48 protein-coding genes and 1 tRNA gene are annotated in these 48532 nt (G+C 64.5%); 15 read left to right on the top strand and 34 right to left on the bottom strand.

Going from position 1 to position 48532, the window contains the following annotated elements:
- The 6 genes from MNBBLIKP_RS11180 to MNBBLIKP_RS11155 all read right to left on the bottom strand — a co-directional run.
- Nucleotides 1-470: FAS1-like dehydratase domain-containing protein (locus tag MNBBLIKP_RS11180; RefSeq protein WP_176399744.1), on the bottom strand; the 470-nt coding region annotated here is incomplete at its 3' end.
- Between the two features lie 93 nt (nt 471-563).
- The gene (locus MNBBLIKP_RS11175) at nt 564-2159 is read right to left on the bottom strand and encodes an acyl-CoA dehydrogenase family protein (protein WP_088310339.1); all 1596 of its coding nucleotides are present in this window, start codon (nt 2157-2159) and stop codon (nt 564-566) included.
- Entirely contained in the window at nt 2156-3367 is a 1212-nt protein-coding gene (locus MNBBLIKP_RS11170; RefSeq protein ID WP_088310338.1) for an acetyl-CoA C-acetyltransferase, read from the bottom strand. Before MNBBLIKP_RS11170 ends, MNBBLIKP_RS11175 begins: the two co-directional genes overlap by 4 nt.
- Nucleotides 3364-4596, bottom strand: a complete 1233-nt coding sequence (locus MNBBLIKP_RS11165) for a CoA transferase (protein ID WP_088310337.1) — start codon at nt 4594-4596, stop codon at nt 3364-3366. Before MNBBLIKP_RS11165 ends, MNBBLIKP_RS11170 begins: the two co-directional genes overlap by 4 nt.
- Nucleotides 4597-4603: 7 nt before the next feature.
- Complete coding sequence (locus tag MNBBLIKP_RS11160) at nt 4604-5788, bottom strand: acyl-CoA dehydrogenase family protein (RefSeq protein ID WP_088310336.1); 1185 nt, start codon at nt 5786-5788, stop codon at nt 4604-4606.
- An 11-nt stretch (nt 5789-5799) separates the two neighbouring features.
- Nucleotides 5800-6717 carry an SDR family NAD(P)-dependent oxidoreductase gene (locus tag MNBBLIKP_RS11155; RefSeq protein WP_088310335.1) on the bottom strand — a complete coding sequence of 306 codons (918 nt, stop codon included), beginning with the start codon at nt 6715-6717 and terminating at the stop codon, nt 5800-5802.
- A 146-nt stretch (nt 6718-6863) separates the two neighbouring features.
- Here MNBBLIKP_RS11155 and MNBBLIKP_RS11150 point away from each other — a divergent pair, with 146 nt between their 5' ends.
- Nucleotides 6864-7169, top strand: a complete 306-nt coding sequence (locus tag MNBBLIKP_RS11150) for an ArsR/SmtB family transcription factor (protein WP_088310334.1) — start codon at nt 6864-6866, stop codon at nt 7167-7169.
- A 41-nt stretch (nt 7170-7210) separates the two neighbouring features.
- The gene (locus MNBBLIKP_RS11145; protein ID WP_088310333.1) at nt 7211-8596 is read left to right on the top strand and encodes an FAD-binding oxidoreductase; all 1386 of its coding nucleotides are present in this window, start codon (nt 7211-7213) and stop codon (nt 8594-8596) included.
- Nucleotides 8597-8664: 68 nt separating this feature from the next.
- Here the strand turns inward: MNBBLIKP_RS11145 and MNBBLIKP_RS11140 are convergent, their stop codons facing one another.
- From MNBBLIKP_RS11140 to MNBBLIKP_RS11130, 3 genes are read right to left on the bottom strand one after another with little or no spacing between them, the layout of a single operon-like run.
- On the bottom strand, nt 8665-9831 hold the full coding sequence (locus MNBBLIKP_RS11140; protein ID WP_088310332.1) for an L-lactate dehydrogenase: 1167 nt from the start codon (nt 9829-9831) through the stop codon (nt 8665-8667).
- Nucleotides 9831-11378, bottom strand: a complete 1548-nt coding sequence (locus MNBBLIKP_RS11135; RefSeq protein WP_088310331.1) for an acetolactate synthase large subunit — start codon at nt 11376-11378, stop codon at nt 9831-9833. The genes MNBBLIKP_RS11140 and MNBBLIKP_RS11135 overlap by 1 nt, the downstream gene beginning before the upstream one ends.
- 60 nt (nt 11379-11438) lie before the next feature.
- Complete coding sequence (locus tag MNBBLIKP_RS11130; protein ID WP_088310330.1) at nt 11439-12050, bottom strand: TetR/AcrR family transcriptional regulator; 612 nt, start codon at nt 12048-12050, stop codon at nt 11439-11441.
- A gap of 88 nt (nt 12051-12138) precedes the next feature.
- Here MNBBLIKP_RS11130 and MNBBLIKP_RS11125 point away from each other — a divergent pair, with 88 nt between their 5' ends.
- From MNBBLIKP_RS11125 to MNBBLIKP_RS11115, 3 genes are read left to right on the top strand one after another with little or no spacing between them, the layout of a single operon-like run.
- Nucleotides 12139-13584: an efflux transporter outer membrane subunit gene (locus MNBBLIKP_RS11125; protein ID WP_088310329.1), complete on the top strand. Its 1446-nt coding sequence runs from the start codon at nt 12139-12141 to the stop codon at nt 13582-13584.
- On the top strand, nt 13581-14735 hold the full coding sequence (locus tag MNBBLIKP_RS11120) for an HlyD family efflux transporter periplasmic adaptor subunit (RefSeq protein ID WP_441339276.1): 1155 nt from the start codon (nt 13581-13583) through the stop codon (nt 14733-14735). Before MNBBLIKP_RS11125 ends, MNBBLIKP_RS11120 begins: the two co-directional genes overlap by 4 nt.
- Nucleotides 14732-16276 carry a DHA2 family efflux MFS transporter permease subunit gene (locus MNBBLIKP_RS11115; RefSeq protein ID WP_088310327.1) on the top strand — a complete coding sequence of 515 codons (1545 nt, stop codon included), beginning with the start codon at nt 14732-14734 and terminating at the stop codon, nt 16274-16276. The genes MNBBLIKP_RS11120 and MNBBLIKP_RS11115 overlap by 4 nt, the downstream gene beginning before the upstream one ends.
- A gap of 228 nt (nt 16277-16504) precedes the next feature.
- On the opposite strand, the gene MNBBLIKP_RS11110 is transcribed toward MNBBLIKP_RS11115, so the two are convergent.
- Together MNBBLIKP_RS11110 and lipB are read right to left on the bottom strand one after the other, a co-directional pair.
- The gene (locus MNBBLIKP_RS11110) at nt 16505-16807 is read right to left on the bottom strand and encodes a hypothetical protein (protein WP_088310326.1); all 303 of its coding nucleotides are present in this window, start codon (nt 16805-16807) and stop codon (nt 16505-16507) included.
- Nucleotides 16804-17481: a lipoyl(octanoyl) transferase LipB gene (gene lipB / locus MNBBLIKP_RS11105; RefSeq protein WP_088310325.1), complete on the bottom strand. Its 678-nt coding sequence runs from the start codon at nt 17479-17481 to the stop codon at nt 16804-16806. The genes MNBBLIKP_RS11110 and lipB overlap by 4 nt, the downstream gene beginning before the upstream one ends.
- 63 nt (nt 17482-17544) lie before the next feature.
- Here lipB and MNBBLIKP_RS11100 point away from each other — a divergent pair, with 63 nt between their 5' ends.
- On the top strand, nt 17545-18351 hold the full coding sequence (locus MNBBLIKP_RS11100) for a glycerophosphoryl diester phosphodiesterase membrane domain-containing protein (protein WP_140420592.1): 807 nt from the start codon (nt 17545-17547) through the stop codon (nt 18349-18351).
- A 12-nt stretch (nt 18352-18363) separates the two neighbouring features.
- Here the strand turns inward: MNBBLIKP_RS11100 and MNBBLIKP_RS11095 are convergent, their stop codons facing one another.
- Nucleotides 18364-18990 (bottom strand): class I SAM-dependent methyltransferase, encoded by a 627-nt coding sequence (locus tag MNBBLIKP_RS11095; protein ID WP_088310323.1) that lies wholly within the window; start codon nt 18988-18990, stop codon nt 18364-18366.
- Nucleotides 18991-19087: 97 nt separating this feature from the next.
- Between MNBBLIKP_RS11095 and MNBBLIKP_RS11090 the strand changes: the two genes are divergently transcribed.
- Nucleotides 19088-20431 (top strand): MFS transporter, encoded by a 1344-nt coding sequence (locus tag MNBBLIKP_RS11090; protein ID WP_088310322.1) that lies wholly within the window; start codon nt 19088-19090, stop codon nt 20429-20431.
- Nucleotides 20432-20447: 16 nt separating this feature from the next.
- Here the strand turns inward: MNBBLIKP_RS11090 and MNBBLIKP_RS11085 are convergent, their stop codons facing one another.
- Nucleotides 20448-20792 (bottom strand): arsenate reductase family protein, encoded by a 345-nt coding sequence (locus MNBBLIKP_RS11085; RefSeq protein WP_088310321.1) that lies wholly within the window; start codon nt 20790-20792, stop codon nt 20448-20450.
- A gap of 151 nt (nt 20793-20943) precedes the next feature.
- Between MNBBLIKP_RS11085 and MNBBLIKP_RS11080 the strand changes: the two genes are divergently transcribed.
- Nucleotides 20944-23022 carry a TonB-dependent receptor gene (locus MNBBLIKP_RS11080; RefSeq protein ID WP_088310320.1) on the top strand — a complete coding sequence of 693 codons (2079 nt, stop codon included), beginning with the start codon at nt 20944-20946 and terminating at the stop codon, nt 23020-23022.
- On the opposite strand, the gene MNBBLIKP_RS11075 is transcribed toward MNBBLIKP_RS11080, so the two are convergent.
- From MNBBLIKP_RS11075 to MNBBLIKP_RS18065, 20 genes are all read right to left on the bottom strand, one after another.
- Nucleotides 23019-24299 (bottom strand): NADH:flavin oxidoreductase/NADH oxidase family protein, encoded by a 1281-nt coding sequence (locus MNBBLIKP_RS11075; protein ID WP_088310319.1) that lies wholly within the window; start codon nt 24297-24299, stop codon nt 23019-23021. The two genes, MNBBLIKP_RS11080 and MNBBLIKP_RS11075, sit on opposite strands and share 4 nt — an antisense overlap.
- Before the next feature lie 24 nt (nt 24300-24323).
- Entirely contained in the window at nt 24324-24863 is a 540-nt protein-coding gene (locus MNBBLIKP_RS11070; protein ID WP_088310318.1) for a (2Fe-2S)-binding protein, read from the bottom strand.
- A gap of 14 nt (nt 24864-24877) precedes the next feature.
- Entirely contained in the window at nt 24878-25651 is a 774-nt protein-coding gene (locus MNBBLIKP_RS11065; protein WP_088310317.1) for a class II aldolase/adducin family protein, read from the bottom strand.
- 69 nt (nt 25652-25720) lie between these two features.
- Entirely contained in the window at nt 25721-27730 is a 2010-nt protein-coding gene (locus MNBBLIKP_RS11060) for a TonB-dependent receptor (RefSeq protein WP_088310316.1), read from the bottom strand.
- A gap of 52 nt (nt 27731-27782) precedes the next feature.
- Nucleotides 27783-28472, bottom strand: a complete 690-nt coding sequence (gene phoB / locus MNBBLIKP_RS11055) for a phosphate regulon transcriptional regulator PhoB (protein WP_088310315.1) — start codon at nt 28470-28472, stop codon at nt 27783-27785.
- A complete protein-coding gene (phoU, locus tag MNBBLIKP_RS11050; protein WP_088310314.1) occupies nt 28472-29164 on the bottom strand; it encodes a phosphate signaling complex protein PhoU in 693 nt (230 codons plus the stop codon). The genes phoB and phoU overlap by 1 nt, the downstream gene beginning before the upstream one ends.
- A gap of 11 nt (nt 29165-29175) precedes the next feature.
- Complete coding sequence (gene pstB / locus MNBBLIKP_RS11045) at nt 29176-29943, bottom strand: phosphate ABC transporter ATP-binding protein PstB (protein WP_088310313.1); 768 nt, start codon at nt 29941-29943, stop codon at nt 29176-29178.
- A 6-nt stretch (nt 29944-29949) separates the two neighbouring features.
- On the bottom strand, nt 29950-30810 hold the full coding sequence (gene pstA / locus MNBBLIKP_RS11040; protein ID WP_176399743.1) for a phosphate ABC transporter permease PstA: 861 nt from the start codon (nt 30808-30810) through the stop codon (nt 29950-29952).
- A 19-nt stretch (nt 30811-30829) separates the two neighbouring features.
- The gene (gene pstC, locus MNBBLIKP_RS11035) at nt 30830-32203 is read right to left on the bottom strand and encodes a phosphate ABC transporter permease subunit PstC (protein ID WP_088310311.1); all 1374 of its coding nucleotides are present in this window, start codon (nt 32201-32203) and stop codon (nt 30830-30832) included.
- A 10-nt stretch (nt 32204-32213) separates the two neighbouring features.
- A complete protein-coding gene (locus tag MNBBLIKP_RS11030) occupies nt 32214-33260 on the bottom strand; it encodes a substrate-binding domain-containing protein (protein ID WP_088310341.1) in 1047 nt (348 codons plus the stop codon).
- A 107-nt stretch (nt 33261-33367) separates the two neighbouring features.
- The gene (locus tag MNBBLIKP_RS11025; protein WP_088310310.1) at nt 33368-34354 is read right to left on the bottom strand and encodes a sensor histidine kinase; all 987 of its coding nucleotides are present in this window, start codon (nt 34352-34354) and stop codon (nt 33368-33370) included.
- A 57-nt stretch (nt 34355-34411) separates the two neighbouring features.
- Complete coding sequence (locus MNBBLIKP_RS11020; protein WP_088310309.1) at nt 34412-34726, bottom strand: PilZ domain-containing protein; 315 nt, start codon at nt 34724-34726, stop codon at nt 34412-34414.
- A gap of 72 nt (nt 34727-34798) precedes the next feature.
- Nucleotides 34799-35848, bottom strand: coding sequence for a glycerophosphodiester phosphodiesterase family protein (locus tag MNBBLIKP_RS11015; protein WP_088310308.1), 1050 nt, complete (start codon nt 35846-35848; stop codon nt 34799-34801).
- The gene (locus MNBBLIKP_RS11010; RefSeq protein WP_176399746.1) at nt 35845-36768 is read right to left on the bottom strand and encodes a bifunctional riboflavin kinase/FAD synthetase; all 924 of its coding nucleotides are present in this window, start codon (nt 36766-36768) and stop codon (nt 35845-35847) included. Before MNBBLIKP_RS11010 ends, MNBBLIKP_RS11015 begins: the two co-directional genes overlap by 4 nt.
- Nucleotides 36768-37979: a dipeptidase gene (locus MNBBLIKP_RS11005; protein ID WP_088310306.1), complete on the bottom strand. Its 1212-nt coding sequence runs from the start codon at nt 37977-37979 to the stop codon at nt 36768-36770. Before MNBBLIKP_RS11005 ends, MNBBLIKP_RS11010 begins: the two co-directional genes overlap by 1 nt.
- A gap of 17 nt (nt 37980-37996) precedes the next feature.
- A complete protein-coding gene (locus MNBBLIKP_RS11000) occupies nt 37997-38488 on the bottom strand; it encodes a dihydrofolate reductase (RefSeq protein ID WP_088310305.1) in 492 nt (163 codons plus the stop codon).
- Complete coding sequence (locus MNBBLIKP_RS10995) at nt 38485-39540, bottom strand: 5-(carboxyamino)imidazole ribonucleotide synthase (RefSeq protein ID WP_088310304.1); 1056 nt, start codon at nt 39538-39540, stop codon at nt 38485-38487. The genes MNBBLIKP_RS11000 and MNBBLIKP_RS10995 overlap by 4 nt, the downstream gene beginning before the upstream one ends.
- A gap of 5 nt (nt 39541-39545) precedes the next feature.
- Nucleotides 39546-40037, bottom strand: coding sequence for a 5-(carboxyamino)imidazole ribonucleotide mutase (gene purE, locus MNBBLIKP_RS10990; protein ID WP_088310303.1), 492 nt, complete (start codon nt 40035-40037; stop codon nt 39546-39548).
- A 2-nt stretch (nt 40038-40039) separates the two neighbouring features.
- Nucleotides 40040-40726, bottom strand: coding sequence for a 2,3-diphosphoglycerate-dependent phosphoglycerate mutase (gpmA, locus tag MNBBLIKP_RS10985; RefSeq protein WP_088310302.1), 687 nt, complete (start codon nt 40724-40726; stop codon nt 40040-40042).
- Between the two features lie 34 nt (nt 40727-40760).
- A complete protein-coding gene (locus MNBBLIKP_RS18065; protein ID WP_176399742.1) occupies nt 40761-40904 on the bottom strand; it encodes a hypothetical protein in 144 nt (47 codons plus the stop codon).
- A gap of 122 nt (nt 40905-41026) precedes the next feature.
- Here MNBBLIKP_RS18065 and MNBBLIKP_RS10980 point away from each other — a divergent pair.
- The 7 genes from MNBBLIKP_RS10980 to ribA all read left to right on the top strand — a co-directional run bounded on the left by MNBBLIKP_RS10980 (nt 41027) and on the right by ribA (nt 47153).
- Nucleotides 41027-41101: transfer RNA gene (locus MNBBLIKP_RS10980), tRNA-Thr, on the top strand.
- Between the two features lie 313 nt (nt 41102-41414).
- Nucleotides 41415-41873 carry a hypothetical protein gene (locus MNBBLIKP_RS17780; protein ID WP_140420591.1) on the top strand — a complete coding sequence of 153 codons (459 nt, stop codon included), beginning with the start codon at nt 41415-41417 and terminating at the stop codon, nt 41871-41873.
- Nucleotides 41874-42247: 374 nt separating this feature from the next.
- Complete coding sequence (locus MNBBLIKP_RS10975) at nt 42248-42913, top strand: transposase (RefSeq protein ID WP_088310301.1); 666 nt, start codon at nt 42248-42250, stop codon at nt 42911-42913.
- Between the two features lie 879 nt (nt 42914-43792).
- Nucleotides 43793-43960 carry a 50S ribosomal protein L33 gene (gene rpmG / locus MNBBLIKP_RS10970; protein ID WP_058736926.1) on the top strand — a complete coding sequence of 56 codons (168 nt, stop codon included), beginning with the start codon at nt 43793-43795 and terminating at the stop codon, nt 43958-43960.
- A 202-nt stretch (nt 43961-44162) separates the two neighbouring features.
- Nucleotides 44163-44807, top strand: a complete 645-nt coding sequence (locus MNBBLIKP_RS10965) for a LolA family protein (RefSeq protein ID WP_254913010.1) — start codon at nt 44163-44165, stop codon at nt 44805-44807.
- Nucleotides 44808-45315: 508 nt separating this feature from the next.
- Nucleotides 45316-46101 carry an exodeoxyribonuclease III gene (locus MNBBLIKP_RS10960; RefSeq protein WP_088310299.1) on the top strand — a complete coding sequence of 262 codons (786 nt, stop codon included), beginning with the start codon at nt 45316-45318 and terminating at the stop codon, nt 46099-46101.
- On the top strand, nt 46098-47153 hold the full coding sequence (gene ribA, locus MNBBLIKP_RS10955) for a GTP cyclohydrolase II (RefSeq protein WP_088310298.1): 1056 nt from the start codon (nt 46098-46100) through the stop codon (nt 47151-47153). Before MNBBLIKP_RS10960 ends, ribA begins: the two co-directional genes overlap by 4 nt.
- Before the next feature lie 203 nt (nt 47154-47356).
- On the opposite strand, the gene MNBBLIKP_RS10950 is transcribed toward ribA, so the two are convergent.
- The gene (locus MNBBLIKP_RS10950) at nt 47357-48310 is read right to left on the bottom strand and encodes a right-handed parallel beta-helix repeat-containing protein (RefSeq protein WP_088310340.1); all 954 of its coding nucleotides are present in this window, start codon (nt 48308-48310) and stop codon (nt 47357-47359) included.
- Nucleotides 48311-48532 lie beyond the last annotated feature (222 nt).

Below are 48532 nucleotides of genomic sequence, written 5' to 3'. Positions count from 1 at the left end.
GGGGCCGGGGGCGTTCCGGGGGCGCTGGGCTCACGGTAAACCAGTGACTGAACCTCGCGCACGGCGGGGCCGCCTTCACCACTGGTTTCATGCTCGATCTCTACAAAAATCAGGCGGCCCGATCCGCCCGCCTTTTCGGCGATCGACTGGACCCGCGATTTCCGCGTCACCGCTTCGCCCATGCGCAAGGGTGCAAGGAATTCGATCTTGCTCGATGCCCACATCCGGCGCGGCAGGGGCAGGGGGGGCAGGAAGCTGGCGGGGCTGTCATCGCGGCGCGGGTGGCCGTCTTCGCCCAGCTCTGCAGTGGGGGCATCGGGCAGGCCCAGGCACCAATGCAGCGCCTGCGGTACTGTGCCATCGGCAGGCGCGGTGCGGTCAAGCGTGGCGAGCCAGCGGATGACCATGGCGGGATCGGCGCGGTCAGTCCGGGTTTCGGTGCGGCCGATCCAGTCCTGCCATTCACTCATGCCAAACTCCTGGTTCCGTTCGTGTCGAGCGAAGTCGAGGCACCTGCGCGCTGCGTGTCTCGACTTCGCTCGACACGAACGGAGAGGGGGGTGCTAATTTCGACCATCCAAAAGTCCGCGCGCGATCACTTGCGCCTGGATTTCCGCTGCGCCTTCAAAGATGTTGAGAATACGGGCGTCGCACAGCACACGGCTGATTTCATATTCAAGCGCATAGCCGTTGCCGCCGTGGATTTGCAGCGCGGCGTCGGCATTGGCCCAGGCGCAGCGCGCGGCGAGCAGCTTGGCCATGCCTGCCTCAATATCGCAGCGCTTGCCCGAATCCTTGGCCCGCGCAGCGGCATAGGACAGTTCGCGGGAGAGGACGAAATCGGTCAGGCTCATGGCCAGCTTGTCGGACACGCGCGGGAATTGCACGATCGGCTGGCCGAACTGTTTGCGGGTCAGGGCATAGTCCAGCCCCAGCTCGAGCGCCCGGCGGGCGACCCCCACAGCGCGGGCGGCGGTCTGGATCCGGGCGCCTTCGAAAGTCCGCATCAACTGCTTGAAGCCTTGCCCCTGTTCGCCCCCCAGCAGGGCATCGGCGGGGGCCTGCATCGCGTCAAACTGCAAGGCATATTCGCGCATGCCCCGGTAACCCAGCACTTCGATCTCGCTGCCGCTCATCCCCTTGGCGGGGAAAGGATCGGTTTGGGTTCCGCGCGGTTTGGGGACCAGCAGCATGGAGAGCCCGGCATAACCTTTGGCATCCGGCAGCGTGCGGCACAGCAGGGTCATCAGGTCAGAGCGGCTGGCGTGGGTGATCCAGTTCTTGGCCCCGTCGATTACCCAGTGCCCGCCATCGATCCGCGCCCGCGTCTGGAGCGAGCCGAGATCGGAGCCGACATCGGGTTCGGTGAACACAGCGGTCGGCAGCACTTCGCCGCTGGCGATTTTCGGCAGCCAATGGGCCTTCTGCTCCGCCGTGCCTCCAGTGGCGATCAGTTCGCCCGCAATCTCGCTGCGGGTCCCCAGCGAGCCCGCGCCGATCCAGCCGCGCGACAGTTCCTCGGTGACCAGACACATCACCAGCTTGGACAGGCCCAGCCCGCCGAACTCCTCGGGAATGCAGACCCCGAAAGTGCCAAGTTCAGCCATGGCCGTCACGGTCGCATCGGGAATCAGATCGTTGGCAAGGTGCCACTTGTGGGCGTGGGGCAGGATCTCGGCATCGGTGAATTTCCGAAACTGGTCGCGGATCGCGTTGAGCTCGCCGTCATCGAAGCTCTCGCTCGGCCAGAGTCCTTCGGCCAGCGCTTCGGCCACGGTCAGGCGGGTCGCGGCGTGATCGGCATCGAGCAGCGCAGCGCTGGCTGCGGCCAGATCACGCGCGGCCTGACCAAGGCCAAGGTCGGCGGGGCGGAACAGCTCGTTCTGCCCCATCGGCAGGCCCCCCACCAGCTGCCCCAGCGTTTCGGCAAAGGCGAGCGTGGCCACATTGCGGTCAAGCGTTGTCCCGCCATGGTTGCTGTCCAGCCAGCCGACCACGGCCTCCAGCGCCGCGACGCTGGTCGCGACCCAGGCAAAACCATGCGCGGCGCGCTGCTCGGCATCGATCGCCCGCTCCGCCAGCCGCGCCGCCAGCGCCGCCCGGGCCAGCTCGCGATAGCCCTGCGCCGCGCCGACCAGGTGAGACAGGTCGAGGCTCATGCCTTCTCGAACACCGCCGCGATGCCCTGCCCGCCGCCGATGCACATGGTTTCGAGGCCGTAGCGCACGTCCCGGCGCTGCATTTCTCGGGTCAGGTTGGCGAGGATCCGGCCCCCTGTGGCGCCGATCGGGTGGCCCAGCGAAATGCCCGAGCCGTTGACGTTGAGCATGTCGTGGCGACTGTCGTCATCCGACCAGCCCCAGCCCTTGAGGCAGGCCAGAACCTGCGGGGCGAAGGCTTCGTTGAGTTCGATCAGGCCGATGTCGCTGAACGACAGGCCGTTGCGGGCAAACAGCCGCTCGGTCGCGGGAACCGGGCCATAGCCCATCCGGCTGGGATCGCACCCGGCAGCGGCCCAGGAGTGGAAGTACGCGATCGGTTCCAGACCCAGCTCTTCCAGCTTGTCCTCGGCCACGACCAGACAGGCGGCGGCAGCGTCGTTCTGCTGGCTGGCATTGCCGGCGGTCACCACCCCGCCTTCCAGCGGACGCAGCTTGCCGAGCGATTCCAGCGTGGCATCGGCGCGGTAGCCTTCGTCATGGTCGAACACTACCGGATCGCCCTTTTTCTGCGGGATCGAGACCGGGACCAGTTCATCGGCGAACTTGCCCTCGGCCCAGGCGGCAGCGGCGCGCTGGTGGCTGCGGGCGGCATAGGCGTCGCAGGCCTCGCGGCTGATGTTCCAGTCCTTGGCGAGGTTTTCGGCGGTTTCGATCATCCCGGTGATCACGCCGAAGCGTTCGACCGGCTGGCTCATCACCCGGCCGCGCGTCAGCCGGTCATGCAGGGTCAGGTTGCCCGCGCGCACGCCCTTGCGGATGTCGGTGCTGTAATGCTCGACGTTGGACATGCTTTCGCAGCCGCCCGCGACCACCACATCGCTCATCCCGGTCTGGACCATCATCGCCGCGTTGACGATTGCCTGCAAGCCCGAGCCGCAGCGCCGGTCAAGCTGATAGCCCGGCACTTCGAGCGGCAGTCCGGCGGCGAGCCATGACCAATGGCCGATGCACGGGGCTTCGCCATTGCCATAGCCCTGGCTGAACACCACGTCATCGACCCGCGCCGGATCGATCCTGGTGCGCTCCATCAGCGCTTTCAGGATGGTCCCGCCCAGTTCCCCGGCAGTAACACCAGACAAGGCCCCGCCAAATTTGCCAACGGCGGTACGGATCGGGGCGACGATGGCTGCGCGGCGAAGGGTCATTTTTTGTCCTTGTCAGATGTGGCGACGATGCCGCGGTCAATCAGGCGGGCGATTTCCCCGGATGAGAGGCCCAGCCGTTCGGCCAGTACCTGCTCGCTGTGTTCGCCCAGATAGGGGGCAGGCCGGGGATCGCCCGCCGCCTGGCCGGGAATGTTGGCGAAGCTGCGCGCCGCCGGATAGGAAAAGCCGCTGGGATTGGCGGGCGAGGGGCCGAACAGCGGATTTTCGGTTACCAGCGCCGGGTCGCTCGCCGCTTCATGCATGGTGCGATAGCGTTCGAACGTGGCCCCGGCGGCGGTCAGGCGCGCCGCGAGCTCGCCGTAGTCGCACTGCCCGGCAGCCTGCTGGAACAACGCGAACAGGCGGTCACGGTTGACGAACCGGTTGTGTTCGCTGGCCGCGAAGTCGATCCCGAGCTCGGCAGCGAGTGCGGCCACCTGGTCCTGTAGCCCGAACGCCTCCACCGTTGCCCGCCATTGCTTGGCGGTTAGCGCGGCGATCATGAAGCGCTTGCCGTCGCGGCTGGTGAAATCGCGCCCGAACCCGCCCCAGATGGCATTGCCCAGCCGCTCGCGGTCATGGCCGCGATAGAGCATTTCGGCGACCAGTCCGTGGTTGCCCAAGGTGCCGATCGCGACATCGCCCAGCGGCACACGCAGTTCCACCCCCTGGCCCGTGCTTTCGCGCTGCCGCAGCCCGGCCAGCAGGGCAAAGGCGCAATAGGCGCCGGTGATGAAATCCCACGCCGGCAGCACCTGATTGATCGGCGGTGCCGTGGTCGGGTCCCAGTCCACCGGGCCGGTCATCAGCGGATAACCGGCGGCGGCGTTGACGGTGAAATCCATCGCCTGCCGCCCATCATGCCAGCCCATGATCCGGACCGAAACCAGTTCGGGGCATTGCTTGGCCAGCTCCGCATGGCTGAGAAAGCTGTTTACCGGCAGATTTGTGATCATCTGTCCGGTCTTGCGGACCACTTCAGCCGCCAGCTCGCGCCCTTCTGCGCTGTTCAGATCAAGTGCCAGGCTCTTTTTGGCGCGGTTGAGGTTCTCCCACGACAGGGATCGGCCCTCGGCGGTCAGCATGTAGCGATCATAATCGAGCCCGCCGGCCTTGTGATCGATCCGCACCACATCCGCGCCCAGCTGCGCGCAGTAAAGGCCTGCGGTGGGCGAGGCGACGAAGCTCGAGACTTCGACAATCTTCAGGCCAGAGAGCAGATCGTACATCGCGCGCCTACCAGACCGCGCCTTCGCTGGCGAATTCGCGCAGCAGGTGCTTGGCGATCTGCAACTGCATGATCTGGCTGGTCCCTTCGTAGATCCGCAGGATCCGCGCATCGCGGAAGAACCGTTCGGCCGGATATTCGGCCAGATAGCCCGCCCCGCCGAACACCTGCACGCAGCGATCGACCACCCGGCCGCAGGTTTCCGAGGCAAACAGTTTGGCCGCTGCCGCCTTGCGCATCACATTCTCACCGCGATCGGCGCGGGCACAGGCATCGGCCACCATGCATTCGGCGGCATAGAGTTCGGCCTCGCTATCGGCCAGCATCGCCTGGATCAGCTGGAAATTGGCAATCGGTTCGCCAAAGGCCTTGCGTTCGGTGGCATAGCGGATCGCGGTGTCGAGCGCGCGGCGGCCCATGCCCACGCTCATCCCCGCAACCGACAGCCGCCCGTTGTCGAGGCTCTGCATCGCGATCCGGAAGCCGCGCCCTTCCTCGCCGCCAACCAGCGCCGAGCCGGGAACATGGACGTCTTCCATGATCACGTCGGCAATGTGTGCGCCGGATTGGCCCATCTTCTTGTCGGGTTTGCCGATCGTGATACCGGGGGTCGTCATATCGACAATGAAGGCCGAAACGTGGGCGTTCTTGGGCAGCGCTTCCTTGTTGGTGCGGGCCATGATCAACCCGACTTTCGCATGCGGGCTGTTGGTGATGTAGCGTTTGGTGCCCGACAGGCGATAGCCGTTGCCATCGCGCACTGCACTGGTCTGCATTGCCGCGCTGTCTGATCCGCTGCCCGGTTCGGTCAGGCCGAAGCAGGCGATCTCGCCGCTGGCGATGCGCGGCAGCCATTCGGCCTGCTGTTCCGGCGTACCGAAATTCTTGATCGCACTGCCGGTCATCCCGATGTTGATCGAAATGGTCGAGCGGTAGGCCGGCGAAGCATAGCTGAGCTGCTTCACCGTTTCGATGTACTGGCTGATGTTCATGCCCGCACCGCCGAATTCCTCGGGAATGGTGATGCCGAACAGGCCCATGTTGCGCATTTCCTGGACGATTTCGGCCGGGATCGCGTCATTGGCGATCACTTCCTCCTCGGCCGGGATCAGCCGTTCGCGGACATAGCGGCGCAGCTGGTCGATGAACTGTTCGAACACTTGTGCGTCCATGCCGGGGTTTACATTGCTCATGATGGCAATCCTCAAATCGGATCGTACGGGAATACGTGCGCGCTGACTTCATCGGCGCGGGCGAAACTGGGCCGGAAGGCGGGGATCAGTTCGTCGGCAATCGCCTCAGGCGTCCAGCCCTCCAGCTTGGTCATCGAACGTACCGGACGCGGCTTGTTGTAAAGTACGATCTCGTTCTTGCGGACCGAAAAGATCTGGTTGGTCACATCTTTTGACGCATCCGAGGCGAGATAGACCACCAAAGGCGCGATCTTGTCCGCGCTCATCGTTTTCAGGCGTTCGACCCGCTGCTGTTGCTCGGGCGTTTCGGCGGGGATCGAGGCGGTCATCCGGCTCCATGCGAACGGCGCGATGCAGTTTGAGCGGACCCCGGCGCGGGCCATGTCGAGCGCGATCGATTGCGACAGTGCGACCAGCCCCAGCTTGGCGGCGCTGTAATTGGCCTGCCCGATATTGCCGATCAGCCCAGAGGTTGAAGTGAAATGGATGAAGCTGCCCGATTGCTGCTCGCGGAAATAGGGGGTCGCCGCCTTGCACACGTTGAACGGGCCGTTGAGGTTGACGTCGATCACCGCGCGCCAGTCCTCATGGCTCATCTTGTGCCAGATCGTGTCGCGCAGGATCCCGGCGTTGTTGACCACCGCGTCGATCCGGCCAAAGCGCTGGACCGCATCCTCGATGATGCTGGCCGCGCCAAGCGGATCGGCAACCGAGGCAAGATTGGCGTGCGCTTTACCGCCCAGGGCGATGATTTCATTCACCACATCCTGCGCCGGACCAGCATCGCCGCCTTCGCCGCCGCCGCCCACGCCCGGATCGTTGACTACTATCGCCGCGCCGTGCCGCGCGCAGAGCAGGGCGATTTCGCGCCCCACGCCGCGCCCTGCGCCGGTGATTGCCACCACTTTGCCTGTCAGCATACCGGACATCCCGCGAATCCTCTTTCCGATCAATGTGCCCGTCGCCTAGGCGGCGGAGTGGAGTATTTCAATATTTGGCAGCATTTTTCAGATGAGTGAAAAATCTGCGGCTTTGTCTTGCACCTGCCCGCGAATCAAATAGGTCTTGCCGCGCCATGAAGCCTGTCGATCTCAAACAACTCAAGGCCAATGCGGGAAGCATGGCCATGCGGCTCAAGATCATGAGCCACCCCGAACGCCTGCTGATGCTGTGCCGCCTGGATGAGGGGGAGGCTTCGGTGGGCGAACTGGTGACGCTGTGCGGCCTGTCGCAATCCGCTGTGTCGCAGCACCTTGCCATGCTGCGCGAGGAACAGGTCGTGACGATCCGGGGTGAGGCGCAGACCCGCTATTACAGCCTGAAAGACCCGCAAGTGCGCGAGATCATCCATGCACTGTGCGCGATTTGCGAGCGCGGCTGAAAAGGTAGACGGGCGAAAGTTTTTGCCTAGTCTGCTCGTCCATGACTGACCTGCTTCAACAGATCGCCGCCATTGTCGGGCCCAAGGGGCTGCTGACGGGAGAGGACGTGCGGATACGTGCGGCCGACTGGCTGGGTGCCTCGACCTGCCAGGCCAAGGCCGTCGTGCGGCCCGCGAGCACCGAAGAGCTGAGCGCGGTGATGAAGCTGTGCCATGCTGCGGGGCAAAGCGTGGTTCCGGCTGGCGGCTTGACCGGGCTGGTCCATGGCACCGACTGCACCCCGGACGATATCCAGATCTCGCTCGAACGGATGCGCAGCGTGCAGGCGATCGATCCGGTCGGGCGGACCATGACCGTAGAGGCCGGGATCCCGGTCCAGGCCGCGCAGGAAGCTGCCGAGGCAGCGGGCCTGCGGTTCGCGGTCGATTGGGGCGGGCGCGGCACGGCGACGATTGGCGGGGGCATCTCGACCAATGCCGGGGGCAATTCGGTGGTCCGTTACGGCATGATGCGCGACAATGTGCTGGGGCTTGAAGCGGTGCTGGCCGATGGCACCGTGATCAGCGCGATGAACAGCCTGATCAAGAACAATGCCGCCTATGACCTCAAGCACCTGTTTATCGGCAGCGAAGGCACGCTGGGGATCGTCACCCGCGCGGTGCTGAAGCTGCAACCCGCGCCGCAATCGACCAATACCGCGATGCTGGCGCTGGACGGTTTTGGCGCAGTGCAGGACCTGTTCGTCATGCTCGGCCAGCGGCTGGGCAGCACGCTCACCGCATTCGAAGTGATGTGGGCCAATTTCTATGAGCCGCTTGCGGTCATTTCTGGCCGCCACACCCCGCCGCTGCCGGCCGGGCATTCGCACTATGTCCTGCTGGAAATGAGCGGCAACGATCCCGATGGCGATGCGGTGCAGTTTGAAACGGTCCTGGGCGAAGTGCTCGAAGCGGGCCTTGCTGCCGATGCGGTGATTGCCGCCAGCCAGGGCCAGGCCGACGGACTGTGGAAGATCCGCGACGATATCGAAGGGCTCTATCACTACATGATGCCCGCCGCGAATTTCGACATCAGCCTGCCGATCACCGCGATGGAAGAGTATGTCGAGGGCCTGCGCGACACGGCCTTTGCCCGGCTGGGCGAGACGGCGAAGATGGTGGTGTTCGGCCATATCGGCGACGGCAACCTGCACATCATGATCGGCGGCCCGCCCTATTCGCCCGACCTGCGGGCGTGGCTGGACGAGGTAGTGTTCAGCCCGCTCAAGGCGCTCGGCGGATCGATCAGCGCCGAACACGGCATCGGCCTCGAAAAGCGCGACTGGTTGGCCATGTGCCGCTCCGACGCCGAAATTGCGCTGATGCGGACCTTGAAGGCGGCGCTGGACCCCACGGGGATTTTGAACCCGGGGAAGGTACTGGCTTAGGAACAGGGCCCCTCCGTCAGCCCTGCGGGCTGCCACCTCCCCCTCCCGCCATGCGGGACAGGGAGGGTCTAAGCTTTCAGCAGCACCTCGCGCCCCACATCCCTTGCATTGACTGCGCCGGTCAGCCCCAGCGCGGTGCGCATGTCTTGTTTGTAAAGGGTCAGCATCCGGGTGAGCGCAGCCTCTCCCCCCGCCGCCAGCGCCATGACCCATGGCCGCCCGACCAGCGCGGCTTTCGCGCCCAGCGCCAGCGCTTTGACCAGATCCTGCCCGCTGCGAATCCCGCCATCGACCAGCAGGGTGGTCTCGCTGCCCACCGCATCGGCAATGCGGGGGAGCATTGCCGCACTGGATGAAACGCCGTCCAGCTGCCGCCCGCCGTGGTTGGAAACGATCATCCCGTCCGCGCCGATCGCGACCGACTGCTTCGCATCGTCCACATCAAGCACGCCTTTCAGCACCAGCTTGCCCGGCCAGACCTGACGCAGCCACGCGATGTCTTTCCAGGTTACCGAGCTGTCAAACTGGGTGCCGGTCCAGTGCAGGTAGTCGCGCGGGTTCCTCGATTGCTTGACGTACATCGCGATGTTGCCGAACCCGTGCGGCCCGCCCATCAGGCCGACGTCGAATGCCCAGCGCGGATGCAGCGCATAGTCGAGCGCGCCGGAGCGGAACTTGCCCCATGGCCCCAGCCCGCCGGCCATGCCGTTGCGGATGTCGCGGTAACGCGTGCCCAGCACCGCCAGGTCGATGGTGAAGACCAGCGTGGTCACCCCATGCGCCAGCGCGCGGCTGAGGATTTCCTGCACGATCCCGCGATCCTTCAGCATATAAAGCTGGAACCAGAACGGCTTGTCAGAGACCTGCGCCACTTCCTCCATCGGGCAGATCCCGACGGTCGACAGGCAGAAGGGTATTCCCGCCGCATCCGCCGCGCGCTTGGCCTGCACTTCGCCGCGCCGCGCGGTCATCCCGCCCATGCCTACGGGCGCGAGCACCAGCGGCATCGCCAGTTTCTGCCCGAACAGTTCGACCGAACAATCCATCTTCGATGCGTCAACCAGCACTTTCTGGTTCAGTTGCACCGCTTCCCAATCCGCCGTGTTGCGCCGCAGGGTCACCTCCGCGCCCGCGCCGCCATCGATGTAGTCGAACAGGAAGCGTGGCAGGTTCCGTTCCGCATCACGGCGGAAATCGACGAACCCCGCCGGGAGCAGGTTGAGCGATTCGCCCATTACAGCAACACTTCGATCAGGCGCGGGCCCTTGTGCGCCAGTGCCTCGGCCAGCGCCGCGCGGAACTCCTCGGCGGTCGAAACACGCGACGCGGGCACGCCCATGCCTTCGCTCATCTTGCTCCAGTCGAGCGCGGGGTGCTTGAGATCAAGCATCGACAGCGCCTTGGGCCCCGGGTTCTGCACGCCCACCCGCATCAGCTCGATGTTGAGGATCGCGTAAGACCCGTTGTTGAGCAGGATCGTGGTCACATCAAGCTGCTCGCGCGCCATCGTCCACAAGGCCTGGTTGGTGTACATCCCACTGCCATCGGCCTGCAACGCGATCACCTTGCGGTCCGGGCAAGCCACGGCCGCGCCGACTGCCAGGGGCAGCCCCTGGCCAATCGCGCCGCCCGTCAGCTGCAGCCAGTCATGCTGCGCCGCGCCCGCGCACATTGCAAAGGCCGCCCCGCCCGAAGTTGCACTTTCATCCGAAACGATTGCCCCGGCGGGCAGCAGTTCGGCCAGAATGGCACCCAGATTGGCGCTGTTGATCCGGCCCGGTTCGGCCGGGAAGCTGGTGCTGTCCTGCACCAGTGCGGGCTCGGCCGGAGCGTCCAGCGCAGCGGCCAGTCCGCTGAGCGCCTGCATCGCATCTTCGCGCAACGAAGCCAGCCGCACCAGTCTGGCCCCCGGCGGTGAGAGAAAGCTGGGCTTGCCGGGATAGGCGAAGAACGAGACCGGCGGCTCGGTCCCGACGAAGACGATCGCCTCGAAATCCTTGAGATAGGCTTCGGCCTGCTCGCCGAAATAGGGCAGCTTTTCCACCGCAACCCGGCCCGCGCCGCGCTGGTGACGGGCGCTGAAGGTTTCGGCGATCAGGCGCGCCCCGGTGGCAGCGGCGATCCGTCCGGCTTCGATCAGTTCCGCCTCGCGCAGCGCGCGTCCGCCCAGCATCAGCGCCTTGGGTCCGGTGCACTCGCGCAGCGCGGCGGCCGCTTCGGCAATCGTTGCGGCGGGAACCTGCGCGGGGGCGGGAACGGCGGGCACGGCCACAGCCGCGCTGCCTTCGTTCCAGGCGTGGTCAGCGGGCACGATCACCGTCGCGACCTTGCCCGGATAGCTTTGCGCCACGGCAAAAGCTTCGGCCCCGGCCTGCGCGAGATCGCGCTGCGAAGTGCTGGTGCGCACCCAGTCCGACATCGGCCGCGCCACCCCGGCGGCGTCCGAAGTCAGCGGGGCGTTGTAGTGCAGGTGATAGGTGGCATGATCGCCAACCATGTTGATGATCGGGCTGCCCGCGCGGCGGGCGTTGTGCAGGTTGGCGAGACCGTTGCCCAGCCCAGGGCCAAGGTGCAGCAGGGTCACCGCCGGCTTGTCCGCCATGCGCCCGTATCCGTCCGCCGCACCGGTTACCACGCCTTCGAACAGGCCAAGGATCGCGCGCATCCCGTCTTGCTGGTCGATCGCGGCGACCAGCTGCATTTCCGACGTGCCGGGATTGGCAAAGCAGACCTCAACCCCGCAGGTCTTGATTGTCTGGATGAATGCTTCGGCCCCGTTCATGTCCCGCTCCCTATGTTCAGTTGGCGCGCAGGTTGAAGCCTGTCGCGGCGCTGTCAATAGTCAGGGAGCGTAGGCGCGCAGGAAGGTGTCGGTTGCCGCTACGGCTTCGGCCTCGATCTCTGCCGGGGCCGGGCGGCTGCGCGCACCGAGCAGAAACTGCTGGAACGCGCCGCACTGGCACAGGCCGCCAAACTGGACTGCGGCCAGCGCGGAATCAGCCATGCGCAGCTTGCCGCGTTCCATCTGCGCGGCGATCCAGTCTGCCAGGCGGGCCTGCCCGCGCTTCATGCCGCGTTCGAGCAGCGCCCTGCCCAGTTCGGGAAACCGTCCCGCCTCGCCCGTGACCATCCGGTGCATGGCAACGATCTGGGGGCGGGTGATGGTGGAGATGATCGAAATGGCAAAGGCTTCAAGCGTGGTGCGCGGGTCAGCATCAGGAGGCAGCGGCAGGCGCAGCGCTTCGCCATAGCGGGCGACGAGATCGTCAACCACCGCATCGAACAACGCGCGCTTGCCCGGAAAGTAGGTCCACAAAGTGGTCTTTGATCCGCCCAGGCTGGCCGCGATGGCGGACATGCTGGTGTTACCATAGCCATGGCGCAGAAAAGCAGCGCGCGCAGTGGCGACAATGGTGCGGCGGCGCTGCTCACTGGTCTGGACTTTGCCGGCCACGGTCCCTCTCTCCGGTGCGACTTTCAGCCGTACTAAACAGTATCATTGATCTTGACAAGCAGGCCCATTGGAGGGCAGTGGCCGTACCATGCAGTACGCCTTGCGCCGCCTGATCTGCCTGACCCCCGCGGCAAGCCTGCTGGCGCTTGGCGGGTGCGGGCTTCCCCCACCGATGGTTGCCGCGCCGCTGGCGCAGGCTCCGGCGCAGGCCGATTCCGCCATGCTGGCAGGCGATGGCGCGCAGTTTCCCATGGAGCGCTGGTGGCAAACCTGGGGCGATCCCGGGCTCGATGCGCTGATGGATGAAGCGTTCAAGGCATCACCCGACATGGCCGTGGCCGCAGCGCGGGTTCGCGCGGCCGATGCCTTGGCGCTGCAAAGTGGCGCTGCGCTTGGACCCTATGCGGGGGTCGATGCCAGTCTGGGCGGGACCAAGCAGAGCGAGAACATGGGTATCCCGCCCTTGTTCGTGCCCAAGGGCGTGATCGATACCGGCAAGCTGGCGGTCAGCCTTGGACTCGATCTTGATCTGTGGGGCAAGAACCGCGCCCAGCTCGCCGCCGCGCGCGGTGAGGCAGAGGCGGCCCGCGCCGATGCAGCGCAGGCGCGGCTGATGCTGGCCAGCGGCGTGGCGCTCGCCTGGGGCGATCTCGCCCGGATTCAGGCCAGCCGCCGGATCGCCGCAGCAACGCTCGAAGCCGACACCCAGATCGAAGCTCTGACTGGGCTGCGCCAGCGCCAGGGGCTGGACAATCAGGCTGACCTTTCGCTGGCCACGGCCCGCCGTGCCGGTGCGCAGCGTGCGCTCGCCGCTTTGGACGAGGCTGCTGCACTGGTGCGCTACCGGATCGCCGCCCTGCTTGGCGCCGGTCCGGGCAGGGCCGAAAGCCTGCCACTGCCCGCGCCGGACCTGGGCCGCGCGGTGGGTGTGCCTGATGCGCTGGCTGCCAGTCTCGTCGCGCGGCGACCAGACATCGCTTCCGCGCGGCTGCGGGCAGAGGCTCAGACCCAGCGCGTCAAGGCCGCCCGCGCCGCCTTCCTGCCCGACATCAACCTGGCAGCTGTTGCGGGATTGCAATCGCTGGGGGTTGATCAATTGCTGAAGGGCGGATCGACTTTCGCCAATTTCGGCCCCGCGCTCAGTCTGCCGCTGTTCTCGGGCGGGCAGTTGCAGGGCCAGCATCAGTCTGCCCTGGCCGGCTATGACGAGGCTGTGGCCCGCTACAACGGGGTGCTGATCGGCGCATTCCATGAAGTGGCCGATGCTTTGACGCAAAAGCGCTCTACCGCGGTTCAGCTTGCCCAGGCCCGGGCCGGGGCGGTGGCGGCAGACAATGCCGCGCGGCTGACCCGGCTGCGTTATGGCAAGGGGCTTGCCAATCTGTTGCAGGTGCTGACCGCTGAAGACAGCGCGCGCAGTGCCCAGCAGGCCGTGGCCGAACTGGAACTGCGTGCATACCAAAGTGACGTGATGCTGGTGAAGGCGCTGGGCGGCGGATATGCCGCGCCCGCGCCCGCCGGGGAGAAACCATGACCATGAGCGAACCGGCCGTCCCGGAAGTGCCTGCCCCCGTGCAGGATGATGCCAATCCGCAAGGCGACCGCCGCCGCAAGCTGCTTGGCCGGTTTGCTGCGGGGCTGGTGGTGATCGCGCTGGTCTGGGGCGCGTGGTGGCTGATCACCCAGCGCGGGCGGGTCCATACTGATAACGCCTATGTCGGTGCGGACATTGCGGTGGTTACCCCGCTGACTTCCGGCGCGGTGCGCGAAGTGCGGGTCGGCGGGACCCAGCTGGTGCAAAAGGGCGATGTGCTGGTCGTGCTGGACGATGCGGATGCGCGGATCGAACTCGCCAGCGCCGAAGCACAGCTGGCCCGCGCGCAGCAGGGTTTTCGTCAGGCCCAGGCCGGGACCGGATCGGCCGCTGCGCTGGTTTCCGCGCGTGCCGCCGATGCCGGGCAGGCCGCCGCGCGGCGTCAGGCCGCCCAGGCCGATTTCGCCAAGGCGCGCGAGGCCTATGACCGGCGCCGCGCGCTGGTGGGCAGCGGCGCGGTCAGCAAGGAAGAACTTGATACCGCGCGGGCCGCCTATGAAGCCGCCAATGCCCAGCTGGCTCAGGCCGACGCAGCCGCTGCCGGGGCTGGCGCAACGCGAGAGGCCGCAGTCGGCCAGCTGCGCGCAAACGAGGCGCTGACCAGCGGGGTCAATCTGGGCTCCGCTCCCGATGTCCGCGCCGCGCTTGCCCGGGTCGAAGCCGCGCGCCTCGCGCTTGATCGTACCGTGCTGCGCGCGCCGATCTCCGGGGTGGTGACGGGGCGCAACGTTCAGATCGGCCAGCGGATCCAGGCCGGTACCCCGGTAATGACGCTGGTCCCGCTCGACGCGATGTTCGTCGATGCCAATTACAAGGAAAGCCAGCTGCGCGGCGTGAAGCCGGGACAGAAGGTTGAACTGACCAGCGATTTTTATGGCAGCGGCGTAACCTTTCACGGCACGGTCAAGGGCTTTGCCGGGGGCACCGGCGCGGCCTTTGCCTTGATCCCCGCGCAGAACGCGACCGGCAACTGGGTGAAAGTGGTGCAGCGCCTGCCCGTGCGCATCGCGCTCGACCCGGCCGAACTCAAGGCGCATCCCTTGCGAGTCGGACTGTCGATGAACGCGGTGATCGATACCCGCGAACCATGAACGCGGCGCAGGATCTCGAACAAATCAAGCCGCTGCAGGGCGCATCGCTGTGGCTCGCCGCTTTCGGCCTTGCGCTCGCCAATTTCGTAGTGATCCTGGACACCACGATCACCAATGTTTCGGTCCCGCATATCGCCGGGGGTCTGGCGATTTCACCCGCGCAAGGGACCTGGACGATCACGTCCTATGCCGTGGCCGAAGCGATCACCGTGCCGCTGACCGGCTGGCTCGCGGCGCGGTTCGGGGCCTATCGCACTTTGGTCTATTCGCTGTGCGGTTTTGCGTTGTTCTCGGTGCTGTGCGGGCTGGCGCGGACGATCGAACTGCTGGTGGTGCTGCGCGTGCTGCAGGGGCTGTGCGGCGGTCCGCTGATGCCGCTGACGCAAACGCTGATGCTGCGGGTGTTCCCGGCTGAAAAGATGGGTGCGGCCAACGCCCTGTGGGGGGTGACCACGATTTTCGCGCCGATTCTGGGGCCGGTGGTGGGGGGTTATATCTCGGACAACTGGTCCTGGCCGTGGATCTTCTTCATCAACCTGCCCACGGTTGCCCTGTGCCTGTTCATCGTGGTGCGGCTGGTCGCGCGGTTTGAAACCAAAACCCGGCGCGAACCGATCGATGTGACCGGACTGGTCCTGCTGGTGCTGTTCGTCGGCTGCCTGCAACTCGTGCTCGATCTGGGGCGCGAGAATGACTGGTTTGGATCGGCCATGATCGTGACCCTGGCGATAACTTCGGCGATTGCGTTCGGGGTGTTCGTGATCTGGGAACTGACCGATCCGCACCCGGTGGTGGATTTGCGCGTGCTGCGCCACCGCACCCTGTGGGTCGGGCTGATCGCCATGGCACTGGGCTATGGCGGGATGTTCGCGATGATCGTGCTGGTGCCGCTGTGGATGCAATCGGTGCTGGGCTATACTTCCAGCCAGGCGGGGCATGCGATGGCGCTGGTCGGGATCTTTGCAGTGATGATGGCCCCGGTCGCGGGCAAGCTGTTCGAAAAGGTCGACATGCGGATCCTGATCACCGGGGGTATGCTCTGGCTGGTGTTCATCTCGTTGTGGCGAATGCAGTGGAGTACCGACGGCACGTTCTGGGACTATGGCCTGCCGCAACTGATGCAGGGGTTCGGCATGCCGTTCTTCTTCATCGGACTGATGACCTTTTCGCTGACGGCGGTGCCGATGAATGAAATGGCCTCTGCGGCCGGGCTGCTCAGCTTCATGCGCACGGTCAGCGGGGCGGCGGGAACCGCGCTGTCGACCTCGATGTGGGATGAAGCAACCCGCGATGCCCGCGCGCAAATGGTCGCGACCATGAACGGAGCCGATGGCACGCTGGCGCAGCTTCAGGCCCAGGGGATGAGCGAGGGGCAGGCACGGTCAGTGCTGGAACGGCTGGTCGATGCCCAGGCGGCGACAGTGGGATCGAACCATGTGTTCGCGGTTTCGGCTGTGATCCTGTTCGTTGCCGCCTGGCTCGTCTGGCTCGCCCCGCGGCCGCTCACTCGGCCCGGCGGTAGTGCAATGGGCGGGCATTGAAACGCATCGGAAATCCGGCAGCGAAAGAACTTTCCTACATCCCAACGATCTGGAATGATCCGCGCGCGTCATGGTGCAGGAAAGGGCCGATTCCGGCGAAGGTCACACAGTGCAAAACAGCGATTCCGCGTGACCTTTGTGACCTTTGTCACCTTTGTCACTTTATGCGGTCCGGACCTTCGAAAGGGTGCGGTTCAGGCACCACGTCTCACGCTCAAGCTTGCCGGTTCAGCCCTCTGGCGGGGCCGGATCGGCTGGCTCCGGAGCTTCGGCGGCGGGTGCGGCGGCAGCAGCCGGCGCGGTGGCGGCGCCGGGCTTGGAACTGGCCTTGTCAGCAGGGCCAGCTTCGCTTTTGGGGGCAGCCGGGGGTTGTGACCGCAGGCTGTCCACCGGAACCATCGCGTCGCTGATCGAACCAGGCAGGATCTCGCCCGCAGCGGTCCCGCCAGTGGCCTTGCTCGGCTTAACCTCTTGCTTGCAGCCCGACAGAGCCAGCAGGGTCAGCGCCAGGGCTGGGACATAAGGCTTCATGGCAAGGCCTCCGGAGGGCAGGGCTGATTCAGCGCAGCCAGGAATTGATCCGCGCGGGCCAGCAATGCCCGATCCCACGTGGCGGAATCAACCCTTGTTCCCAGCCGGGCCAGCGAGGTTACCCCGAACTGGTCGATCCCGCAGGGCACTATCCCGCCAAAATGGGACAGATCGGGGTCGAGGTTGACCGAAAAGCCGTGCATCGTCACCCAGCGGCGGATGCGCACACCGATCGCGCCGATCTTGGCTTCGCGCCCGTCGATGTCGCGGCACCAGATCCCGACCCGGCCTGGCGCACGGAAGCCTTCAACCCCGAAATCACCCAGGGTGGCGATCACCCAGCCTTCCATGGCATGGACAAACCCGCGCACATCGCGCGCACGGCTTTTCAGGTCGAGCAGGACATAGCCCACCCGCTGCCCCGGGCCGTGATAGGTATAACGTCCGCCGCGTCCGGCCTCGACCACGTCAAAGCGGGGATCGAGCAATTCGTCCGCGGCCGCGCTGGTCCCCGCGGTGTAGACCGGGGGATGCTCCAGCAGCCAGATCAGCTCGCGCGCCGCTCCTTCGGCAATCGCGGCATTGCGCCCGGTCATCTCGGCCAGGGCCGTGCGGTAGGGCACTTGCTCGCTTTCGATGCGCCATTCGATCTGGTCAGGCAGGTTCACGGTCATTGCTGCGTTGCGTGGCGGCAAATGGTGTGGTTATCAAGAGGCTGATTTGTGAAGGAACCGCCGATGCCCCTCGACACCAGCAAAGCCTGGTCGGAAGCGACCGCCATGGTCAGCGCAAACAAGGATGTGATGGCCGCGATCGCAGGGGTGTTCTTTTTTCTCCCGGCGCTCGCGCTGGCGCTGTTCTTTCCTCAGCCCGAACCGCCTGCGGGTGCGCAGCTGCGCGAAATGATGACCATGCTTGAAGGGTATTACCGCCAGACCGCGCCGTATATGCTGGTCGCCACCCTGGTTCAGGTGTTGGGCCAGCTTGCCGTCCTGACTCTGGCCGCGCGCGTCGGGCGGGCCACTGTGGGCGATGCGATCCGCGCGGCGGCGGGCGGGCTGTTGCCCTATCTTGGGGCTCAGGCCCTGCTTTTGCTGGCCGGGGCCGCCGTGTTTGGTGTGATCGTGTTGCTCGCGCCGCTGTCCAGCGCACTGGCCCTCTTGCTTGGCCTGGCGGCGGCAGCGGCGGTGGTCTGGATTTCGGTCCGGCTGGTCATGGTCCCGGTCGTCATCGCGATTGAGGGAATGCGCAGCCCGCTGGCCGTGCTGCGCCGGTCCTGGGACCTGACCCGGGGCAGCGCTGGGCGGATCCTGTTGTTCCTGGTGGTGCTGGGACTGGCAGTGACTGTGATCGCTGTGGTGGCGAGTGCCGGGATCGGGATCCTGCTTGCCCTGATCGGCGGAGTGGAAGCCGCGCGGATCGGCGGCGCGGCGGTTTCAGCCGCGATCGGCGCGGGCTTTGCCGTCTATGTTGCGCTCAGCCTGGCGGCGATCCACCGCCAGCTGGCCGGAAGCGGCCACAGCGATATGGCGGTGTTCGAATAGGACGACCGCGGGTCAGTCCTTCCAGCCCCAATAAAGGAAGCAGGGCGGGACATTGATCATTTCCATCTGGTGATCGATCCGGGTGAAGTGCCGCGCCATGAAATCACGCGCACGCGGCGTGAACTGATAGACCAGAAATGCCCCGCCCTTGCGCAGAACGCGGTGGGTTGCGGCCGCAATCGCCGGGCCGACGCCATCGGGCAGGGTCGAAAATGGCAGACCGGAAACGACATAGTCAGCGTGGTCATGCCCGTGCGCAAGGATGATATCCTCGACATCTGCGGCCGAACCCAGCACCGGTACGAACCGGCTGTCGCTGATGGTCGCCTTCAGATAGTCAATAAACAGCGGGTTGGTATCGATAACGATCAACTGTCCGTCGCGCGGCAGGCGCTGCAGCACCGGGCGGCAAAAGGTGCCCACCCCGGGACCATATTCCACAAACAACCGGCAATTGTCCCAATCGACCGGGGCCAGCATCTTGCGGATCGTGAAGCGCGACGACGGGATGATCGAACCGACCATTACCGGATTGCGGATGAAGCCTTCCAGAAAGACACCCCAAGGCCCCAGCATCTGCTTGATCTTGCGGATCGCCTTGGTGGGCAAAGCCTCACCGACAAGCTCGGGACTGGTCATATGGGAATGGGGTCCTGCTTCGTTTCGGGCTGGCAAGGCGTTTGCAAATTTGCCGGGCCATTGCAAGGCATGTGATTGTTCCCTAGCGACGAAAGCGATGAAGCGTAGCGATCTGCAACCCGGTTCGGACCTGACTGCCAGCCTGCCGCCTGCGCGGCTGGCGTTGTTGTTCATGGTCATGCTGGTAACCGCAGCGGGCAATACGGCGATGCAATCGGTCATGCCGGCGATCGGTACTGCGCTGAAAGTGCAGGATTTCTGGATCAGCCTGGCCTATACTTGGTCGGCCTTGTTGTGGATGATCTGCGCCCCGATGTGGGCGCGCAAATCCGACAAGCGCGGGCGAAAGGCCATGATGGCGATCGGGCTGACCGGGTTCATCACCAGCTTCAGCCTGTGCGGTCTGGCGTTGTACCTGGGGCTGAACGGCTATCTTGGTCCGATTGCCACCTTGCTGGTCTTCGCCACGTTCCGCTCGCTCTACGGCTGGTTCGGCTCGGCCGCGCCGCCGGCAGTCCAGGCCTATGTCGCCAGCCGGACCAGCCGGGCCGAACGCACCCAGTCGCTCTCGTTGATTTCGTCCAGCTTTGGGCTTGGCACGGTACTGGGACCGGCGCTGGCACCGCTGCTGATCATGCCGCAGCTGGGTCTTGTCAGCCCGTTCCTGGCCTTTGCCCTGATCGCGCTGGCAGTGCTGGTCGCGCTCAGGCTGCGATTGCCGAACGATGATCCCGCCTATGCCGCGCGCGGCGATGTGATGGCCGCCCCGTTCAGCGCAAACTCCAACATCGCCGCACGCGGTGCGCCGGATGCGGAGAGCGAAGAGCACTTGCCCGAAGAGGTACCCGATCTGGCCTGGACCGATCGGCGCCTGCGACCCTGGCTGGTCGCGGGCCTGCTCGGCGGACATGCTCAGGCAGCGACCATGGGGATCGTTGGATTTCTGGTGCTTGATCGACTGGGACTGCGCGCCACGCCCGAGCTGGGTGCGGGGCCGACTGGTCTGGTGCTGATGGCGGGGGCCTTGGCCACCTTGCTGGCGCAGTGGGGGATCATCCCGCTGTGGCACCTGGGCCCGCGCGCCAGCAGCCTGTGGGGCATGGCCTTGGCCGGAGCGGGTGTGGCAGTGCTTTCAGTAGGCCATGATCTGCATGCCATCATTGTCGGCATGGGGCTGGCTTCGCTGGGGTTCGGACTGTTCCGTCCGGGCTTTACTGCCGGCGCTTCACTCGCGGTCAGTCGGGCTGAGCAGGGGCAGTCTGCCGGGATCGTCGCTTCGGTCAACGGTGCGGCCTATATCGTTGCGCCTGCCCTGGGGGTCTGGTTTTATGGCCACAATCCGTGGATCGGCTTTGCCGTGATCGAGCTGCTCTGCCTGGCGGTGATCGTGCTGGGGATTACCGGGATGCGCAGCGACGAAGAACTGTTGCAGCGCCGGTAAGCTGGCGGCTTGGCCGCTACAGGATCTCGTTGACCTGGTCCTGCGGCCGACACAGTCGCACGCCTTTTTCGGTTTCCACCAACGGGCGTTCGATCAGCTTGCCTTCGGCGGCCATGGCAGCCAGCACATCTGCATCACTCGCCTGGGGCAGACCGCGCTCCTCGGCATCGGTGCCGCGCAGGCGCAGCCCTTGCTGCGGGGTAATGCCGGCATCGCGGTAAAGCTGGGCCAGCTTGCCTGCGCTGGGCGGATTGAGCAGATATTCGATCACCGTCAGTTCAACCCCCGGGGTTTCCTCCAGGATCGCCAGCGTCTTGCGCGATGTGCCGCAGGCCGGGTTGTGCCAGATGGTCGCCTTCATGCTTGGTCCTTTCGTGCCGGGCGGCAGGCCCGCGCCTGGTGGCTGCTTAGAAACTTTCTGCGGCCCGGGCAAATTTGATCCTTGTCAATGCGAACGATTCGCATTAGCGGCAGATTCGCTGTTGAGAATTATTCGCAATAAGGAAGCATTGATGACCTCGCCCCGCGCCGCGCTGCTGGTTTCCGCCGGGCTTGCTGCATTGATGCTGTCCACGCCGGTCTGCGCCGCAGAAGAATATGACGATGCCGCACCGATTGTAGTGGTCGGCGCGGCGGATCACTACCGCACGGATGATGTGGATGCGACCAAGACCGGAACGGCGCTGCGCGATACACCGCAAAGCGTGGCGGTGATCGGGCGCGAGCAATTGGATGACCAGGCAGTAGAACAGTTAAACGATGCGCTGCGCTATGTCCCGGGCGTCACCCTGGGTCAGGGCGAAGGACACCGTGATCAGGTGGTGCTGCGCGGGCAGAGCTCAACCGCCGACTTCTTTCTTGATGGGCTGCGCGATGATGCACAGTACTATCGTCCGCTCTACAATACGCAGCGGGTAGAGGTGCTGAAGGGCGCCAATGCGCTGCTGTTCGGCCGCGGCGGCGGCGGCGGGATCATCAACCGGGTATCCAAGGTTTCGGCGCTTCATGGCACGCACGGCAGTATGGCTGCCGGGGCGGACAGCTGGGGCGCCTGGTCGCTTGCGGGCGATCTTGATCTGGCCTTGGCCGACAATGCCGGGCTGCGAATCAACGCCACTTACGAAGACTTCGCCAACCACCGGGACAGCTATCAGGGCAGCTTCACCGGATTCGCCCCCAGCCTGACTGCGCGATTTGGCGAACGCACATTGGTCACCCTGGCCTATGAATATGATCGTGACCGCCGCGTGACCGATCGCGGAGTCCCGTCGCTCGGCGGGGTGCCGATCCAAGGCTATGACCGGACCTTCTTTGGTTCGTCCACAATCAACCAGAGCCGGGTTGACGCCCATGTGGTGCGCACCCGGATCGATCACGAACTGGGCGATCAGTTGACTCTTTCCGTCAGCGGCCAATTTGCAGACTATGACAAGTACTACGCCAATGTCCTGCCCGCCGGAACCAGCGCCACGACCGTGACGCTCAGCGGCTATGACAATGGCGTCCAGCGCCGCAACTGGATCGGGCAGGCCAATCTGGTCTGGAAGGGTCAGACCGGCCCGATCGGCCACACCCTGCTGGCCGGGATCGAAGGTGGCCAGCAAGACACCCTTTCAACCCGCCGCGATGTGCTGTTTGGTGCGGCGCGGACCCTGACCGGCACTGTACCGCTGGCGCGGGTGCTGAGTTTGCCGGTGGTCGACTGGACCCCGATCAACCGCGCCTCCAGCTCTGATGTGCGCAGCCTGTCGGCCTATCTGCAAGACCAGATCGAGCTGGCCCCCTGGCTGCAAGCGATCGTCGGCGCGCGGTACGATGATTTCCGGATCGATTCGCGCAACACCATCAACGGTTTCACCGCCAGCCGCAGCGATGGCAAATGGTCACCCCGGCTTGGTCTGGTGATCAAGCCGCGTGAACAGATTTCGCTCTATGCCAGCTATGCAAAAAGCTTCCTGCCGCAATCGGGTGACCAGTTCACGGTGCTCGATGCCACCACTGCCACACTAGCCCCCGAAGCGTTCCGCAATCTGGAACTGGGGGTAAAATGGGATCCGGCGGCGCAGCTTTCGTTCACCGCAGCGCTGTTCCAGGTCGATCGCGCGAACACCCGTTCGAACGACCCGCTGAGCGGCAATCCGGTACTGACTGGCAAGAGCCGGGTGCGCGGATTTGAAGCGGGAATGGCTGGTCAGGTGCTGCCGCAGTGGCAGATCAGTCTGGGCTATACCTGGCAAGAGGGTGAGATCCGCTCGGCCACCACTGCTGCTCCGGCGGGCCGTCAGCTCGATAAGTTGCCGCACCACCAGTTCTCGGCCTGGACCCGCTATGACCTGACCGGCAAGTTCGGGTTGGGGCTGGGGCTGGTTCACCAATCTGGCCAGTGGGCGACGATCAGCAATGCAGTACGCCTGCCTGGTTTCACCCGGCTTGATGCCGCGCTGTTCTATGACCTGAATGATCGCGTCGCGGTGCAGCTGAATGTCGAAAACCTGACCGACGCGCGCTATTACCCAAGCGCCCACACCGATCACAACATCTCTACCGGCGAACCGATCAACGCCCGGCTGACGCTGCGGTTGAAACTCTAACCGCGCCGCGCTTTCAGCCAGGCCTTGTGGGTGCGCTCCACCTCCAGCAGAGATGAGAACACGCTTTTGCCAAGGTCGGTCTGGCCGGTGCGGCCCAGTGCATAGATCTGGCAATAGAACCAGTATTGCGCTGCAAAACTATCAACCGCACGCAGGGCCTTGATCCGCTTAAGAAAGCCCAGCGCAGGCGGGAACAGCGCGAGTCCTGCCTCGGCGCGCGGCAAGACATCAAGCCCGCTTAGCAACTGCGCTGCGCCATCGGGCATGGCGCAGAGCGGACGGCCGAGCCCGATGACGTCGGCTGCGCCCCGGTTCAGCGCTTCCTCCATCGCCGCACGGCTGCGGAAACCGCCGGTGACCATCAAGGGCACTTTCAGCGTGTCCTTCATCGCCAGCGCGAAATCGACGAAATAGGCCTCCCGCGCGAGGGTCGACGCGGCAAGGCCAGGCTGCTCCACCGGCTCCATCCCTTCCAGCCCCAGCAGGCGCGGCTGTTCATAGGTACCGCCGGAAATCTCGATCAGATCCACGCCCGCCGCTTCAAGCCAGCGGGCCACCTGCAGGCTGTCTTCAAAGGCAAAGCCGCCGCGCTGGAAATCCGCGCTGTTGAGCTTGACCGACAGCGCGAACCCGGCAGGCACCGCGGCCCGGGTTGCCTTGACCACGTCCAGCAGGAACCGCGCCCGGTTCTCCAGGCTGCCGCCCCATTCGTCCTGGCGCTGGTTGGCGCGCGGGCTGAGGAACTGGGAAATGAGGTATCCGTGCGCGGCGTGGATCTGTGCGCCGTCAAACCCGCCCTCGGCACAAGTTGCCGCTGCCTGGGCAAAGCGGCGCACCAGTTCGGTGATCTCCACGCCGGTCAGAGCCACGGGTTCGCCGAACTGGCCGCCGGGCAGGCCCAATTTGACCGCCGATGGTGCCTTGGGCCGGGGATTGACCGGCTTCATCGTCTGGCGCCCGGCATGGCTGATCTGCGCCCAGAACTGCGCGCCCTGCGCTTTGGCGGCTCCGGTCCAGCGGCGCACGGCGTCGATCATCGCGGCATCGCCGGGCCGGTCGACAATCACATTGCCGGGCCGCTCCAGATGATCGGCATCGACATGGACATTGCCGCTCAGCAACAGGCCTGCGCCGCCTTCACCCCAGATCCGGTAAAGCCGCTCAAGCTCAGGCGTGGGCAAGCCTTGAGGATTGGCGAGTCCTTCGGTCATCGCTGCTTTCGACAGGCGATTGGGCAGCACGGCCCCGCAAGGCAGCGTCAACGGTGTCTCGATCATGTGTCCCCCGATTGAGCGTGTACGTTACGGTGCGGGCTTCATTGCCGGCACAGCGCGCGCGGCATCATCGGGCGTGATGCCCGGAGCTGGCGCGGCGCTGATCGTCTCTACCCGCCGCGCTACCCGGCCAGCGCGCTGGATTGCGCGGACCAGCCGCGGATAGACCCCGCAGCGGCACAGGTTGGGCACGGCGGCCTTGATGTCCTCGGGCGTTGGGTCAGCATTCCGGGCCAGCAGCGCCGCCGCCGAAATCACGATTCCCGGGGTGCAGAAACCGCACTGGATTGCCTGTTCGGCAACCATGGCCTGCTGCACCGGGTGCGATCGATCGGGCGACAGGCCTTCGATCGTGGTCACCACCCGGCCTTCGGCTTCGGCCAGCGAGATCAGACAGCTGCGCAGCGCCTCACCATCGATCAGGACCATGCAGGCCCCGCAATCCCCCGCGCCGCAGCCATACTTGGTCCCGGTCAGGTTCGCGGCATCGCGCAGTGCCCACAGCAAGGGCGTTTGCGGGTCCATCTTGAATTCGACGGGCCGCTCGTTGATGGTCAGACGGGTCATGCCGGGTCAGGGCTTCAATCGCGCCAGCTGCGGTCGATCTTGTCGATCCGTCGTACCCAGGCGTCAAAATCCGCGCCGCCGGGCTGATGGCCGGGAACATTGGCCTCGTGCAAGTCGCGCTGGTGAATGGCGACAACTTCGTCCGGAATGACCGTGGGCTGACCCGCTGCCATCACCGCCAGCTGGATCTCGCAGGCGCGTTGCAGCGACCAGTGCATGATGAAGATTTCCGGGATCGAGCGGCCCAGGATCACCGGTCCGTGGTTTTTCAGCATCAGCACCCGTTTGTCGCCCAGGTTCTGCAGCAGTCGTTCGCCTTCCTCGGCGCGCACGGTGATCCCTTCGAAATCGTGATAGGCCAGCCGTCCGATGAAATTGCAGGCATAGAAATTCACGGGCTGCAAGCCGCCTTCCAGACTGCACACCGCCATCGTCGCGGTGGTGTGGGTGTGGACGATCGCGTGGGCCCAGGGAATGTTGCGGTGGAACAGGCTGTGCTGGACGAAGCCGGCCTTGTTGACCGGGAACGGGCTGCCATCCAGGGTATTGCCGTCAATATCGATCTTCACCAGGTTGCTGGCGCAAACCTCGCTGTACAGCAGGCCATAAGGGTTGATCAGGAACGCGCCTTCCTCACCTGGCACCTTGACCGAGATGTGGTTGTAGATCGATTCCGACCAGCCGAGGTGATCGAACACCCGATAACAGGCGGCCAGCTGCTGGCGCGCTTGCCACTCCTCTTCACTGCAATCGAGATTGCGGGTGTGCGCGCTGAGCTGAGTGGCCATGGGGTTCTCTCCGGTTCGGGTTTGAAACCGGTTTAGAGCGCGTCTGACAAAAAGGGAATGCCCCCGGCGTCAGCGCCCCAGGGCAAGGTTCAACCCGAACCAGATGGTGCGAGGAGTGCCGTAATCCTGCGATCCGGCCTGATTGCGGGTCACCACGGTCACATCGGTCAGATTCTCACCCCGCAGCAGCACGGTCAGCCGCCTGCCAAGCGGCACACGCAACACAGCGTCGAGCGTGGTTGCAGCCGGCAGGCGGTCGGTCTGGAGATCATCTTCGAACTGCGAACCGGTGTGCTTGACCGTCGCGGCTAGCAGCCAGCCCGCTGCAGGTACCCATGAAAGCGTGCCACTCGCCGCGACCTTGGGAACCTGCGCGGGACGCATGCCATTCAGCGCCGCGGAACTGCCGCTGGCCTCCACTTTGGCCTGGATCAGTGCCAGACTGCCATCGAACTGCAGCGGGCCAAGAGGCGCGCTGGCATCGAATTCCAGCCCGCGCGAATGAACAGCATCGACATTGCGGCGTTCGCGCAGGTTGGTGCCGATGGTGACGTTGGCAATCGCATGGCGGACTTTGTTGTCGAACAGGGTTGCAATCAGTTTGACACCAGCTGCCGGGGTCAGATCGAACCCGGCTTCGAACCCCAGCAGGTCTTCATTGACCAGCGCTGCATTGGCGCGGGTGGTGACGGGGAAGACCGCGAATGGCCGGTACAGCTCGTTGAGCGTGGGCTGGCGCAGTCCAGTATAGGCTGCGCCGCGCAGCATCAGCATGGGGGTGAGTTCCAGCCGCGCCCCGCCGCGCCAGCTTGCTTGCCAGCCGCTGCGGTTGGCGAAAAGATTGGTGATGGTCGGCGCTCCCGCCGCATTGGATTCGCGGTAAGAACCATCCGCGATCGTCCAGCGATCGGCGCGCAGCCCGCCGGTCAGCTGCAGCGCACCCAGTTTCCAGGTGTCCTCCAGATAGAGCCCGAGGTCGCTATTGCGACCGCCCGCGCGGCGGCGCGCCGTTACCGCGCCAGTGCCGGCGTTATAAGCCACTTCCTGCGTCCGCCCGGTCCCGCGCCGCCAATCGAGCCCCAGCCGCAGTTCGTGGCCCGCCGCCAGCGGCGGGCGCAGTTCCAGCTTGGCGCCAAGTCCGGTCGAAGGGGTCGCATACTGATCCAGCGTCTTGCGAAAGCTGGTCGCGCTGATCACCACGTTGGAAAAATCGCGCGCCTGGACATAGGCCAGGGCATCGAACTGCCACGCGCCCTTGCCAACCAGCCGCAGGCTGGCATCCTGCCCGCTGCTGGCGGTATTGGCCCCGGCAAAGCGCAGCACGCGCTGGTCATTGAAGGCCGCCACACGCGCCTGCAATTCGATGTCGGGGGCAAGCGGCGCAACCGCGCGGGCCGCTGCGCTCCAGCTGTCGTACCGCGCGCGAGTGCTGGCGGGAACGCGCTGTGCTGGCGGGGTGGTGAAAAACCCCTGGCCCCGGTCCCATCGACCGGACAGCACAGCGAAGCCGCCACCCAGTTCGGGCGCGAGCGTGGCCGTCAGCTCACTTTCGCCGCGATCGTTCATCAGGCCCCGGGCGGAGAGCAGGGCCAGCTCTCCCGCCCCGGCACTGACCAGGTCGATCGTGCCCGCCACCGCACCGGCCCCGAACGCGCCCGATCCGCCGCCGCGCGTGACATAGGCGGCACGCAGCCGTTCGGGCGCAAGCGCTGAGAACGGAATGTAGCCAAAAAACGGATCGGCCTGCGGCACTCCGTCAAGCAGCATCAGGGTCCGGCTGGTGGCATTGCCGCCCAGCCCGCGAAAGGTTGCGCCCTGCGCCGAAGGATTGGCCGAACGGCTGTCTGATCGGCGGAACTGCTGGAAACCTGCGACGGCGGACAGCACGTCCTCCAGCCGCCCGGAGGCCGAGGCAGCACTGCGGGCGCTGTCAATGGTGACGGTGCCAAACACCGGATCACTCTGGCTGCGGTCAAGACCCTGCCCGGTGACGACGATCTCGAGCGGGGTTGCTTCGTCCGCCAGCGCGGCAACGGGCAGGGCCAGCAGAGGCAGGGCGAAGATCGGAAGGCGGTGCATCACGCTACGGGCCATCGCGCCAATGGGCCGACAATTCAATGCCGGAGATGTATCAGCCTGCAAACTCGATCGCATAGCCTGCCGCGCGAACGGTGCGGATCAGGCTGTCCTGGCCGTCGCGATCAATCGCCTGGCGCAGGCGCCGGACATGGACATCGACCGTGCGTTCATCAATGTCGCGGTCCATGCCCCAGACCGCGTCGATCAGCTGGGCGCGGGAATGGACCCGGCCAGGGCGTTCCATAAAGTGGCGCAGCAGCCGGAATTCGGTTGGGCCAAGCTTGAGCGCCTCGCCCGCGCGCCGGACCCGGTGGGCGATCGGATCAAGCTCAAGATCGCTGACCCGCAGCACTCCGTCTTCCAGTGCAGGGCGGCTGCGGCGCAGCAGGGCTTCGGCCCGGGCGATCAGTTCGCGTGGTGAAAACGGCTTGGTGACATAGTCATCCGCTCCGGTCTTCAAACCGCGGATCCGGTCTTCCTCTTCGCCGCGCGCGGTCAGCATCAGGATCGGCAGGCGTGCGGTTTCCTTGGCGCGGCGCAGTTGGCGGCACACTTCGATTCCCGGCAGGCTTTCCACCATCCAGTCCAGCACGATCAGATCGGGCTGGCTTTCGCGCACCATCAGCAGCGCTTCCTCACCGTCCGGGGTCACGCGCACGTCATAGCCTTCAGACTTGAAATGCCATTCCAGCAGCCCTGACAAGGCGGCTTCATCCTCGACGATGAGGACAGAAAGGGCCATCAGCTGTCCTGCTCGTCGCGCCTGCCGGGTTCGCGCCCGGCGTGGTATTGTCCGGTGGCTGCATAGTAGACCATTTCGGCAACGTTGGTGGCGTGGTCGCCGATCCGTTCGATGTTGCGGGTGATGAACAGCAGCTGCGCCGCGCTGGAAATGGTTGCCGGGTTTTCCATCATGTGCGCCACCAGGTTGCGGAAGATGCTGTCGTAGAAATTGTCGAGCTTTTCATCGCGCTCGATCACTTCGACCGCCAGTTCCGCATCGCGAGCGCCATAAGCGTTGAGCACATCACGGACCATGCCCTGGGCGATATCGGCCATGGCCGGAATCAGCGTCAGCGGTTCGAACTTCTTGAGCCGTTCGATCTGGCCAACGCGCTTGGCGATGTTCTTGGAATAGTCACCGATCCGTTCGATCACGCCCGAGATTTTCAGTGCGGCGATGACATCACGCAGGTCATCGGCCATCGGCGCGCGCAGTGCGATGATCCGCACCGCCAGCCGGTCCACTTCGGCCTCCAGCGCGTCAAGCCGGGTATCGGCCAGCACCACGGTATTGGCCAGCACTTCGTCATGCCTGACGAGCGCAGTGATCGCATCGCGGATCGCCACTTCGGCGAGCCCCCCCATTTCCGCGATCAGGCCGCGCAGCTGGGTGATTTCGTTGTCGAATGCCTTGACGGTATGTTCGGCCATGATTCAGTTCCTCAGCCGTAACGGCCAGTGATATAATCCTTGGTGCGCTCTTCGCTCGGATTGGTGAAAATCTGCGACGTGTCGCCATATTCCACCATGGTTCCCAGGTGGAAAAAGGCGGTCCGCTGTGAAACGCGCGCGGCCTGCTGCATCGAATGGGTGACGATGACGATCGCATAGCGGTTCTTCAGTTCGTCGATCAGTTCCTCGATCCGCGCTGTGGCGATCGGATCGAGTGCTGAACACGGTTCGTCCATCAAAATCACTTCAGGGCTGACCGCGATCGCGCGGGCGATACACAGCCGCTGCTGCTGTCCGCCTGAAAGCGCTGTGCCTGCGTCTTGCAGGCGGTCCTTGACTTCGTCCCACAATCCGGCGCGGCGCAGCGACTTTTCGACCACCGCGTCCATTTCGGCCTTGTCTGCCGCCAGCCCGTGGATGCGCGGGCCATAGGCGACGTTTTCATAGATCGATTTGGGGAAAGGGTTGGGCTTCTGGAACACCATCCCGACCCGAGCGCGCAGTTCGACCACGTCCATGCCGCTGGCATAGATGTCCTGCCCGTCCAGGCTGATCTGGCCAGTTACCCGGCACCCGGCGATGGTATCGTTCATCCGGTTGAGCGTGCGCAGGAACGTGCTCTTCCCGCAGCCCGACGGACCGATAAAGGCGGTGACGGCGCCGGTCGATATCTCGATCGAGACATCGTTGATGGCTTGTTTTTCGCCATAGAAGACGTTGACGCCCTTGGCCGTGATCTTGAGTTGGGGTGTGGTCATGGGGTCCTACCAGCGGGTCTCGAACTTGTTGCGGAGGTAGATGGCCAGGCCGTTCATCGCCAGCAGCAAAACCAGCAGCACGATGATCGCGGCAGAAGTGTTCTGGACAAAGGCCTGATCGATTTCGTCCGACCACAGGAAAATCTGCATCGGCATGACGCTGGACGGATCGGTGATCCCGCCAGGCGGAGTGGAAACGAAAGCGCGCATCCCGATCATCAGCAAGGGTGCGGTTTCGCCCAATGCGCGGGCCATGCCGATGATCGTGCCGGTCAGGATCCCGGGCAGTGCGAGCGGCAGCACGTGATGGAAGGTTGCCTGAACCGGGCTTGCCCCCACCGCCAATGCAGCATTGCGGATCGAGGGTGGTACGGCCTTCAGCGCGTTTCGGCCCGAAATCACGATCACCGGCATGGTCATCAGTGCCAGCGTCATACCGCCCACCAGCGGGCTGGAGCGCGGCAAATGCAGCGTGTTGATGAATACCGCCAGGCCCAGCAGACCGAAAATGATCGAAGGCACGGCGGCCAGGTTGTTGATCGACACCTCGACCCATTCGACCCAGCGCTGCCCTTTGGGTGCGAATTCCTCAAGATAGACGGCTGCGAGCACGCCCAGCGGGAATGACAGGGCAAGCGTGACGCCCATGGTCAGAATCGAACCCTTCGCCGCACCCCAGATCCCGGCCACGCTGGCCTCGGTTGAATCCGATCCGGTCAGGAAGGCCCAGTCAAGCCCGCCCAGTCCGCTCCGCAGCATGGTGAACAGCAGATAAGCGAGGAACGCCAGGCTGAGCGCGATCGCGCCCAGCCCGAACAGCCGGAAACGCCGCTCCGCCGCGTGGCGGCTTGCCAGACGCCGCTTCATGCGATCTTCTTGCCACAGACTATTCATAAGCTTCCCGGTATCGCTTGACCACGCGCAGCGCGACCACGTTGAGCGCCAGGGTCACCATGAACAGCACCAGCCCCAGGGCAAAGGCGGACAAGGTCTTGGCGCTGTCAAATTCCTGATCGCCGGTCAGCAGCTGCACGATCTGGAAAGTGACCGTGGTCATGCTGTCGAACGGATTGGCGGATAGCCGCGCGGCGGCGCCCGCAGCCATAACCACGATCATGGTTTCCCCGATCGCCCGGCTGATCGCGAGCATCACGCCCGCGACGATCCCGGGCAGGGCAGCAGGCAGCAGCACTCGCTTGATCGTTTCGGATTTGGTCGCGCCCATCGCCAGACTGCCATCGCGCATTGCCTGCGGCACCGCGGCAATGGAATCATCCGCCATTGACGAGACAAAGGGGATGATCATCACCCCCATGACCATGCCAGCCGCGAGCGCGCTTTCGGTCGAGGGGTTGGCCATGCCCATCCAGGCAGCGAAATCGCGCACTTGCGGAGCAACGGTCAGTGCAGCGAAATAACCATAGACCACGGTCGGTATCCCTGCGAGAATCTCCAGCATCGGCTTGAGCCATTTGCGCAGGGTCGGGCTGGCATACTGGGTCAGGAACACCGCACTCATCAATCCCAGCGGGATGGCCACGAGCATGGCGATTACCGCGCCGATGTACAGCGTGCCCCAGAACAGCGGTACTGCGCCGAAATCCTTGCCGAGTTCGGCATCGACCCCAACCCGCGGCGCCCAATGGGTGCCGGTCAGGAAGTCGATCGGGGAAACGTAACTAAAGAACAGCCCGGTTTCATAAAGTAGCGAGGCGACGATCCCGGCGGTGGTCAGGATCGCCACCAAAGAAGCCACCAGCAGGCCGATCAGTGCCGCGCGTTCAACTCTGGTGCGCGCGGGGAAGGCGGCTGACACGCGGCTGTAACCCCAGGCCGCTCCCGCAAACAACGTCAGCAGAGTCAGCGCCGCGCCGGCCAACCAGATCCTGGTTTGCGCAGCCTGAAACACGCTGGCCAGCGGCGCAGCCTTGGCATTGAACACGGCAGCGCCAGGATCGCTGGCCAAAGCCTGAGCCTCGGCCAGAATCGCGTCGCGTTCCATGTCGAAAGCGGGCAGGCTGGCCGCTGCCGGATCGGCCAGCACGGCTTCACGCACCAGCCCCGGTGCGATCCCGCTCCACACGGCCCAGACCAGCAGAGCCGGGATCAGCGCCCACAGCGCCAGGTGCCAGCCATGATAGCTGGGCACCGCCGCCAGGGAGTGGCGGCCGGTAAACAGGCCCTTGGCCCGGGCGCGGCCGACAAACCAGCCGACCGCACCCAGGCCAAGTACTACCAGAAGCAGGATCTGGGATATCACAAGTGCGGCCTTACTTCAGCGCTGCAGGATCCATCAGCGTCATCTTCGCGGCAATATCGGCGCTCTTGGCGCGGACGTCGTCGGAAGCGATCACCATGCCCTTGGCCTTAAGCGTGCCGTCAGGCCCCCACGACTTGGCCCATTCGGCGACATATTCCTTCAGACCCTTGATCGCGCCAAGGTGCCCGTGCTTGACATAAATGTACAGCGGGCGAGCGCCGGGATAGCTGAAGTCGACGATCGACTCATAGGTGGGCATCACGCCGTTCATCGGGATGCCCTTCAGCTTGGTGGTGTTTTCCTCAAGATAGGAATAGCCGAACACGCCGACTGCCTTGGGATTGTCCGCCAGCTTCTGGACGATCAGGTTGTCATTTTCGCCCGCATCAACATAGGCGCCGTCGCTGCGCACATCGGTGCAGATCTTCTTGGCGGCGTCCTTGTCCTTTTCCTTCAGCGCCTTCATCGCCGGGTCGCTTTCGCAGCCCTTGGTCAGGATCAGTTCGGCCAGCGCATCGCGGGTGCCCGACGTGCTCGGCGGACCATAGACCATGATCGGTGCGGCTGGCAGCGCGGGGTTCACATCGGACCAGTTCTTGGCGGTGTTGGGCTTGCCATAGGGATTGGCGGCCAGCGCCTTGTAAACGTCTTCCGGGGTCAGCTTCATGCCAGGGCCATTGGCGCCTTCGGCAAAGGCGATCCCGTCAAGCCCGACCTGGATTTCGATGATGTCCTTGACGCCGTTCTTGGCGCATTCCTCATACTCGCTCTTCTTCATGCGGCGCGAGGCATTTTCGATATCGGGATGCTGCGCGCCCAGCCCGGCGCAGAACAGCTTCATGCCCGCACCCGTGCCGGTCGATTCGACCACCGGGCTCTTGATTCCGGCCGACTTGGCGACCGCTTCAGCCACGGCGGTGGCAAAGGGATAGACCGTGGACGAACCCACCGCGCGCACGAAATCGCGCGAACCCGAAGAACCGCCCGAACCGCACGCGGCCAGCAGCATGGTTGCCGAAACGACTGCAACGGCGGGGAAAATGGTCTTCTTCAACATCGCGAATCGCTCCTGACGGTAATCCTGTATCCCGCCTTTGAGAGCCGTGTGTTGCAGTTTCATGACATTCATCTGTCACAGTTCGGTCATGGCCCTGGCTGAAGGGTTCAGCCCGGCAAAAGCGGCAGAATCAGTGAAGCCGTGGTGCCTTCGCCCTGCTGGCTGGTGATGTCGAAACGGCCGCGGTGGCGCTCGGCTATATGCTTGACGATCGCCAGGCCCAGCCCCGTTCCGCCAGTCGCGCGGCTATGGCTGGTATCGGCGCGATAAAACCGCTCTGTCAGGCGCGGCAGGTGCTCAGGCGCGATTCCGGGGCCATCATCGTGGACATTCAGCGCCAGTCTGCCGGCCGCAGTCGCTTCCAGCGTGACACTCACTTCGCCGCCCGGCGCGCCATACTTGATCGCATTGTCGATCAGGTTGCGCAGCACCTGCGCCAGCTGGCCGCGATCCCCGGCAACCGGGGCGCTTTCGCAGTTGGCGCTGATGGTCACCACAGCGCGGCTGGCCACTTCGCTCGCCGCTTCGCGGGCCAGTGCCACCATATCCACGGGCTCGGTCGGCGCATCATGCTTCACGGCTTCGATCCGGCTCAAGGACATCAGATCCTCGATCACGGCCAGCATGCGCCGGGCTTCCTGCCGGATGATCCCCAGGAACCGGCTGCGCGTGGCCGGATCATCCCCGGCCTTGGGATCTTCCAGCGTTTCGACATAGCCCAGGATCGCGGCAAGCGGTGTGCGCAGCTCGTGGCTGGCATTGGCGACGAAATCAGCATGGGCGCGGGCCACGCTGACGCGCACCGAGAGATCTTCCAGAACCACGAGCCGCGCTCCGCCATCCAGCACGTGGCAGGCGACCTTCCAGCGGCTGCCCCGCACCGACAGCCCTTCGACAATCGCAGTGCCGCCCGCAGGAGCAGTGATCAGCGCCACCACTTGCGGATCGCGGATCGCGATGCGGGGATCCTGGCCAACCACATGCCCGCCCAGCAGCTCTCGCGCGGCGAGATTGGCAAATGCGACAGCGCCGCTGCGAACCACCAGTGCGGGGCTGTCAAAATGTTCGAGCAGGCTGGGATCGGCAGAGGTCATGCCCGGCAGTCCTATCTTGCCGGGACCGGTAGGCGCAAGCGCGATCAGGTCAAGCTATCAGGCCAGTGTAATCAAGGGCGCCAGCGTGGCATGCTTGCGGACAAAGTGTTCCAGCACCGGGCCATAGATCGGCCGATCAAACGCCGCGCCAAATTGCCGTCCGCTGGCCCACTGCACTTTGGCAGTCAGGCCATCGAGTCCCTCTGGCCGCAGGATCACCTTGGATCCAATCCGCGGGGCCTTTTCCGCAGCCTCGATGCAGCAGCCTCCGGCCGACAGATCAACCAGATAGCCAAAGCTGCGCAGCCCGCTTTCGGCGCGGATCTGCACTTGCCAACGGATCGGTGACCGGATTTCCTGACGCGGCTGCATGGGCCGGGTTGATAATGCAAAACCGTTATACCAAGAGTTAACGCGGGGTCCGTGGAGGCAACTTATCCGGTGTTATTCCTGCGCCTTGCGCCGCGCGGCAAGCTGGCGGGCCAGCTCTGCCTCTTCGCGCGGGTTGCGCTTGTTGTAGGCCGGACGCAGCGCCGGACCGATGGTGTGGATGTCTTCGACCCAGATATAGCCCCGGAAACTGTCGGGCACATCGCCCAGCTGTTCAGGCAGGGTCAGCCCCTGGTCGCGGTCCTTGCCATGCGGGGCCACCACGATCACCCGCGCGCCAACCCCTTCCATCCGCTGGATCAATCGGTTGGGCCAGCCGGCAAAGGCCCACTGGTAATTCTGCGGCACGATAATCGTACCGTTTCGGCAGCTTTCCGGGACTACGGTGAACCATCCGGTCTTGAGATAGTCGATGGTGCAGGCGGTCGCGCTTTCCTTGGAAAAGGACCAGGCCGCCGGGTAAAGCTGGCGGATCCGCGCGACCGGCCCGGCTGCACCGTAAAAGGCATCGCCAACTTTTTCCGGGTCGCGCCCGGCGGCCTTCAGCGCTTTGGCCAGCAAGTCAGCCTCACCCGCATCCTTTGACTTGAAGTTGTAGATCAGGGGCCGTTCCGGCAGCGCCGCGACGGCCTCGGCCAGGGTCGGGATCAGGCCTTTGCCCTGCCCGCGGAACGGGAAAGTCTTGCCGCCATCGGCACTATAGCCATAGGTCGCGTCGAGCGCCTTGAGCTGCGCCATCGTCGCTGCGCGGACCGGACCTTGGCCATCGGTGCGGCAATCGAGCGTCCAGTCATGAAACAGGGCGATCTGGCCGTCAGCGGTGGGGGCAATGTCAACTTCGATCATCTGCGCGCCCAGCCGCTGCGCCTGCAACAGGCCCGCCACGGTGTTTTCCTGAAAGTCATGCACCGGCACTTCGATCCGCGTCGCGGTGCAGGTATCGCGTTCCAGCCCGTGATGGTCATACAGCTGGTGGGCGCCGCGATGGGCGATGAGCTTGACGGCACCGCGCGGGGCCGGGGCCAGCCAGCTGGCGTTGATCACCGTCAGCAGCAGGAACAGCACGGCCAGCGCCAGCCCGATGCGGTAGGCCCAGCGCTTCATGCCAGCAGTTCCCGCGCGCGGGCACAATCGGCATCCATCTGCGCGGTCAACGCCTCAAGACTGTCAAACTTTGCCTCGCCGCGCAGGTAATGGTGGAACGCCACTTCGATCTCCTGTCCGTAAAGGTCGCCCGCAAAGTCAAAGAAATGGGGCTCCAGCAGTTCCTTGGGCGGATCGAAGCTGGGGCGGATCCCCAGATTGGCAGCGCCATGCAGCACCCGCCCGCCGGGCAACGTGCCGGTGACAGCATAGATCCCGTAGCGCGGCCGCAAATAGTTGCCGAGCGCGAGGTTGGCGGTGGGAAAGCCGATCGTGCGGCCCACTTTGTCACCATGCTGGACTGTGCCGCGAATCGCGAACGGGCGGGTCAGCAGGTGGGTGGCCAGGGCGCAGTCCCCGGCCTGCAAGGCCGCGCGGATGCGGCTGGAGGACACGACCTCTCCGCCATCTCCGACCGGGCCGATTGCCTTGCTGCGCAGCCCCAGCGGTGCGCCCAATTCGGCCAGTACCTTCACGTTGCCGCCGCGTGCCTGGCCGAAAGTGAAATCCTCGCCGGTCACCACCCCGGCCGCGCCGAGCCGCCTGACCAGCAGATCGGCCACGAATTGCTCAGCCGTGGTCGCCGCGAGCACCGCGTCGAAGTGGAATACCAGCATGGCATCGGCGCCCGCCGCTTCGAACAGTTCCTGCCGCTGGTCCAGTGTGGTCAGCCGGAACGGCGGGGCATCGGGAACAAAGAAGCGCACAGGATGCGGATCGAAGGTGGCGACAATGGCCGGGCGGCCCTCGCTGCGTGCCCAGTCGATCGCCTGCCCGATCACGGCCTGGTGGCCCAGATGAAAGCCATCGAAATTACCCAGCGCGATCACCGCGCCGCGCAAGCTTTCCGGCATGGGCTGGCTCGCGTCGAGCCGGGGAATTACCATGGGGCAGGAGTCTTGTTAGCTGGAGCAATCGAATTCGGATCAAGCGGCACGATCCCCGCTCGCAGCACGCGCAGCGCATTGCCGCCCATCACCGCGCGCACTTCATCGGGCGTGAACTTTTCATCGAGCAGCGCCTGGGTGACCTGCACCAGCCCGGAGGTGTCGAACCGCACGGTCGTGCCGCCGTCATAGTCGCTGCCCAGCGCGATGTACTGCACGCCGACCAGATCCCTGATGTGCTTCATCGCTCGGGCAATCGCACGTGGGCTGGTATCGCAAACCGCCGCGTCCCAGTACCCGACGCCGATCAAACCGCCGGTTTTGGCCACGCCGCGAATCTCCTCGTCGGTAAGGTTGCGGTTGACCTTGCAGGTCGCCTGCACGCCGCCGTGGCTGGAAAGCACCGGACGGCGCGCCATGGCCAGCACTTCGGAGACGCACTGGTGGCTGCAATGGGCAATGTCGACGACAATGCCCCTGGCTTCCATCAGGCCTACCACCTGCCGTCCGAACGGCGTGAGCCCGCCCTTCTTGAGGCCGTGCATCGATCCGGCGAGCTCGTTATCGAAGAAGTGCGTCAGGCCGGCCACGCGAAAACCGGCGGCATAGAGCTTGTCGAGGTTCTCCGCCTTGCCCTCAAGGTTCTGCAGGCCTTCGATGGTCAGCATCGCGCCGACCGGGCCGTCCGGCTTGCTGCGCGCCGCCAGCAGCGCGTCGAGCTCGGCCGGATCGCTGACTTTGGCCAGCTTGCCCTTTGCCACAGTGACCGCCCGGTTGAGCTTCCGCGCGTGGAACAGCGAGCGATTTAGCAGCGAACCCCAGGTCCGCACCGGCTGCAGCTGGGCGACCACGAGCGGAGTGATGTTGTCACTATCTGCGCCATTGGCATCATAGTTCTGGCCGCGCGGCGATTTGGTCACGCTGGAGAACAATTGCAGCGCGACGTTACCGGCTTGCAGCCGCGGCAAATCCTCATGCCCCCGGCTGGCCGGTTGCAGCATGTCGCGCCGCCACATCAATGTATCGGAATGGAGATCAACGATCTGCAGCGTCTGATGCAGCGCCTTGGCTTCGGCACTGACCGGGATCAGGGGCTGACCATCCACCCGGTTCATCTGGCTTTCGAGGTAACCCGGCGCCACTCCGAAAAATCCGGCCGCAGCCACGGCCAGCACGGTCAGCGGCATCCACACTCTCTTGCGCATCGCTAGTCCTCTCCCAGTCAGACCTTACGCAGCAGGGTGACGAAATCAAACCCCGGCACGCGACCATCCGCAGGATGGTGCTCGCGAAAGCTCTCGGTCCATTCGCTGCGGTCAAAATCCGGAAAGCGGGTGTCGCCCGCGGGCTCGGCATGGATTTCGGTCCATTCGATCCGGTGGGCGAGCGGCAGGAACAACCGATAGATTTCCGCCCCGCCGACAATCGCCACATGCGGCGCATTGGCCAGGGCCAGCGCCTGCTGGGCCGATCGCGCCACTTCCGCGCCGTCCTCGGCCCAGGCGGGATCGCGGGTCAGCACGATGTGGCGGCGCCCGGGAAGCACGCCGGGCAGCGATTCAAAGGTCTTGCGGCCCATCACCATCGGCATGCCCATGGTCAGCGCCTTGAACCGGCGCAGATCGGTGGGAAGGTGCCAGGGCATCGTCCCGTCGGCCCCGATCACGCCGTTGTCGGCCACGGCCACCACCAGGAACAGCTCGGTATGGTTCACAGCGTCAGCCGGGTCACGTGGCCCATCTTGCGTCCGGGGCGCGCGGCGGCCTTGCCGTACAGGTGCAGGTGGTTGCACGGGTCAGACAGGATCGCGGGCCAATCATGCGCATCATCGCCGATCAGGTTGGTCATTTCCACGCCTTGCGCCGCCAGCCGGGTATCCCCCAGCGGCAGACCGCAGATCGCGCGGATATGGTTTTCGAACTGGCTGGTCAGCGCGCCTTCGATGGTCCAGTGCCCGCTGTTGTGGACCCGCGGGGCCATTTCGTTGAACACCGGGCCTGCATCGGTGGCAAAGAATTCCAGCGTCAGCACCCCGACATAGCCCAGCCGCTGCGCCACCTGGCGGGCCAGATCGCGCGCGGCAGGTACTTGATCCAGCACTTTGGGATTGGCCGGCAGGGTAGAGGTATCAAGAATCCCGCCCTTGTGGACATTCTCCGCGCTGTCCCAGAACACCACCGTGCCATCCGCGCCCCGGCACAGGATGACCGAGAATTCGGCGCTGAAGTGGACGAAGCCTTCATAGACCAGCGGCTGATCGCCGATCCGGATCCCTTCGGCCTCATGATCGGCCATGATTCGCCACTGGCCCTTGCCGTCATAACCTTCGCGCCGGGTCTTGAGGATCCCGGGCGATCCGATCGTATCAAGCGCGCGGTCCAGATCTTCGGCGGTATCGATCGCGAGGAACGGCGCGGGCTGGCCGCCCAGTTCGGTGACGAAGCGTTTCTCGTTCAGCCGGTCCTGCGCCACTTCCAGCGCGCGGGCATCGGGCCAGAGTGGCACGCCCTGCAAAGCGGCCAGCGGCGCGACCGGCACATTCTCGAACTCATAGGTCACCACCGCGCAATCGGCGGCAAAGGCGGCCAGCGCTGCGGTATCGGTATAGGGCGCGTGGGTAAATTGCGCGCAGACCTCGGCCGCGATGCTATCGGCTTCGGGCGCGAAGACATGGCAGCGATAGCCCAGCTGCGCCGCAGCCATGGCCAGCATTCGGCCCAGCTGTCCGCCGCCAAGAATGCCGATGGTTTCGCCGGGTGGAATCATGGGCCTCAGCTCGGCTTCTCGGCCACGCTGGCGCTCTGCGCCGCGCGAAAGTCTTGCAGGCGCTGGGCCAGCTCCGGATCACCGGTCGCCAGAATTGCCGCCGCCAGCAGTCCGGCATTGGTTGCCCCGGCTTCCCCGATCGCCAGCGTGCCGACCGGGATTCCAGCGGGCATCTGCACGATCGACAGCAGGCTGTCCTGACCGCTCAGCGCTTTCGATTGCACCGGCACACCCAGCACCGGCAAATGCGTCATGCTGGCGACCATTCCCGGCAGGTGCGCCGCGCCGCCAGCCCCGGCGATAATCACCTTGAAGCCCGCGTCGGCTGCGCCGGTGGCAAATTCGACCAGTCGCTGCGGAGTGCGGTGCGCGGACACGATCCGCGCGTCATAGGCCACGCCCAGCCTGTCCAGCGCGTCCGCCGCGCATTTCATCGTCGCCCAGTCAGACTGGCTGCCCATGACGATTGCGACGGGGGGCGCGACTGGTGCCTGCATGATCAACGCTCCGACAGGTAATAGCGCTCCAGCGCGTTCAGGTTGTCGTCCAGTTCATAGACGATCGGCTGCCCGGTGGGGATTTCCAGGCCGGTGATTTCGTCATCCGAAATGCCGGAAAGGTGCTTGACCAGCGCGCGCAGCGAATTGCCATGGGCGGCGATCAGCACCGTTTCCCCGGCGCGCAACTGCGGGACGATCGCGGCTTCATAATAAGGCAGCACCCGGGCGATGGTGTCTTTCAAGCTTTCGGTGCTGGGAATTGCGATCCCGGCATAGCGCGGATCCTGCTTCAGATCGAAAGTGCTGCCATCTTCCAGTACCGGCGGCGGAATGTCGAAGCTGCGGCGCCAGATCTTGACCTGATCGTCGCCGTGCTTTGCCGCAGTCTCGGCCTTGTCCAGCCCGGTCAGCCCGCCATAGTGGCGCTCATTCAGCCGCCAGTCCTTGACTTCGGGGATCCACAGCCGCCCGGCGGCTTCCAGCGCATAGTGCAGCGTCTTGATCGCACGGGTTTGCAGGCTGGTGAATGCCGTGGTGGGCAGCATGCCCTTGGCATTCAGCAATTCACCCGCGGCGCGCGCTTCGCCCACGCCCTTTTCGGTCAGGTCAACATCCCACCAGCCGGTGAAGCGGTTTTCCAGGTTCCACTGGCTCTGGCCATGACGGACAAGGATCAGGCGCGGCACGAATGAACTCCCCCTGTTGCAGGAACTTCGGCCCCTAGTGGCTGGGCGGCGGCTTGGGAAGGCCCGCGTTGTCGTTTCCGGCCATTTCGCGCGCCTGTTCCTTGCGGCGGCGCAGGTTTTCACGCAGCTTGGCGGCGAGCCGTGCTTCGCGGGACGTTGCGGATTCGTCTTTACCCATGGTCAAGGCATTGCCGCTATATCCCGCCAAGCTCAAGCCTCGCTTGACAAAGCGCGGCGCGCAGACCAATAGCGCGCCCCTGCCCGCTCGGTCCGCCGCGTGGGGCACGATTGGAATGGTGTGCTGCTGTAGCTCAGTGGTAGAGCGCATCCTTGGTAAGGCTGAGGTCGGGAGTTCAATCCTCCCCAGCAGCACCATTCCACTGCCGTATGGACGGCAATTTCCCCCCGTGCGAATGACCTTGCCCAGACTCGAGCAGTTCTGCGCCGCTGATGCCAATGAACTACGGCGCCAGTTTACTAGTAATTACGGTGACATAATTACGGTGACATAATTACGGTGACAGTGCACTAAATCACTGCCTTTGCAACGGGGGGATGCTATTGCTCGTCCCCGCCCATCGGTGCAGCATGGATGCGAGCTGAGCGCGGGGGGTTTGATTAGTGCATTGTCACCGTAATCGAGATATCCGTGAAATTGCTCGTGCAATAAAAAACGGGACTTACTGACATGGCGTCCCAAGGAAATCTGAATCAGGCAGTTTTGCCGCGCTTGGAAAAATATCGCTCCATCATAAGTGCGGCAGGAATCAGATACGGGTCGGTCGCATACATTAGCTTTGGCCCGCGAGGTTTTGAACGATCCGTTCGAGGAGGCGAGCTGGAAAAATACCCCGTTTCACTTGAATTTGGATCAGACGTGTGGCGGCTGATTCGGCATGGCAAAATCTTGCTTGATAGCGAGAATTGTGATCAAGAAGCAGCAAGGAAAATTATTTCTGAAGCGCTGGTCGGAAGCAGGCTTGTGGACATTGAAGCCCATAAAAATGAAAGCATAGTTAGGTTCGAGAACGATACGTATTTAATATCTGAAATTTTGTCAGAACCTGAATCTGGGTTCTTGTATGGATTTCAGGCTGAAGATGAACCAGCATGGGAAACCGTTGATGGAATTCTGTTGCAAACTTGATTCCTAATCAGGCCCGTTCCCCGGATCAGCACCTTTAATTACGGTGACGGTGACGGTGCACTAAATCACTGCCTTTGCGACGGGGGGATGGTATTGCTCGTCCCCGCCCATCGGTGCAGCATGGATGCGAGCTGAGCGCGGGAGGTTTAATTAGTGCACTGTCACCGTAATCGCCTCAACTACCTGAAGTCTGGATGCTGAAGGGGTGGCATGATGCAGATACAGATCGATCGAAAACCAATGAATTACGGTGTGAATTACGGGTGAATTACGGTGGGTGAATTACGGTGCGGAATTACGGTGACACGAATTACGGTGACACGTCCGTAAACCCCCAAATTGACTCCCCGCAACTCGCGGGGTAGCGCAGTGGCATGGCCCGCCTTCCCCGCATGGTCTTGCCCGGCGTTGCGCATCACGTGACGCAGCGCGGCAATCGGCGCGAGCGGACCTTCTTTGAAGATGGCGACTATGCGCTTTACCTCGATCTGCTGGCCGGGGCAGCAGGTCGGCATGGGGTGGAGGTGTGGTCCTATTGCCTGATGCCCAACCACGTTCACATTGTCGCGGTGCCGCGCGACGAGGATGCGCTTGGGCGCACTTTTCGCGATGTTCACCGCCACTATACCGGATATGTCAACACGCGGATGCGGGTTACCGGGCATCTCTGGCAGGGCCGGTTCAGCTCGGTGGCGATGGACGAGGCGCATCTGGTTGCGGCGCTGCGCTATGTCGCCTTGAATCCGGTGCGGGCCCGGTTGGTGGAGCGCGCCGAGGACTGGCCCTGGTCCAGCACCCGCGCGCTGATTGCGGGGCGGAACGATCACGTGGTAACAGTCGCCCCGGCGTTGCAGCGCACTGGCGATTTTCACGCCTTCCTCAGCGAGGACTTCGATGAAGCTTTCACCTATGCCGCTCTGCGCAAGGCAGAAGGACTGGGCCGCCCGATCGGCACGCCCGAGTGGCTTGAAGCCATGGCAAAGCAAAGCGGCAAACCTCTGCTGCCAGGCAAACGTGGGCCAATGCCCAAGGGTAATTAGGGGTTTACGGACGTGTCACCGTAATTCCACTGGGAAGAAGATTCCATTGCCCCCGCAAGGTGCCCCGAAGCCACCTGAGCCGGAACGGGTTCCCAGAGGTAAGAAGAAGGATGACTAGTAGGATAGTGCCATGGGCAACGAACGTGTGAATAAGATTCTCCGAGACGCGTTTAACACCGAGGAATCGGGAGATTTGGTGGGGGCCATTCGACTATTTAAGCACGCCTCTCGACTCGGTTCCAACGACGCACGCTCAAAGCTTGGCACAATTTTTGATGATGTGATCGAGCATGCCGCGCCTGATCGGGCCGTCTATTGGTATCGGCGAGGCGTCCAGGGTGGGGACAGTAGTTGCGCTTGGAATTTGGCTATGCATTACGCAGGTCTGGGGCGGAGACGAGGATATTTACGATGGTTGCGAATTGCAGCCACCATGGGTGATCCAGATGCAGTGAACGAGCTCACGTCCAATCAATGGTGGAATAAGCGAAATGCCTAAGCATAAACTTATTACTCATTACGGTGACTCATTACGGTGACACGTCCGTAAACCCCCAAACTCCATCGCGTCCGCAACGACCTTTCCTACACGCCCCAGAGCTGTCACTCTCGCCCCGGCCTCCGACGAATCGTTGTTGCGAGGCCTGACTGGGATTGTCGATGCAACCTCGCTGGGCGGCAACTGATCTGACTTTGCCGGGGGCGGTATGGACGCCGAGTTCAGGTCTGACCGGGCATTCCCCCTACAAGCCTTGACTTTGCGGCACATCTGACGCATTGGCGCGGCCTTCCGGGGCGGCGCTTGCGTGTCGCCCCATTGCTTTACAGTACAGTTTCATGGGCTTTGTGGCCCGAATCGAGAGTTCAGGACCTTAAGCCATGGCGAAGCCCGCAACCGTCAAGATCCGCCTCGTGTCGACTGCAGACACCGGCTTCTTCTATGTCACCAAGAAGAACCCGCGCAACACGACCGAGAAGATGAGCTTCAAGAAGTACGATCCCGTCGTGCGCAAGCATGTCGAGTTCAAGGAAGCCAAGATCAAGTAAGGTTCTGCCTTGCCTGGTGCGCCAACCGCATCCGCGATTGGCTGACAACACCGGCCCACTCCCCCGGCCCGACCACCCACAGGGTACCATCGATGGGTGGTCGGGCCGGGGGAGTGGGCCGGTGTTGCTTTTGCCGACGGGCAAGATGACGAGTTCATTGCGAGTTCAAGGCCCTGCCGTTAGCAGCGTTGCCATGAACCCGATGAAATCCCTTCGATCGCTTGCAAGTGTCGCCATTTCGGCGGCGCTTGTCGTTTCTGCCCCGCTCGCGCTTGGCGCTGCCGCACCTGCCGCGGCGCAGGCCGGTTCCGATCTGGCCGGTGCTGTCGCCGCGCTCCGCGCCATTTCGACGTTGCGCGCCGATTTCGTCCAGACCGACATCAAGGGCCAGCGGGTGCGCGGCGTGCTGACGCTGAAGCGTCCGGGCAAGATCCGGTTCCAGTATGAAAAGGGCGTGCCGATCCTGATCGTTTCGGATGGCAGCGCGCTGACCTTTGTCGATTACTCGGTACGCCAGGTTCAGCGCTGGCCGATTCGCAACAGCCCGCTGGGGGCGCTGCTGGATCCGACCCGCGATGTCGCCAAATATGGCAAACTGTTGCCCAGCGCGCGGCCGGGCGTGGTCAGCATCGCGGTGGTCGACAAGGCCCATCCTGAATATGGCGCGATCACCCTGTTCTTCATCCGCAAGCCTGGTGCGCCGGGCGGGCTGGAGCTGTCGAGCTGGGCCAGCGTCGATTCGCAGAACAACCGGACCGTGATCGACCTGACGAATCAGCAGTACGGGGTTGCGGTGGGCGACAACACGTTCCGCTTCAACGATCCGCGCCAGTCGGGACGGCGCTGAACCCGTTCGTCGATCAGGATCGTCGGCTCGTCGTCGCCTGTGCCGTGGGTGCGACAAATTGCGACAAGGCCGTCACGATTGTTCATGGGCGAGCAAGCCAATTGGCCCTAGAAAGGTCCTCGACGGCGCGGCCTGAGGCGGGTTTCCCCCCTGTTGCCCAAGCCTCCTGATTGGACGCACCGTCAAAGCGTGACGAACGCACAAAGGAACCCTCGGTCCACTGCCCCCGGACCGAGGGTTTTCCTTTGGGCGGGTGTGGATTGGCCCCGGCGGGGCTGCGAACGCAGGCGCTCTGCGCTTCCAGTGCTCACGGCCAATAAGGCCGCTGCGCGCCGGTTCTCGAAGTCCGCCATGCTCGCTCCGGCCTGAAGCAAATCAGAGCCAATACCCCAGCCGCAGATTTCGCCAGATAGCCCCTCTCCCCCTTATGGGAGGGGGTTGGGGCGGTTTGCGCCGCCCTTGCTTCGCACCCTTGCCGCCCCCGCGCTTCGCACCTAAAGCCGGGGCCATGCTTTCTGTTGCCACCTGGAACATCAATTCGGTCCGTCTGCGGATGGATCAGGTCGCCCGCTTTCTGACCGAGCAGGCGCCCGATGTGCTGTGCCTGCAGGAAATCAAGACGGTCGAGGAACTGTTCCCGCATCAGGCGTTCGAGGACCTGGGTTACACCCACCGCGCGGTGCACGGGCAAAAGGGCTATCACGGCGTCGCCACGGTCAGCCGCCTGCCTTTGCGCGAGTTCAGCCGGCATGACTGGCAAGCCAATGGTGAGGCCCGGCATGTCGGGGTGGAGCTGCTCGATTCCGGATTGGTGATCGAGAATGTCTATATCCCCGCCGGGGGTGATATTCCGGACCGCGAGGCCAATCCCAAGTTCGGCCAGAAGCTCGATTTTCTGGGGCGGATGACCGAGTGGGCTGGGCAGCTTGACCGGCCGACCCTGCTGCTGGGCGATTTCAATATCGCGCCGCTGGACTGCGATGTTTACGATCACAAGGCGCTGCTGAAAGTGGTCAGCCACACCCCGCTGGAGGTTGAAACCCTGCAGCGCCTGACCGATGCGCATGGCTGGGTTGATCTGGGCCGCAAGCATATCCCCGCGCCGCAGCGCAACTGGACCTGGTGGTCCTACCGCACCTATTGGCAGGGCAAGGACCGCGGGCGGCGGCTTGACCACATGTGGGCCTCGCCCGAACTGGCGGCGCAATCGGCGGGCCACCGGATCGTTGAGGAAACCCGCCAGTGGGAGCAATGCTCTGACCACGTGCCGCTGATCACGGAGTTCGCGCTGTGACCAGCCCGCAGCGCCGGGTGGCCCTCGCCATCGATGCGCTGCGCCATGGCTGGCCGATCCGGCTGGACGGGGCGCTGACTTTGCTCCCCGCCGAAACCGGCTTTGCCCCCGGCGCCACAAGCCGCACCATGCTGATCTCTGCCGCCCGTGCAGTGACGCTGAAACTGGCCAACCAGCGCGAGGCCGCCGTGCCCGAAGCCCCGGTGCTGATCCGGGGGGCAGAGCGCTTCGACCTCCCGCTCGCCCGGGCGTTGGCCGATCCGGCGCTGGATCTGGCCCACCCCATGAAAGGCCCGTTTCTGGCCGAACCGCTTGACTGGCGCGAGGCAGCCGCGGCGGCGATGGAACTGGCGCGGCTGGCGGGGATCCTGCCGGCCTTTCTGGTCGATCCCGATCCGGCGGGCGAACCAACCGACCTTTCCACCGCTGACCTTTCCGCCTGGAAAGACACCGTCCAGCTCACCATCGCCACCCGCGCCCGCCTGCCGGTGGCGGCGGCGGAGGAGGCAGAGATCGTTGCCTTCCGTTCCGCCGATGACCTGCGCGAACATGTCGCCCTGGTGATCGGCCAGCACAATTCCGATCGCGCCCCGCTGGTCCGGCTCCATTCCGAATGCCTCACCGGCGACATCCTCGGCAGTCTCAAATGCGACTGCGGGCCGCAGCTCGATGCCGCCTTGCGCGCCATGGCGGATGAGGCGGCAAGCGGCGGCTGGGGCGTGCTGCTGTATCTGCGCCAGGAAGGGCGCGGGATCGGGCTGATCAACAAGCTGCGGGCCTACCGCCTGCAGGATCAGGGCTTTGACACGGTCGATGCCAACAACCGGCTGGGCCTGCCCACCGAGGCGCGTGATTTCCCGGTGGCGGCGCGGATGCTGGCGCTGTTGGGAGTCAAGGCGATCCGGCTGATGACCAACAACCCGGCCAAGGTTTCAGCCCTGCAAGCGACCGGGGTGGAGGTGGCCGAGCGGGTCCCGCACCAGTTGCCGCCCAACCCGCACAATGCGCGCTATCTGGATACCAAACGCGACCGGACGGGGCATTTGCTGTAGTTTTTGGCGCCGGTAAAAAACCGGCCGATTATGCAATTTCAATCACTTGCGCGCAGTTAGTTGATGAAACACCTGCGCGCGAAAGCTTTTCGCGAAATGTTTCGCGAGGGGGCCTGCGTCTCAGCGTGACGCTGCGAATCCAACACTGTCAAAGAGCGGCCCGCAGCATGACAGGTTCGCCCCGTGTAGGAAAATGCTTCAACCTACCTGCGGTCGCTGCGTTTCAGCCCCGCCGCCAGCTTGTTCGTGCCGATCTGGACCGTGTCGCCGCCCCACACGCCCACGAAAGTGCTTTCGCGGCTGACCCCCGGCGCAAACCGGGCGTCGTTGCTGGCGACCGACAGCCCGGCCGAGCTGCGCTGCGCCCCTTCAGCGGCAACCGCGATGAAGGCGGAGTAGTTTTCCTTGTTCTGCCCCTGCACGAACCAGTTGTCCGTGATCTGGCCCGATGCGCCGCCGGGCAGGTCGATCATGTAATTGGTCGCGCGCCCGGCGGTGTCATCGAAGCTGTTGTTGATCACGCCCACCTGGGCCGCGCGGCTTTTGACATAGTGCCCGCCGCGCCCGGCTTCAAACCGGCTGCGGGTCACGGTCAGCGCGCCGTAATTGCCGATATAGATCGAATGGGCGCAGCCGCCGGGGCCTTCGCAAGTACCCAGCCGCGTGAACGTGCTCTTGTCGATGGTGATCGTCGCGCTGGTATCCTCACCCGCCAGCACGCCCTGCTGGCTGTCACGGAACCATGACTGGCTGACCGCCAGATTGCCATGTTCCAGCCGGATCCCCGCGCCGTTGAAATCGGGCACCTTGATATTGGTGAACACCAGCCCTTCGACCCGCGCAGAGCGTCCGCGCAGCACCAAAGTGCCCTTGCCTTCGCAGGTTCCGCCGTCGAACACCGCCTGCCCCGGCGTGGCCGCGACATAGGCGATATCGCCCGCGCCCTGCACCGAACAATCGCCATAGCGCCCCGGCGCAATCCGCACCGTCCCCGCGCCGTCCCCGATCGCATTGACCGCATCCTGCAACCGCGCAAATTGCTGCCCGGTCTCAACCACGACAAACGGCGCACCCTGCTGGGCTTCGGCCATGGAGGAAGACAGCGCCAGCACGGCAAGCGCGGTGGCAACGATCGGAAGGCGTTTAAAGCTTTGCATCGCGCGCATTTAGCACCGCGCGGTTAACGAGTGGACAAGCCATTTACCCCCGTCCCGCGCGGGGACAGCAGGCGGCGCAAGGGTTAAGCGCGCGGCCCGGCCGTTCCTGGAAGGGTCTGGTTTCGGCTCTGGCGGACGGTGCCGGGTATGGCGGGCATGTTGGGGGAAGGGGACGCGCTTCCCTCCCCACCCGTCACCCCGGGCTTGACCCGGGGTCCAGCT

The sequence above is a fragment of the Novosphingobium sp. B 225 genome (assembly GCF_002198665.1).
Classification (GTDB): Bacteria; Pseudomonadota; Alphaproteobacteria; order Sphingomonadales; family Sphingomonadaceae; genus Novosphingobium.
This window is presented reverse-complemented; position numbering and strand designations above follow the sequence as displayed.

Excerpts from the sequence above, each read along its gene's own strand:
- MNBBLIKP_RS11085 (WP_088310321.1), bottom strand. The coding sequence starts at position 20,792 with ATGAAGGCGACCATCTGGCACAACCCGGCCTGCGGCACATCGCGCAAG.
- MNBBLIKP_RS10965 (WP_254913010.1), top strand. The coding sequence starts at position 44,163 with ATGAAATCCCTTCGATCGCTTGCAAGTGTCGCCATTTCGGCGGCGCTT.
- MNBBLIKP_RS11065 (WP_088310317.1), bottom strand. The coding sequence starts at position 25,651 with ATGGCCACTCAGCTCAGCGCGCACACCCGCAATCTCGATTGCAGTGAA.
- MNBBLIKP_RS11095 (WP_088310323.1), bottom strand. The coding sequence starts at position 18,990 with ATGACCAGTCCCGAGCTTGTCGGTGAGGCTTTGCCCACCAAGGCGATC.
- MNBBLIKP_RS11150 (WP_088310334.1), top strand. The coding sequence starts at position 6,864 with ATGAAGCCTGTCGATCTCAAACAACTCAAGGCCAATGCGGGAAGCATG.
- MNBBLIKP_RS11110 (WP_088310326.1), bottom strand. The coding sequence starts at position 16,807 with ATGAAGCCTTATGTCCCAGCCCTGGCGCTGACCCTGCTGGCTCTGTCG.
- MNBBLIKP_RS11135 (WP_088310331.1), bottom strand. The coding sequence starts at position 11,378 with ATGAACGGGGCCGAAGCATTCATCCAGACAATCAAGACCTGCGGGGTT.
- MNBBLIKP_RS11170 (WP_088310338.1), bottom strand. The coding sequence starts at position 3,367 with ATGACCCTTCGCCGCGCAGCCATCGTCGCCCCGATCCGTACCGCCGTT.
- MNBBLIKP_RS11125 (WP_088310329.1), top strand. The coding sequence starts at position 12,139 with ATGCAGTACGCCTTGCGCCGCCTGATCTGCCTGACCCCCGCGGCAAGC.
- MNBBLIKP_RS11140 (WP_088310332.1), bottom strand. The coding sequence starts at position 9,831 with ATGGGCGAATCGCTCAACCTGCTCCCGGCGGGGTTCGTCGATTTCCGC.
- MNBBLIKP_RS11090 (WP_088310322.1), top strand. The coding sequence starts at position 19,088 with ATGAAGCGTAGCGATCTGCAACCCGGTTCGGACCTGACTGCCAGCCTG.
- MNBBLIKP_RS11015 (WP_088310308.1), bottom strand. The coding sequence starts at position 35,848 with ATGAAGCGCTGGGCCTACCGCATCGGGCTGGCGCTGGCCGTGCTGTTC.
- MNBBLIKP_RS11070 (WP_088310318.1), bottom strand. The coding sequence starts at position 24,863 with ATGACCCGTCTGACCATCAACGAGCGGCCCGTCGAATTCAAGATGGAC.
- MNBBLIKP_RS11075 (WP_088310319.1), bottom strand. The coding sequence starts at position 24,299 with ATGATCGAGACACCGTTGACGCTGCCTTGCGGGGCCGTGCTGCCCAAT.
- MNBBLIKP_RS11080 (WP_088310320.1), top strand. The coding sequence starts at position 20,944 with ATGACCTCGCCCCGCGCCGCGCTGCTGGTTTCCGCCGGGCTTGCTGCA.
- MNBBLIKP_RS11100 (WP_140420592.1), top strand. The coding sequence starts at position 17,545 with ATGCCCCTCGACACCAGCAAAGCCTGGTCGGAAGCGACCGCCATGGTC.
- pstB (WP_088310313.1), bottom strand. The coding sequence starts at position 29,943 with ATGACCACACCCCAACTCAAGATCACGGCCAAGGGCGTCAACGTCTTC.
- MNBBLIKP_RS11145 (WP_088310333.1), top strand. The coding sequence starts at position 7,211 with ATGACTGACCTGCTTCAACAGATCGCCGCCATTGTCGGGCCCAAGGGG.
- MNBBLIKP_RS11020 (WP_088310309.1), bottom strand. The coding sequence starts at position 34,726 with ATGCAGCCGCGTCAGGAAATCCGGTCACCGATCCGTTGGCAAGTGCAG.
- phoB (WP_088310315.1), bottom strand. The coding sequence starts at position 28,472 with ATGGCCCTTTCTGTCCTCATCGTCGAGGATGAAGCCGCCTTGTCAGGG.
- MNBBLIKP_RS11160 (WP_088310336.1), bottom strand. The coding sequence starts at position 5,788 with ATGAGCAATGTAAACCCCGGCATGGACGCACAAGTGTTCGAACAGTTC.
- MNBBLIKP_RS10995 (WP_088310304.1), bottom strand. The coding sequence starts at position 39,540 with ATGATTCCACCCGGCGAAACCATCGGCATTCTTGGCGGCGGACAGCTG.
- MNBBLIKP_RS11025 (WP_088310310.1), bottom strand. The coding sequence starts at position 34,354 with ATGACCTCTGCCGATCCCAGCCTGCTCGAACATTTTGACAGCCCCGCA.
- MNBBLIKP_RS11120 (WP_441339276.1), top strand. The coding sequence starts at position 13,581 with ATGACCATGAGCGAACCGGCCGTCCCGGAAGTGCCTGCCCCCGTGCAG.
- pstA (WP_176399743.1), bottom strand. The coding sequence starts at position 30,810 with ATGAAGCGGCGTCTGGCAAGCCGCCACGCGGCGGAGCGGCGTTTCCGG.
- MNBBLIKP_RS17780 (WP_140420591.1), top strand. The coding sequence starts at position 41,415 with ATGGCGTCCCAAGGAAATCTGAATCAGGCAGTTTTGCCGCGCTTGGAA.
- MNBBLIKP_RS11165 (WP_088310337.1), bottom strand. The coding sequence starts at position 4,596 with ATGTACGATCTGCTCTCTGGCCTGAAGATTGTCGAAGTCTCGAGCTTC.
- purE (WP_088310303.1), bottom strand. The coding sequence starts at position 40,037 with ATGCAGGCACCAGTCGCGCCCCCCGTCGCAATCGTCATGGGCAGCCAG.
- MNBBLIKP_RS11005 (WP_088310306.1), bottom strand. The coding sequence starts at position 37,979 with ATGCGCAAGAGAGTGTGGATGCCGCTGACCGTGCTGGCCGTGGCTGCG.
- MNBBLIKP_RS11175 (WP_088310339.1), bottom strand. The coding sequence starts at position 2,159 with ATGAGCCTCGACCTGTCTCACCTGGTCGGCGCGGCGCAGGGCTATCGC.
- MNBBLIKP_RS11060 (WP_088310316.1), bottom strand. The coding sequence starts at position 27,730 with ATGCACCGCCTTCCGATCTTCGCCCTGCCTCTGCTGGCCCTGCCCGTT.
- MNBBLIKP_RS11155 (WP_088310335.1), bottom strand. The coding sequence starts at position 6,717 with ATGTCCGGTATGCTGACAGGCAAAGTGGTGGCAATCACCGGCGCAGGG.
- MNBBLIKP_RS10975 (WP_088310301.1), top strand. The coding sequence starts at position 42,248 with ATGGCCCGCCTTCCCCGCATGGTCTTGCCCGGCGTTGCGCATCACGTG.
- MNBBLIKP_RS18065 (WP_176399742.1), bottom strand. The coding sequence starts at position 40,904 with ATGGGTAAAGACGAATCCGCAACGTCCCGCGAAGCACGGCTCGCCGCC.
- MNBBLIKP_RS11115 (WP_088310327.1), top strand. The coding sequence starts at position 14,732 with ATGAACGCGGCGCAGGATCTCGAACAAATCAAGCCGCTGCAGGGCGCA.
- rpmG (WP_058736926.1), top strand. The coding sequence starts at position 43,793 with ATGGCGAAGCCCGCAACCGTCAAGATCCGCCTCGTGTCGACTGCAGAC.
- phoU (WP_088310314.1), bottom strand. The coding sequence starts at position 29,164 with ATGGCCGAACATACCGTCAAGGCATTCGACAACGAAATCACCCAGCTG.
- MNBBLIKP_RS11030 (WP_088310341.1), bottom strand. The coding sequence starts at position 33,260 with ATGTTGAAGAAGACCATTTTCCCCGCCGTTGCAGTCGTTTCGGCAACC.
- MNBBLIKP_RS10960 (WP_088310299.1), top strand. The coding sequence starts at position 45,316 with ATGCTTTCTGTTGCCACCTGGAACATCAATTCGGTCCGTCTGCGGATG.
- lipB (WP_088310325.1), bottom strand. The coding sequence starts at position 17,481 with ATGACCGTGAACCTGCCTGACCAGATCGAATGGCGCATCGAAAGCGAG.
- MNBBLIKP_RS10950 (WP_088310340.1), bottom strand. The coding sequence starts at position 48,310 with ATGCAAAGCTTTAAACGCCTTCCGATCGTTGCCACCGCGCTTGCCGTG.